General features: G+C 64.7%; 47 protein-coding genes, 4 tRNA genes and 2 pseudogenes. 33 read left to right on the top strand and 20 right to left on the bottom strand.

What is annotated here, in order from left to right; all coding sequences use genetic code 11:
* The 4 genes and pseudogenes from Q1W68_RS07955 to Q1W68_RS07940 all read left to right on the top strand — a co-directional run.
* Nucleotides 1–354 (top strand): annotated as a pseudogene (locus Q1W68_RS07955) (class 1 fructose-bisphosphatase); the annotation flags it as partial.
* Between the two features lie 31 nt (nt 355–385).
* Nucleotides 386–1,270 carry a phosphoribulokinase gene (locus tag Q1W68_RS07950; RefSeq protein WP_300716062.1) on the top strand — a complete coding sequence of 295 codons (885 nt, stop codon included), beginning with the start codon at nt 386–388 and terminating at the stop codon, nt 1,268–1,270.
* Nucleotides 1,271–1,289: 19 nt separating this feature from the next.
* Nucleotides 1,290–3,302 (top strand): transketolase, encoded by a 2,013-nt coding sequence (gene tkt, locus Q1W68_RS07945; protein ID WP_300649706.1) that lies wholly within the window; start codon nt 1,290–1,292, stop codon nt 3,300–3,302.
* Complete coding sequence (locus tag Q1W68_RS07940; protein ID WP_300649704.1) at nt 3,299–3,970, top strand: phosphoglycolate phosphatase; 672 nt, start codon at nt 3,299–3,301, stop codon at nt 3,968–3,970. The genes tkt and Q1W68_RS07940 overlap by 4 nt, the downstream gene beginning before the upstream one ends.
* Before the next feature lie 32 nt (nt 3,971–4,002).
* On the opposite strand, the gene Q1W68_RS07935 is transcribed toward Q1W68_RS07940, so the two are convergent.
* The 5 genes from Q1W68_RS07935 to Q1W68_RS07915 all read right to left on the bottom strand — a co-directional run bounded on the left by Q1W68_RS07935 (nt 4,003) and on the right by Q1W68_RS07915 (nt 7,963).
* Nucleotides 4,003–4,278 carry a hypothetical protein gene (locus tag Q1W68_RS07935; RefSeq protein WP_300649703.1) on the bottom strand — a complete coding sequence of 92 codons (276 nt, stop codon included), beginning with the start codon at nt 4,276–4,278 and terminating at the stop codon, nt 4,003–4,005.
* Nucleotides 4,279–4,347: 69 nt separating this feature from the next.
* A complete protein-coding gene (locus Q1W68_RS07930; protein ID WP_300649701.1) occupies nt 4,348–5,232 on the bottom strand; it encodes a choice-of-anchor L domain-containing protein in 885 nt (294 codons plus the stop codon).
* Nucleotides 5,233–5,818: 586 nt separating this feature from the next.
* Nucleotides 5,819–6,223, bottom strand: a complete 405-nt coding sequence (locus tag Q1W68_RS07925; protein WP_300649699.1) for a rhodanese-like domain-containing protein — start codon at nt 6,221–6,223, stop codon at nt 5,819–5,821.
* 167 nt (nt 6,224–6,390) lie between these two features.
* Nucleotides 6,391–7,668, bottom strand: coding sequence for an FAD/NAD(P)-binding oxidoreductase (locus tag Q1W68_RS07920; protein ID WP_300716060.1), 1,278 nt, complete (start codon nt 7,666–7,668; stop codon nt 6,391–6,393).
* Nucleotides 7,669–7,678: 10 nt separating this feature from the next.
* Complete coding sequence (locus tag Q1W68_RS07915; protein WP_300716059.1) at nt 7,679–7,963, bottom strand: c-type cytochrome; 285 nt, start codon at nt 7,961–7,963, stop codon at nt 7,679–7,681.
* Between the two features lie 246 nt (nt 7,964–8,209).
* Here Q1W68_RS07915 and soxC point away from each other — a divergent pair, with 246 nt between their 5' ends.
* From soxC to soxB, 8 genes and pseudogenes are all read left to right on the top strand, one after another.
* On the top strand, nt 8,210–9,553 hold the full coding sequence (gene soxC / locus Q1W68_RS07910; protein ID WP_300716058.1) for a sulfite dehydrogenase: 1,344 nt from the start codon (nt 8,210–8,212) through the stop codon (nt 9,551–9,553).
* Nucleotides 9,554–9,564: 11 nt separating this feature from the next.
* Entirely contained in the window at nt 9,565–10,623 is a 1,059-nt protein-coding gene (locus Q1W68_RS07905) for a c-type cytochrome (RefSeq protein ID WP_300716057.1), read from the top strand.
* Nucleotides 10,624–10,705: 82 nt separating this feature from the next.
* Nucleotides 10,706–11,038 carry a c-type cytochrome gene (locus Q1W68_RS07900; protein ID WP_300655944.1) on the top strand — a complete coding sequence of 111 codons (333 nt, stop codon included), beginning with the start codon at nt 10,706–10,708 and terminating at the stop codon, nt 11,036–11,038.
* 48 nt (nt 11,039–11,086) lie between these two features.
* The gene (gene soxY / locus Q1W68_RS07895; protein ID WP_300716056.1) at nt 11,087–11,542 is read left to right on the top strand and encodes a thiosulfate oxidation carrier protein SoxY; all 456 of its coding nucleotides are present in this window, start codon (nt 11,087–11,089) and stop codon (nt 11,540–11,542) included.
* Between the two features lie 57 nt (nt 11,543–11,599).
* Nucleotides 11,600–11,911 (top strand): thiosulfate oxidation carrier complex protein SoxZ, encoded by a 312-nt coding sequence (soxZ, locus tag Q1W68_RS07890; RefSeq protein WP_300716055.1) that lies wholly within the window; start codon nt 11,600–11,602, stop codon nt 11,909–11,911.
* Nucleotides 11,912–12,075: 164 nt separating this feature from the next.
* Nucleotides 12,076–12,774, top strand: a pseudogene (gene soxA / locus Q1W68_RS07885) (sulfur oxidation c-type cytochrome SoxA).
* A gap of 16 nt (nt 12,775–12,790) precedes the next feature.
* Nucleotides 12,791–13,441: a sulfur oxidation c-type cytochrome SoxX gene (gene soxX, locus Q1W68_RS07880; RefSeq protein WP_300716054.1), complete on the top strand. Its 651-nt coding sequence runs from the start codon at nt 12,791–12,793 to the stop codon at nt 13,439–13,441.
* Between the two features lie 90 nt (nt 13,442–13,531).
* Entirely contained in the window at nt 13,532–15,256 is a 1,725-nt protein-coding gene (gene soxB, locus Q1W68_RS07875) for a thiosulfohydrolase SoxB (RefSeq protein ID WP_300716053.1), read from the top strand.
* Between the two features lie 100 nt (nt 15,257–15,356).
* On the opposite strand, the gene Q1W68_RS07870 is transcribed toward soxB, so the two are convergent.
* From Q1W68_RS07870 to Q1W68_RS07840, 7 genes are all read right to left on the bottom strand, one after another.
* On the bottom strand, nt 15,357–16,394 hold the full coding sequence (locus Q1W68_RS07870) for a porin (protein WP_300651152.1): 1,038 nt from the start codon (nt 16,392–16,394) through the stop codon (nt 15,357–15,359).
* Between the two features lie 277 nt (nt 16,395–16,671).
* Nucleotides 16,672–16,747 (bottom strand) — tRNA-Thr (locus tag Q1W68_RS07865).
* 11 nt (nt 16,748–16,758) lie between these two features.
* A complete protein-coding gene (locus tag Q1W68_RS07860) occupies nt 16,759–17,766 on the bottom strand; it encodes a class 1 fructose-bisphosphatase (RefSeq protein ID WP_300651149.1) in 1,008 nt (335 codons plus the stop codon).
* Nucleotides 17,767–17,780: 14 nt separating this feature from the next.
* Nucleotides 17,781–20,477 (bottom strand): aminopeptidase N, encoded by a 2,697-nt coding sequence (gene pepN, locus Q1W68_RS07855; protein ID WP_300716052.1) that lies wholly within the window; start codon nt 20,475–20,477, stop codon nt 17,781–17,783.
* A gap of 2 nt (nt 20,478–20,479) precedes the next feature.
* Nucleotides 20,480–21,584, bottom strand: a protein-coding gene (prfB, locus tag Q1W68_RS07850; protein WP_300716051.1) for a peptide chain release factor 2 whose coding sequence is annotated in 2 segments (ribosomal slippage) — nt 20,480–21,502 and nt 21,504–21,584 — 1,104 coding nt in all. Because the reading frame shifts where the segments join, the coding sequence is not laid out codon by codon here.
* A 71-nt stretch (nt 21,585–21,655) separates the two neighbouring features.
* On the bottom strand, nt 21,656–22,195 hold the full coding sequence (locus Q1W68_RS07845; protein ID WP_300716050.1) for a hypothetical protein: 540 nt from the start codon (nt 22,193–22,195) through the stop codon (nt 21,656–21,658).
* Between the two features lie 77 nt (nt 22,196–22,272).
* The gene (locus tag Q1W68_RS07840) at nt 22,273–23,190 is read right to left on the bottom strand and encodes an alpha/beta hydrolase (RefSeq protein ID WP_300653805.1); all 918 of its coding nucleotides are present in this window, start codon (nt 23,188–23,190) and stop codon (nt 22,273–22,275) included.
* A gap of 34 nt (nt 23,191–23,224) precedes the next feature.
* Here Q1W68_RS07840 and Q1W68_RS07835 point away from each other — a divergent pair, with 34 nt between their 5' ends.
* Nucleotides 23,225–24,973 (top strand): AMP-binding protein, encoded by a 1,749-nt coding sequence (locus tag Q1W68_RS07835; protein ID WP_300653803.1) that lies wholly within the window; start codon nt 23,225–23,227, stop codon nt 24,971–24,973.
* 73 nt (nt 24,974–25,046) lie between these two features.
* Here the strand turns inward: Q1W68_RS07835 and Q1W68_RS07830 are convergent, their stop codons facing one another.
* Nucleotides 25,047–25,967, bottom strand: a complete 921-nt coding sequence (locus Q1W68_RS07830) for a LysR family transcriptional regulator (protein WP_300653800.1) — start codon at nt 25,965–25,967, stop codon at nt 25,047–25,049.
* 202 nt (nt 25,968–26,169) lie between these two features.
* Between Q1W68_RS07830 and Q1W68_RS07825 the strand changes: the two genes are divergently transcribed.
* From Q1W68_RS07825 to Q1W68_RS07805, 5 genes are all read left to right on the top strand, one after another.
* A complete protein-coding gene (locus Q1W68_RS07825; RefSeq protein ID WP_300716049.1) occupies nt 26,170–27,357 on the top strand; it encodes an ABC transporter substrate-binding protein in 1,188 nt (395 codons plus the stop codon).
* Between the two features lie 124 nt (nt 27,358–27,481).
* Nucleotides 27,482–28,501: an ABC transporter ATP-binding protein gene (locus tag Q1W68_RS07820; protein ID WP_300653794.1), complete on the top strand. Its 1,020-nt coding sequence runs from the start codon at nt 27,482–27,484 to the stop codon at nt 28,499–28,501.
* The gene (locus Q1W68_RS07815) at nt 28,498–29,454 is read left to right on the top strand and encodes an ABC transporter permease (protein WP_300653791.1); all 957 of its coding nucleotides are present in this window, start codon (nt 28,498–28,500) and stop codon (nt 29,452–29,454) included. The genes Q1W68_RS07820 and Q1W68_RS07815 overlap by 4 nt, the downstream gene beginning before the upstream one ends.
* Nucleotides 29,444–30,250 carry an ABC transporter permease gene (locus Q1W68_RS07810; RefSeq protein ID WP_300716048.1) on the top strand — a complete coding sequence of 269 codons (807 nt, stop codon included), beginning with the start codon at nt 29,444–29,446 and terminating at the stop codon, nt 30,248–30,250. The genes Q1W68_RS07815 and Q1W68_RS07810 overlap by 11 nt, the downstream gene beginning before the upstream one ends.
* Before the next feature lie 64 nt (nt 30,251–30,314).
* Nucleotides 30,315–31,739: a gamma-aminobutyraldehyde dehydrogenase gene (locus Q1W68_RS07805; protein ID WP_300653808.1), complete on the top strand. Its 1,425-nt coding sequence runs from the start codon at nt 30,315–30,317 to the stop codon at nt 31,737–31,739.
* Between the two features lie 183 nt (nt 31,740–31,922).
* On the opposite strand, the gene Q1W68_RS07800 is transcribed toward Q1W68_RS07805, so the two are convergent.
* Nucleotides 31,923–32,594 carry an OmpA family protein gene (locus Q1W68_RS07800; RefSeq protein WP_300653785.1) on the bottom strand — a complete coding sequence of 224 codons (672 nt, stop codon included), beginning with the start codon at nt 32,592–32,594 and terminating at the stop codon, nt 31,923–31,925.
* A gap of 179 nt (nt 32,595–32,773) precedes the next feature.
* On the opposite strand from Q1W68_RS07800, the gene Q1W68_RS07795 reads away from it, so the two are divergent.
* From Q1W68_RS07795 to Q1W68_RS07780, 4 genes are read left to right on the top strand one after another with little or no spacing between them, the layout of a single operon-like run.
* Nucleotides 32,774–33,826: an aldo/keto reductase gene (locus Q1W68_RS07795; RefSeq protein ID WP_300661979.1), complete on the top strand. Its 1,053-nt coding sequence runs from the start codon at nt 32,774–32,776 to the stop codon at nt 33,824–33,826.
* 8 nt (nt 33,827–33,834) lie between these two features.
* Nucleotides 33,835–34,326 (top strand): aminoacyl-tRNA deacylase, encoded by a 492-nt coding sequence (locus Q1W68_RS07790; RefSeq protein WP_300651400.1) that lies wholly within the window; start codon nt 33,835–33,837, stop codon nt 34,324–34,326.
* Between the two features lie 48 nt (nt 34,327–34,374).
* Entirely contained in the window at nt 34,375–35,004 is a 630-nt protein-coding gene (plsY, locus tag Q1W68_RS07785) for a glycerol-3-phosphate 1-O-acyltransferase PlsY (protein ID WP_300651402.1), read from the top strand.
* Nucleotides 35,001–35,363 carry a RidA family protein gene (locus Q1W68_RS07780; protein ID WP_300661982.1) on the top strand — a complete coding sequence of 121 codons (363 nt, stop codon included), beginning with the start codon at nt 35,001–35,003 and terminating at the stop codon, nt 35,361–35,363. Before plsY ends, Q1W68_RS07780 begins: the two co-directional genes overlap by 4 nt.
* Here Q1W68_RS07780 and Q1W68_RS07775 read toward each other — a convergent pair whose 3' ends face one another.
* Together Q1W68_RS07775 and Q1W68_RS07770 are read right to left on the bottom strand one after the other, a co-directional pair.
* Complete coding sequence (locus tag Q1W68_RS07775) at nt 35,364–36,005, bottom strand: retropepsin-like aspartic protease (protein WP_300651406.1); 642 nt, start codon at nt 36,003–36,005, stop codon at nt 35,364–35,366. It lies immediately after the preceding gene.
* A gap of 1 nt (nt 36,006) precedes the next feature.
* Complete coding sequence (locus Q1W68_RS07770; RefSeq protein WP_159607562.1) at nt 36,007–36,492, bottom strand: YajQ family cyclic di-GMP-binding protein; 486 nt, start codon at nt 36,490–36,492, stop codon at nt 36,007–36,009.
* A 40-nt stretch (nt 36,493–36,532) separates the two neighbouring features.
* Here Q1W68_RS07770 and murB point away from each other — a divergent pair, with 40 nt between their 5' ends.
* On the top strand, nt 36,533–37,582 hold the full coding sequence (gene murB, locus Q1W68_RS07765) for a UDP-N-acetylmuramate dehydrogenase (protein WP_300651409.1): 1,050 nt from the start codon (nt 36,533–36,535) through the stop codon (nt 37,580–37,582).
* Nucleotides 37,583–37,606: 24 nt separating this feature from the next.
* Here murB and argG read toward each other — a convergent pair whose 3' ends face one another.
* From argG to Q1W68_RS07750, 3 genes are all read right to left on the bottom strand, one after another.
* The gene (gene argG, locus Q1W68_RS07760) at nt 37,607–38,938 is read right to left on the bottom strand and encodes an argininosuccinate synthase (protein ID WP_300716046.1); all 1,332 of its coding nucleotides are present in this window, start codon (nt 38,936–38,938) and stop codon (nt 37,607–37,609) included.
* Nucleotides 38,939–38,955: 17 nt separating this feature from the next.
* A complete protein-coding gene (locus Q1W68_RS07755) occupies nt 38,956–39,273 on the bottom strand; it encodes a pyrimidine/purine nucleoside phosphorylase (protein ID WP_300656060.1) in 318 nt (105 codons plus the stop codon).
* An 88-nt stretch (nt 39,274–39,361) separates the two neighbouring features.
* Entirely contained in the window at nt 39,362–39,706 is a 345-nt protein-coding gene (locus Q1W68_RS07750) for an ArsC family reductase (protein ID WP_300661988.1), read from the bottom strand.
* A gap of 58 nt (nt 39,707–39,764) precedes the next feature.
* Between Q1W68_RS07750 and folC the strand changes: the two genes are divergently transcribed.
* The 10 genes from folC to Q1W68_RS18400 all read left to right on the top strand — a co-directional run bounded on the left by folC (nt 39,765) and on the right by Q1W68_RS18400 (nt 47,808).
* Nucleotides 39,765–41,114 (top strand): bifunctional tetrahydrofolate synthase/dihydrofolate synthase, encoded by a 1,350-nt coding sequence (gene folC, locus Q1W68_RS07745; RefSeq protein ID WP_300716044.1) that lies wholly within the window; start codon nt 39,765–39,767, stop codon nt 41,112–41,114.
* 81 nt (nt 41,115–41,195) lie between these two features.
* Nucleotides 41,196–41,903, top strand: coding sequence for an SPOR domain-containing protein (locus tag Q1W68_RS07740; protein WP_300661994.1), 708 nt, complete (start codon nt 41,196–41,198; stop codon nt 41,901–41,903).
* Nucleotides 41,904–41,925: 22 nt separating this feature from the next.
* Nucleotides 41,926–42,411, top strand: a complete 486-nt coding sequence (locus Q1W68_RS07735) for a CvpA family protein (protein ID WP_300656068.1) — start codon at nt 41,926–41,928, stop codon at nt 42,409–42,411.
* A 31-nt stretch (nt 42,412–42,442) separates the two neighbouring features.
* A complete protein-coding gene (purF, locus tag Q1W68_RS07730) occupies nt 42,443–43,948 on the top strand; it encodes an amidophosphoribosyltransferase (protein WP_300656070.1) in 1,506 nt (501 codons plus the stop codon).
* Nucleotides 43,949–43,960: 12 nt separating this feature from the next.
* On the top strand, nt 43,961–45,166 hold the full coding sequence (locus Q1W68_RS07725) for an O-succinylhomoserine sulfhydrylase (RefSeq protein ID WP_300656072.1): 1,206 nt from the start codon (nt 43,961–43,963) through the stop codon (nt 45,164–45,166).
* Nucleotide 45,167: 1 nt separating this feature from the next.
* Nucleotides 45,168–46,556, top strand: coding sequence for a glutamate--tRNA ligase (gltX, locus tag Q1W68_RS07720; RefSeq protein WP_300716043.1), 1,389 nt, complete (start codon nt 45,168–45,170; stop codon nt 46,554–46,556).
* A 75-nt stretch (nt 46,557–46,631) separates the two neighbouring features.
* A tRNA-Ala gene (locus Q1W68_RS07715) sits at nt 46,632–46,707 on the top strand.
* Nucleotides 46,708–46,752: 45 nt separating this feature from the next.
* Nucleotides 46,753–46,828, top strand: a tRNA-Glu gene (locus Q1W68_RS07710).
* Nucleotides 46,829–46,884: 56 nt separating this feature from the next.
* A tRNA-Asp gene (locus tag Q1W68_RS07705) sits at nt 46,885–46,961 on the top strand.
* 454 nt (nt 46,962–47,415) lie between these two features.
* Nucleotides 47,416–47,808 carry a helix-turn-helix domain-containing protein gene (locus Q1W68_RS18400; RefSeq protein ID WP_366146695.1) on the top strand — a complete coding sequence of 131 codons (393 nt, stop codon included), beginning with the start codon at nt 47,416–47,418 and terminating at the stop codon, nt 47,806–47,808.
* Here Q1W68_RS18400 and Q1W68_RS07700 read toward each other — a convergent pair.
* The coding region (locus Q1W68_RS07700; protein WP_300716042.1) for a hypothetical protein at nt 47,744–48,013 on the bottom strand (270 nt) is incomplete at its 5' end. The two genes, Q1W68_RS18400 and Q1W68_RS07700, sit on opposite strands and share 65 nt — an antisense overlap.

The following is a 48,013-nucleotide window of genomic DNA, read 5'->3' as shown; positions in this document are numbered from 1 at the left end:
GACTTCAACATGCGCTGGATCGCCAGCATGGTGGCCGAGGCGCACCGCATCCTCATGCGCGGCGGCGTTTTCATGTATCCGCGCGACACCAAGGACCCGGGCAAACCCGGGCGCCTGCGCCTGCTGTACGAAGCCAACCCGGTGGGCATGTTGATGGAGCAGGCCGGTGGCCGCGCCAGCACCGGACGCGAACCCATGCTGGGCGTGCAGCCCACCGAGCTGCACCAGCGCATCGGCCTGGTGTTCGGGTCCAGAAACGAAGTCGAGCGGATCGAGCGTTACCACGCCGAGCCGCAGGCTTTCAAGGACAACAGCAACCCGCTGTTCGCCGAGCGCTCCCTGTTCCGCGACTGATCGACGCCACAACAACAACCGAGGAAATTTCATGTCCGTGCGCCACCCCATCATCGCCATCACCGGCTCCAGCGGCGCCGGCACCTCCACCGTCACGCGGACTTTTCAGAACATCTTCCGCCGCGAAGGCGTGAGCGCGGCCATCGTCGAGGGGGACAGCTACCACCGCTTTGATCGACAGGAGATGAAGCTCAAGATGGCCGAGGCCGAAGCAGCGGGCAACCTCAACTTCAGCCACTTCGGCGCCGAGGCCAACCTGTTCGACGAGATCGCCAGCCTGTTCAAGACCTACGGCGCCACCGGCACGGGCAAGAGCCGCAAGTACCTGCACAACGCGGAGGAGGCCGCGCCCTACCAGCAGGAGCCAGGCACGTTCACCGCCTGGGAACCCCTGCCCGAGAACACCGACATGTTGTTTTACGAAGGGCTGCACGGCGCGGTGGTCACGCCCGAGGTGGACGTGGCACAGCACCCCGACCTGCTGGTGGGTGTGGTGCCGGTGATCAACCTTGAATGGATCCAGAAACTCTGGCGCGACAAGAACATGCGCGGCTACAGCGCCGACGCGGTGACCGACACCATCCTGCGCCGCATGCCCGACTACGTGAACTACATCTGCCCGCAATTCCAGCACACGCACGTGAACTTCCAGCGCGTGCCCATCGTGGACACCAGCAACCCGTTCATCGCGCGCGACGTGCCCACCGCCGACGAGAGCATGGTGGTGATCCGTTTCGCCAAGCCCAAGGGCATCGACTTCCAGTACCTGCTCAACATGATCAACGGCTCCATGATGAGCCGCGCCAACACCATCGTGGTGCCCGGCGGCAAGATGGAGCTGGCCATGCAATTGATCTTCACACCCTTCATCTGGCGCATGGTCGAGCGCAAGAAGCGAGCCATGGGCCTGGTCTGAACGCGAAGGGAACACACCCATGAAGAACCCATCGCCCGAACTTGCCCGCCAGATGGCCAACGCGATCCGCATGCTCGCGGTGGACGCGGTGGAGCAGGCCAGAAGCGGCCACCCCGGCGCACCCATGGGCATGGCCGACATCGCCGAGGTGCTGTGGAACCGCCACCTGCGCCACAACCCGGCCCATCCGCACTGGCCCGACCGCGACCGCTTCGTGCTCTCCAACGGCCACGGCTCAATGCTGATCTACGCGCTGCTGCACCTCACCGGCTACGACCTGCCGATGAGCGAGTTGAAGAACTTCCGCCAACTGCACAGCAAGACCGCCGGCCACCCCGAGGCGGGCGTGACCCCGGGTGTGGAAACCACCACCGGGCCGTTGGGGCAGGGCATCGGCAACGCGGTGGGCATGGCGCTGGCCGAGAAGCAGCTGGCCAGCGAATTCAACCGCCCTGGCCATGCCGTGGTGGACCACTTCACCTACGCGTTTCTGGGCGACGGTTGTCTCATGGAGGGCATCAGCCACGAGGTGTGTTCGCTGGCGGGCACCTTGCGTCTGTCCAAGCTGATCGCGTTCTACGACGACAACGGCATCTCCATCGACGGGCATGTGGAGGGCTGGTTCACCGATGACACGCCGCTGCGCTTTGCGGCCTGCGGCTGGAACGTGATTCCCAAGGTGAATGGGCACGATCCGCAGGCGGTGGAACTCGCGCTCATCGCCGCGAAAGCGCAGGCCCGCCGCCCCGACGGCAAACCCACGCTGATCTGCTGCCAGACGGTGATCGGTCAGGGCTCACCCAACAAGGCTGGCACACACGACGTGCACGGTGCTGCGCTCGGCGCCGCCGAGGTGCAGGCCACGCGCAACGCCTTGGGCTGGACCGCGCCACCGTTTGAAGTGCCGACCGACGTGGCCCTGGCCTGGCACGCCGTGGACCGCGGGCAGGCACTGGAAGCCGAATGGCGGCGCCGTTTTGACGCGTATCGTGCCGAGTACCCGAATGAGGCGGCCGAGTTTGAACGCCGCATGGCCGGTGACCTGCACGCCGGCTGGGCGCCGGCCCTGCCCGGCGTGTTCGAAGGTGTGGCCGCCAAGGCCGATGCCGTGGCCACCCGCAAGGCCAGCCAGAACGCGCTGGACGCGCTCAACACGCTGGTGCCCGAGTTCTTCGGCGGCAGCGCCGACCTCACCGGCTCGAATCTCACCAACTTCAAAGGCTGCGTGAAGGCCGGTCGCGACCGCTGGGGCAACCACCTGAGCTACGGCGTGCGCGAGTTCGGCATGGCGGCCATCATGAACGGCATGGCGCTGCACGGCGGCTACATCCCTTACGGCGGCACCTTCCTCACCTTCAGCGACTACAGCCGCAACGCCATCCGCATGGCCGCGCTCATGAAGCTGCGTGTGATCCACGTGTTCACGCACGACTCCATCGGTCTGGGCGAAGACGGGCCCACCCACCAGTCGGTGGAGCACGTGCCCAGCCTGCGCATCATTCCGCAGCTCGATGTGTGGCGACCTGCCGATGGGCTGGAGACCGCCGTGGCTTGGGCGAGTGCCATCGAGCGTCAGGATGGCCCCTCGGCGTTGTGCCTCTCCCGCCAGAACCTGCCGCGGTTGACCGATGTGTCGGCGGTGGACGGCATCCGCCGTGGTGGCTACGTGCTGGTGGAAGGCGCGAACCCGCGGGCCATCATCGTGGCCACCGGGTCCGAGACGTCGCTGGCCATGGAGGCGCACCACGCGCTGGCTGCCGAGGGCATCAGCACGCGCGTGGTGTCCATGCCCTGCACCAACGTGTTTGACCGGCAGCCGCGCAGCCACCAGGACGCCGTGTTGCCGCTGCACCTGCCCACGGTGGCGGTGGAAGCCGCGCATCCGGATTTCTGGCGCAAGTACGTGGGCCGCACGGGCGCGGTGGTGGGCATTGCGACGTTTGGCGAGTCGGCCCCGGCGAAGGCCCTGTACGAACACTTCGGCATCACCGTCGAGCGTGTGTGCGAAGAGGTCAAGAGGCTGCTCGCATGACGCGGCCCTTCGATCTGATCCTCTTCGACCTCGACGGCACGCTGATCGAAACCGCGCCGGAGATCGCCGACGCGGTCAACGACACACTGTCGCAGTTCGGCCTGCCCGCCGTGACACAAACGCAGGTGAACGACTGGATCGGCCACGGCACACGCGAGCTGCTGATCTCGGCCCTGGCCGACCGCCGCCACACCACCACCGACGCGGTGCGCCACAGCGCCGACTTCCCCACCATCGAGGCCGCGTTTGGTGGCCACTACCAGCAGCGCTGCGGCACGCGCAGCCACCTGTATCCGCACGTGCGAGAAACGCTGCAGGTGCTGCGCGATGCGGGCGTGAAGCTCGCGGTGGTGACCAACAAGGAGGGTCGTTACACCCAGACCGTCCTGGATGCGCACCAGCTCGCACCGATGTTTCACCGCGTGATCAGCGGCGACACCTTGATGGTGAAAAAGCCCAACCCGGCCGCCGTGCACGACTGCCTGCAACGCTTCGGCGTGAGCGCCGAGCGAGCACTCTTCGTGGGCGATTCGTCCATCGACGTGGCCACCGCGCGCAACGCCGGGGTGAGCGTGTGGGCGCTGCCCTATGGCTACAACATGGGCGAGCCCATCGAGGACTGCCACCCGGACCGCGTGATCGCCGATGTCTCCGCGCTGTTGAGCTGACTTCCCGTCTTCAGAAAGAATGCCCATGGGACTTACCGCAGCGGCTTCTGCAGCGTGATCATGGATGGCTCGTTGATGGACGACGCCAAAACGCTTGCGAGCCATGAGCTCAACGGGGCTGTCATGCGCGAGGCGGTGAACATGACCGTCGGCTGAGCCGGCATGGCGGGGAAGATCGCGCCACTGCCGCTGGAGAAGATGATGACGAGGCATGTCTGAAGCGACCCGCTGGCAGCGAGCAGGATGAGATCTAAGTCCCATTGCGGACCCGCTGCGATTGTGTTTCGCATGAACGGCTGCAAAGACATGTACACACGGCTCCAAATGCAAACACCCGCACAAAGGCGGGTGTTTGATGTTGCAGCGCTGCCGAGCAATCAGAGGATCTGGCGGCGACGGCGGCTCATCAGAAGGCCTGCGAGGGCCGCACCCATCAGGGCAAGGCTGGTGGGCTCTGGCACCGATGTCGGATCGCCAATGCCACCGCCGCCGGTGGTGTTCGCGCCGCGCAGGTTGGCCAAAAACACACCGCTGTCAAAGATGGTGTCTGATGTGTCGGCGATGCCGATCTGCAGCGTGTGCGTCGTCAAGCTGGAGTCCACCAGGCCGGCCAGGCTCAAAACCCGTGAAAGGCCGTTGTACTGCGTTTCGTAGAGGCCGGAGCCCACGGCGTTCAAGATGAAGTTGGTGGGGTTGCCGGGTGTGTTGGAGATGAGGTCACCACTGGCGAACTTGGCAAAATTCACACCATCAACGAACACGCCAAAAATGTCGGTCACGGACTGTGTCGGGAACTCTTCGGTCATGAAGACGAAGTCGAGGGCGATGGAGTTCAAACCCGCCGCCAGCGTGAATGTGTACTCGAGCACGTTCGCGTTCCGGGTGGTGGTGCCGGCGAGCGTCGTCAGCGGTGCAAAGCCCCCGCTTCCTGTGTCGAACGAGGTGTTGTTGGAGTTGTTGACGGCACCGATGTCTGCGCGCCCACTGCTGAGGGCGACACCGCTGGAAAGCGTCAACGTCGGTGTCGAACCGGAGCTGGGGGCGAGATTGAGACCGGTGTGCGTGCCTTGTTGCGCCGCATTTCCGGAGATCAAGTTGCTGGTGACGACCGTGATGCCGGATCCGGGCTGGAGAAGAGCGTTCGTCAACACCGCGACGTCGTTCGAATTGGTGACGACCACGGGTGCCGCGATGGCGCTTCCTGCGACGAGCGCGGCTCCCGCGATGACAGGACGGATGTAAGTTGAGATGAGCTGTCGCATTTTTTTTCCCTCGATGAAAGGACTGACCGAAATGGGTCAGCCCACCCATAAGCAAAGAGTGTGCCCAAAAAAAGATCTTTGATATTGCTGGACTTTTTACTTTTTACAAAGATGCATGTCATTTTTCCCGACAATTTGCACACGCCACCCATGGCATGGGCGCTGGTTAAGAGCATCTGTTTCATGGCAGCTGTCCGTCAACGTTCGGGCCTCCGGATGGAGCGTGTGCAACGGGCTGAAGATCGGTGCCGTGCGCGATCACTGGTCTTGACATCCAAGTCCGAGCAGATGCTGTGCGAGTTGTGAAGGTGCGGCGGTTCGCCAGTTCACAAGACCCCGCTCTGCGTCCGGGTGAGTGACCGCTGTGCGGGTGCTGCAAGTGGTGCATGGGTCGCTGCGACGCCGACGGTGCGATCAGCGAGGTGTCCGGTGGCTCGGACAGTCGGACGGAACGGGGTGCGGGTCGCGATGGATGGATCGAATCGAACGCGTCTCACCCCGGTGGTGTCCGTCAAGCACGGCGCAGACGGTCAGCGCGCCCTTGAATCAAACGATCCGGCTGCCGCCCTGACGACGGCCGGTGCGGCTATTTCGTCGAGACGTCCCGAGCGTAGGGCCAGGCAAGAATGCCGCCCCAGACGAAGACGTGTGGGTATCCGTCGGCCAGCATCTGCTCGCCTGCGGCAGGCGACTTTCTGCCGCCGTGGCAATAGACAACGATGTACTTGTCTTTGTCGGGCGGGGTGTTCATGCCAGTGGTGATGCCGCCCGGGATGTTGATGGCGGTCGGAATGTGCCCTGCGGCGTATTCATCGGGCGGGCGCACATCAACGATGACGAAGCGCGGGTCTTGGCGCTCCACGACCGCTCGCAAGCCTTCCGGGGTTCGTATCGCCTGGCTCAACCCATCGGGCAAGGTGTCCGTCTGGGCCCAGACCGTTCGGCTGAGCGGCCCAACGAGCAGCAGGGTGAGGAACGCTTTCCGTTTCATGTGACAACCTCCTGGGCGCCAGCCGGGGGCAACGCTGTGGGTTTTATAGAGGGTCAGCGAGCCGTCCCTGTTGAGGCGGCTCAATGAAGGCAGCCAACGAGCGTTCCGGTGCGCCCATGCAAAACGCCCCGGACAGCCGGGGCGTTTTCGCTCGGAGGCCGATGGCGTCAAGCCAGCGAATCGGCCCAGATGTTGCGCGCCCAGGCCTTGGCATAGGCGCCTTCGAGTTCGCTCGCCGCGCTCGACAAGCCGCCCGAACCCGGCACCGTGACCATGGTCTTCTTCTCGGCGTCGTACTTGTGCACGCTGGCCACATGGACCACGTCCTTGGCGGTCACGAAGCTGTAGCAGGTGTTGGCGTAGAGCGGGTTGGCCGGTGGTTCCTTGCCTTGCAGCAGAGAGACCACGGCGGCAGCACACGTCTTGCCGTGCTGGTTGGCCATGTGGCCCGACTTGGGCATGGCCGGCGCGATCTGGATCGCGTCGCCGAGCACGTGGATGTTTTTCTGCGCCTTGGATTCGAAGGTCAAAAAGTCCACCTCGCACCAGCGTGCGTTGGCCGTGGCCAGACCGGTCTTCACCGCGATGTTGCCCGCGCGCATGTCGGGCAGCACGTTGGCCACGCCGGCCTTGAAGTCGTCGTTGAACTCGAACTTCAGGGTGTTGGTGGCGGCGTCCACGTCCACCAGCTTGTGCTTGGGGCGGTACTCGATCATGCCGGCGTAGTGGTCGGCCCAGGCCTTGGTGAACAGGCCCTTCTTGGAGGTGATGTCGTCGTTGGCGTCGAAGATCACGACCTTGCTCTTGGGCTTGGCCACCTTGAAGTAGCTGGCGACCATGCAGGCGCGCTCGTAGGGGCCGGGCGGGCAGCGGTAGGGCGCCAGCGGAATGCTGATGGCGTAAGTGCCGCCGTCGGGCAGGGCTTCGAGCTGCTGGCGCAGGGCCACGGTCTGGGGGCCGGCTTTCCAGGCGTGCAGCACCTTGTCGGCCGCGCCGGCCTTGGCCATGCCGGGCAGGGTGGGCATGAAGTCGATGCCGGGCGAGAGGATGAGGCGGTCGTAGGGCAGTTCACCGCCGCTGGCCAGCTTCACCGTGCGCTTGACCGGGTCGATGCTGTCGACCATGTCGCGCACCACCTTCACGCCGTGGCGCTGGCTCAGGTTGCTGTAGGGCGTGGTGATCTCGGCCATGGTGGAGTGGCCACCCACCACCAGGTTGGACATGGGGCACGAGACAAAGGCGGCGTTGGGCTCGATCAGCGTCACGTCGATGCTGTTGTTGGAGAACAGGCGCACGTATTTGGCGGCGGTGGCACCGCCGAAGCCGCCCCCGACCACCACCACCTTGGCGCTGCTGCCACCGGTGGTGGCGCAACCGCTCATGAGACCCAGGCCGGCCAGTGCGGAGCCCGCGCCGATGCTTTGTACGAATTGACGACGTTTCATGGCGGGCTCCTCAGGGTTTCTGTGCGGCGAAGTAGGCGGCGATCTGGCCCAGCTGCTCGTCGGTGTAACCCTTGGAGATCTGGTGCATCAGCGTGGCGGGGCGGGTGCCGGCCTTGTATTCGAGCAGGATCTTCTGCAGGTCGGTGCGGCCGGCCAGCGAAGCCATGCCGGGCTGGGCGCGCCCGTCGGTGCCGTGGCAGCTGGCGCAGGCTGCGGCCCACACGCGGGTCTGGTTGACCTGAGCGTGCGCCCCGATCGCCGAGGCGCACAACACGCCGGCCGCCAGCCATTTCATGGATTTCCCCATCGTCGTCTCCAAAAGGGTGGTTGAAAGAAGTTGCATCCAAAACTGTAGCAGCCACTTGAAACACAACGGGTGTGGGGTGTGATCGCTTGTGGGTGTGCCGCATCGTAACGGCCCCGGTTTTGCAGCGCCAACACATGAAAACCCTGCTGGGGTTTCTACCTATCCAAATATCAGCAAACACTAATACAGTTGCAGATGCCGACGCGGTCAGACCGCCCCAACAGGAAGATTCCCATGCCGCCCAACCTGAATGATGTGATCGGACGCGTGCTCCCCGCGCCCGAAAACCACCTGAGTCCCGAGAAGCTGGAGCTCGCCCGCAAGGCGCGCCGCAGCTTCATGGGCAAGGCCCTGGCCATGGGGGCAGGCGTGGTGGCCAGCGGCGCTGCGGCCACGCGCGCGGTCGCGGCCGAGGGGGAAGAGGCCATTCTGAAACTGCCCACCCACACCACCGGTCTGGGGCAGGGCGTGGCCACCGACGGCTACGGCAAGCCCAGCCAGTGGGAAGCCAACCTGCAGCGCCGCCAGAGCCCGGGCCTCACGCGCGTGCCGCAGGCTTCCGTGAGCTTCACGCCGTTGCAGGGCCTGTTCGGCATCATCACGCCCAGTGGCCTGCACTTCGAGCGGCACCACCAGGGCTGGTGGGACATCGACCCCTCCAAACACCGCCTCATGGTCAACGGCCTGGTGAAGCGCGAGCGCGTGTTCACCATGGACGACCTGATGCGCCTGCCCAGCGTCTCGCGCATCCACTTCATTGAGTGCGGCGCCAACTCCGCGCCCGAGTGGGGCAACGTGGCGCTGCCGGCCGTGCAGTACACCCACGGCATGGTGAGCTGCTGCGAGTTCACCGGTGTGCTGCTCTCCACGCTGCTGGAGATGTGTGGCTACGACAAGAAGAACGGCAAGTATGTGCTGGCCGAGGGGGCGGACGGTTCTTCGATGACGCGCACCATCGACATCGACCGCGCGATGGACGATTGCATCGTGGCCTGGGCCATGAACGGCGAGATGCTGCGCCCGGAAAACGGCTACCCGCTGCGCCTGGTGGTGCCGGGGGTGCAGGGCGTGAGCTGGGTGAAGTACCTGCGACGCCTGGAAGTGGGCGACAAGAAGTGGGCCGCCAAAGACGAGGCGATCCACTACATCGACCACATGCCCGACGGCACTCACCGCCAGTACACCGGCATCCAGGAATGCAAGAGCGTGATCACCACGCCCTCGGGCAGCCAGACGTTGCTGGACAAGGGCTACTACAACGTGACCGGGCTGGCGTGGTCGGGCCGTGGCACGGTCAAGCGGGTGGACGTGAGTGTGGACGGTGGGCGCAACTGGCGCACCGCACGGCTCGAAGGCCCGGTGCTGCCCAAGGCGCTCACGCGCTTCAACATCGACTGGGTGTGGGACGGCAAACCGGCTGTGTTGCAGAGCCGTGCGATCGACAGCACGGGTTATGTGCAGCCCAAGATCAACCAGTTGCGCGCCGTGCGCGGCACGCGCTCGGTGTACCACCAGAACGCCATCCAGTCGTGGCGCGTCGCTGAAAACGGCGAAGTCTCGAACGTTCAAGTCTATTGATGAGGCCCGCCATGCGAACCCTGACATTTTTCGCCGCAGCGCTCATCAGCACGGTTGCCTTGGCTCAGGCCCCTGCCTGGCACGACCTGGGCCGCAACGCCACCAAGGCCGAAGTGCAGGCCTGGGACATCGACGTGCGCCCCGACTTCAAGGGCTTGCCCAAAGGGGCCGGCAGTGTAGCCCTGGGCGAGCGGGTGTGGGAAGCGCAGTGCGCGTCCTGCCACGGCAGCTTTGGCGAAAGCAACGAGGTGTTCACGCCCATCGTGGGCGGCACCACCAAGGCCGACATCGAGCGCGGCCGGGTGAAGAACCTGGAGCAGGGCAGCACCTTCCCGCAGAAGACCACGATGATGAAGGTCGCCACCGTCTCGACCCTGTGGGACTACATCAACCGCGCCATGCCCTGGAACGCGCCCAAGTCGCTCAAGCCCGACGAGGTGTATGGCGTGCTGGCCTACATCCTGAGCCTGGCCGAGGTGGTGCCGGCCGATTTCACGCTGAGCGACCAGAACATCGCCGAGGTGCAGAAGCGCATGCCCAACCGCAACGGCATGGTGTTCTACGAGCCGCTGTGGAAGGCCAATGGCAAGGGCGATGTGACCAACGTGGCCTGCATGAAGGACTGCCCGGTGGAGACCACCATCCGCTCGTTCCTGCCCGACTTTGCGCGCGACGCGCACGGCAACATCCAGGAGCAGAACCGCGTGATCGGCCCGGTGCGCGGTGCCGACACCACCAAGCCTGCGCCCACGGCGCCGGTGGGCAGCGGACCCAAGCCGGCGGCGGTGGTGGTGGCCGCGGCCACGCCGGCGGGCGGCGACGTGAAGGCGCTGCTCGCGGCCAACAGCTGCACCGCCTGCCACGGCATGGCGCAAAAGATCGTGGGCCCGGGCTTCACCGAGATCGCCAAGAAGCACAAAGGGCAGGAGCGCCTCGAGGCCTACCTTGCGGTGAAGATCCGCGAAGGTGGTGTGGGTGTGTTCGGTGCGGTGCCCATGCCGCCCCAGCCGCAGCTCAGCGCTGCCGAGGCCGCCACCATCGCCCGCTGGATCGCAGCGGGCGCGAAGTGATCCAATTGCGGTCTTTCTTAAATATTTGCATTTACTCGTATTCCCCATTTCCCCCTTGTCCCGGAGTGCCTAACCTATGACCATGACTTCCATCCAGTTGATGAGCGCCGCTGTGCTCACCTTGTTCAGCGGCGCTGCACTGGCCCAAAACGCGGCGGCGGCCAAGGCACTCGCCTCCAAAAACGCTTGCCTGGCTTGCCACGCGGTGGACAAGAAGCTGGTGGGCCCGGCCTTCAAGGACGTGGCGGCCAAACACGCCGGCCAGGCCGACGCCCTTGAAAAAGTGTCGGCGCGCATCAAGTCCGGCGGTGCCGGCCTGTATGGCCCGGTGCCCATGCCGGCGCAGGCCCAGCTCAAAGACGACGAACTCAAGTTGCTGGCAGGGTGGATCCTGGCCGGCGCCCCCGATCAGTAACCCCCGCCCGTACACTCTCGCCCTTTCCTCATTTCACAGGAGCCCCCCATGAACAACTCACGCAGAAATGCTCTCAAGACCACCGGGGCCCTGGCCACGCTGGTGTCGCTGGGCCTCGCCACGCAAAGCCAGGCGCACGCCGCCATGGACCGCGCCGGTTTTGAGATCAAGAGCATGGCCGATGCCGTCAAGGCCCTGGGTGGCACCGCCGCCAACAGCGACCAGGTCACCGTGGTCGCGCCCGACATCGCCGAAAACGGCGCCGTGGTGCCCGTGGGCGCCACCAGCAAGATTCCCAACACCACCGAGATCTACCTGATCGTCGAAAAGAACCCCACGCCCATGGCCGCCGGTTTCAAGATCCCCGCCGGCACCGCGGCCGACGTGCAGACCCGTCTGAAGATGGGCCAGAGCTCCAACGTGTTTGCCGTGGTCAAGGCCGACGGCAAGCTGTTTTCGGCCTTCAAGGAAACCAAGGTCACGCTCGGCGGTTGCGGCGGCTGATCGCCTCGCCACCCGACGTTTTGCACAACCCCATTCACCGAAATTCAGGAGTCCAACATGGCTGATCCGATGCGCATCCGCGCCGCCGTTGCAGGCGACGAAACCACCGTCCGCGTGCTCATGTCCCACATCATGGAGCCGGGCACCCGCCGCGATGCCGCCGGCGCCCTCATCCCCGGCCACTACATCAAGGATGTGGAAGCCACCCACAACGGCAAGGTCGTCCTCGAAGCTGCGTTCAGCGGCGCCGTCGCGCAGAACCCTTTCCTGTCCTTCAAGTTCAAGGGCGGCGCCAAGGGCGACAAGGTCGTCGTGAAATGGGTCGACAACAAGGGCGACACCCGCACCGACGAAGCGCTGATCGCCTGAGCTGAGCCGCGTTTTACTGCGACCCGATAACAAGAGGAGACCCCATGAAGAAGACCCTGACACCCTCGCTGCTGGCGCTTGCTGCGCTGTGCGGCGCTGTTGGCGCTGTTGGCGTTTCGCACGCGCAAGGCACTGCCGCCGAAGGCATTGCCAAGTACCGCGAGATGCTGCAGGACGGCAACCCGGCCGAGCTGTTCGAGATGAAGGGCGAGGAGCTCTGGAAACAGAAGCGCGGCCCCAAGAACGCTTCGCTGGAACAGTGCGATCTGGGCAAGGGTCCCGGGGTGATCAAGGGGGTGTTCGTGGAACTGCCCAAGTACTTCGCCGACACCGGCCGGGTGCAGGATCTGGAAACGCGCCTGATCACCTGCATGGAAACGTTGCAGGGCTTCAAGGCCGAAGACATCGCCAAGACACCGTTTGGCCGTGGCGAGATGGCCAACGTGACGGCACTGGCCACCTATGTGGCCACGGCCTCCAAGGGCATGCGCTTCAACCTGTCGCAGTAGCATGCGCAGGAAAAAATGATGTTCGAAACCGGCAAGCAGCTGTTCTTCACGCGCGGCGGTACGCACGACTTCTCGTGCGCTTCGTGCCACGGCAGCGACGACAAACGCATCCGCCTGCAAGACCTGCCCAACCTCACCAAGAACCCGGGCGACGGCATCGGCTTCGCCGCCTGGCCGGCGTACCGCGTGTCCAACGCGCAGATGTGGGGCATGCAGCTCCGCCTGAACGATTGTTTCCGCCAGATGCGCTGGCCCGAGCCCAAGTTCGGCAGCGACGCCACCATCGCCTTGTCGGTCTACATGGGCGTGAACGCCAAGACGGCCGAGTCCATCGTGCCGGCCATCAAGCGCTGATCCGGAGACACACCAGATGAAAAAAATCCATTCCCTGACGCTGTTGCCGGTGGTCGCCATCGTGTTGTCGGCCTGCTCCTCGGCACCGTCTCCGGCCGACGTGAACAAGGCCACCGCCGACATGCTCAAGAACTCGTTCCAGGCGCGCGGCATCGCCACCCTGGACCGCCTCAACCAGGACCAGGCCAACGCCGAATGCGCCGTGGCCGACGCCACCGGCAAACCGCTGGACGCCAAGATGACCAAGGCCATCGAAGAAGCCAACATGAAGACCGTGAAATGGCCCACCGATGGCAAGTTCATCGGTGACTGGAAAGAGGGCGAGAAGGTCGCACAGAGCGGTCGTGGCCTGACCTGGACCGACAAGGCCGGCGAAGCCAACGGCGGCAATTGCTACAACTGCCACATGATCAGCAAGGAAGAGATTTCCTTCGGCACGCTCGGCCCGAGCCTCTACAACTACGGCAAGCTGCGCGGCGTGACCGATCCCAACAGCGCAGGCAGCAAGCCCATCGTGGAATACACCTGGGGCAAGCTCTGGAACGCGCGCGCTTACAACGCGTGTTCACAAATGCCGCGCGTGGGTCACATGGGCATCCTGAACCAGAAGCAGATCCAGGATGTGATGGCCTTGCTGCTCGACCCGGCGTCGCCCGTCAACAAGTGACGACCCCACCCCGGTTGCCTCAGGCAACCGGGGTTTCTTGCTAAAAAATTTCGCTCAAATATCAGCGATCAATTATTGATAGGTGCAGAGATGAGTTTCAGCCGTCGTGAATTCATGCAGGTGCTGGCCGTGGCCAGCGCCACCGGCATGGCCCTCAACCACCGCGACGTGCTCGCCGCAGCACCGGGTGCCGGTGAGCGCCTGTACAACGTGCCGAAGTTCGGCAATGTGAGCTTTCTGCACTTCACCGACTGCCACGCTCAGCTCACACCCATCTACTTCCGCGAACCCAATGTGAACCTGGGCGTGGCCGAGGCGGTGGGCCGCCCGCCGCACATCGTGGGCGAGAAGCTGCTCAAACAATTCGGCCTCAAGCCCGGCAGCGCACAAGCCCACGCGTTCTCCTACCTCGACTTCAGCCAGGCCGCCAAGACCTACGGCAAGGTGGGCGGCTTCGCGCACATGGCCACGCTCGTCAAACAGCTCAAGGCCACCCGGCCCAACGCGTTGCTGCTCGACGGTGGTGACACCTGGCAAGGCTCGGCCACCTCGCTGTGGACCAATGGCCAGGACATGGTGGACGCCTGCAAGCTGCTCGGCGTGAACATGATGACCTCGCACTGGGAGCACACCTTCGGCGCCAAGCGCGTGCAGGAGATCGTCGAGAAAGATTTGAAGGGGAACATGGAATTCCTCGCGCAGAACATCAAGACCACCGACTTCGAAGACATGGTCTTCAAGCCCTATGCGATGCGCGAGATGAACGGCGTGCAGGTCGCCGTGATCGGCCAGGCTTTCCCCTACACCCCCATTGCCAACCCCCGTTACATGGTGCCCGACTGGACCTTCGGCATCCAGGACGAGCACATGCAGAAGATGGTGGACGAAGCGCGCGGCAAGGGCGCGCAGGTGGTGGTGGTGCTCTCGCACAACGGCATGGATGTCGACATCAAGATGGCCGGCCGCGTGCGCGGCATCGATGCGATTCTGGGTGGCCACACCCACGACGGCATGCCCGCGCCGTTCGTGGTGAAAAACGCCGGTGGCCAGACCCTGGTGACCAACGCCGGCTCCAACAGCAAGTTCCTCGGCGTGCTCGACTTTGACGTGCGCGGTGGCAAGGTGCAGGGCTTTCAGTACAAGCTGCTGCCCATCTTCTCCAACCTGCTGCCGGCCGATGCGGCCATGCAGGCGCACATCGACAAGGTGCGCGCGCCCTACAAAGACAAGCTCGACGAAAAACTCGCTGTCACCGAAGACCTGCTGTACCGCCGTGGCAATTTCAACGGCTCGTGGGACCAGGTGATCTGCGACGCGCTGATGCAGAACAAGGGCGCCGACATCGCGTTTTCGCCGGGCGTGCGCTGGGGCACCTCGCTGCTGCCCGGCGACACCATCACCTATGAACGCATGATGGACCAGATGGCGCTGACCTACCCGGCCACCACGCTCAACACCTTCACCGGCGAGCAGATCAAGACCATTCTGGAAGACGTGGCCGACAACATCTTCAACCCCGATCCCTACTACCAGCAGGGCGGCGACATGGTGCGCGTGGGTGGCATGCAGTACACCGTGACACCGAACGCCGCCATGGGCCAGCGCATCAACAACATGACGCTCAAGGGCCAGCTGATCGAGGCCGACAAGACCTACAAGGTGGCCGGCTGGGCGTCGGTCCAGGAGGGCGCCCAGGGCGAACCCATCTGGGACGTGGTCTCGGGCTATCTGCGCGACAAGAAGGTCATCAAGGGCGTGCAGATCAACACGCCGCGCATCATCGGCATGGATGGCAATCCGGGGCTGGTGGCCTGACCATCAGGCCAGGCGCGCATTTCGCGCACCCATGAAAAAACCCACCGCCCTTTCGAGCGGTGGGTGTCAACAAGCCTTGGAGATTCGGAGGGCTTGAGAATCAGAAGACGTGAGCAACGCCCACGGCGTAGATGTCACGCTGGCGGAGCTTGACTCCTGCTGCGTTCTCGATGTCGCCGTTGGTCAACAGGCCATACAGGCGGGTGCGCTTGGACATGTTGTAGACCACGCCAGCGGACAGGGCATCACCCTTTTGGGTGGTGTTGCCGTTCAGCTTGGACTTGCCGGTGCTGTAACCCAGCGAGAAGTCCCAGGCGCCGACCGGAGCGTTCGCAGCGACCGTGTAGGTGTTCGCTTTCAGGTTGGTCGACGTTTTGGCCTGGTTCCAGCCACCCGACACGCGGAAGGCGCCGAAGTTGTAGGCACCCGCAACGGTGGAGTACTCGTTCGTCGAGCCCAAAGCGCCGAGGGCGTTTTGCTGGGCGTTCTCTTGGTACGCAGCGCCGATATCCAGGTTGCCGGCTTTGTACCGGATGTTGAATGCCGACACGTCGTCGCTGACGTTGGCCGTTTCGTCAAAGCCGTGGCTCAGACCAAAGCTGACGCCGCCGAACGATGGCGACTCGTAACGGATCTGGTTGCTGGCGCGATCGCCGTAGTCACCAATGCCGCCCACGCCGTTGGTGGCGGTGGCACCGGTGCCGACCACCGTCTCGGTGGTCGCGAAGTTGCCCGAATCCCAGACGTTGCTGCTGACCATCAGGTCGCGAATGTCGTCGAACGACGTGTCGTGACGGCCCAGCTTGACGGTACCGAAGCCGCCGGTGAGGCCCACGAACGCAGCGCGATCGCCCAGGGAACTGGCGCTGGGCGCATCGATGTTGAGACCGGTTTCGATCGCGAAGATGGCCTTCAAGCCACCGCCGAGGTCTTCAACGCCACGGAAGCCCAAACGGCTGGTGGTCAGGTTACCGCTGAACATCTGGGTCACGCCAGCGGGGCCAACGCCGTTGACGATGTTGCCGGTCTTGGCCGAACCCACGGACGCATCGAGGCGACCGTAGACGGTGACAGACGATTGCGCCAGGGCGGCGCCGGAAGCGGCCAGAACGGCCAGAGCGATGAGGCTCTTTTTCATGAGGGTGTACTCCAATGGATTGAGGTCGGGCCTGGGCCCCTGCCCCCTACCGTATGCAGGGCGACCTCTGTATTTTCGGCAAGAAACGCCACCCGCCCGTGGCAGACCCCCGGTTTTTTGCGGGTTCTTACCAATTTACAACGCCGCCACCGGCTTTGCGCGCTTTCACATGTTTGTCACGAAGCACAGCGCTGCGCACCGCACGTGCAAAACACCCACCGAAGGCCCAACAAAAAAGCCCGCTATCGATCAGATAGCGGGCTTTTGATGTGTACGTTGGTGCCGGAGAGATGAATCGAACACCCGACCTTCTCATTACGAATGAGCTGCTCTACCGACTGAGCTACACCGGCAACGCCCGAGATTATAGCCCGGTGTGGTACCCGGTCACGCGGTCGACCTCGTTCTTCGAACCCAGCACCACGCTCACCCGCTCGTGCAGCTTGCCGGGCTGGATGTCCAGGATGCGCTGCTTGCCGTTGGTGGCGGCGCCGCCGGCTTGTTCGACCAGCCAGCCCATGGGGTTGGCTTCGTACATCAGGCGCAGCTTGCCGGGCTTGTCGGGCTCGCGCTTGTCCCAGGGGTACATGAAGACGCCGCCGCGCGTGAGGATGCGGTGCACGTCGGCCACCATGCTGGCGACCCAGCGCATGTTGAAGTCCTTGCCGCGCGGGCCTTCCTTGCCGGCCAGGCATTCGTCCACATAGCGTTTCACCGGTTCGTCCCAGTGGCGCATGTTGCTCATGTTGATGGCGAATTCCTTGGTGTCGGGCGGGATCTGCACGTTCTCTTTGGTGAGCACGAACGAGCCCTGCTCGCGGTCCAGCGTGAACATGGCCACGCCGTCACCCACGGTGAGCACCAGTGTGGTCTGCGGGCCGTAGACGCAATAGCCGGCGGCCACTTGCTGTGCGCCGGGTTGCAGGAAGTCCTGCTCGCTCACGCCGGCGCTGCCTTCGGGCTTTTTGAGCACGCTGAAGATGGTGCCGATGCTCACGTTCACGTCGATGTTGCTGGAACCGTCAAGCGGATCGAACAGCAGCAGGTATTCGCCTTGCGGGTAGCGGTTGGGCACCACGTAGATGCTGTCCATCTCTTCGCTGGCCATGGCTGCGAGGTGACCGCCCCATTCGTTGGCTTCGATCAGCACCTCATTGGCAATGATGTCGAGCTGCTTCTGCATCTCGCCCTGCACGTTTTCGGTGGTGGCGGCGCCGAGCACACCGCCGAGGTCGCCTTTGTTGACGGCCTGGCTGATGCCCTTGCAGGCGCGGGCCACCACTTCGAGCAGCAGGCGCAGTTGGGACGGGATGTGGCCGTCGACGCGTTGTTGTTCGACGAGGTAGCGGGTGAGGGAAATGCGTTTGGTCATGGTGGGTCTTCGTTTCAGTCGGCCAGAGCCCGCGTCACCACTTCGCGCACGTCGTTGCTCAGGTCGGTCTTGGCGGCCACGCGGGCGATGGCTTCGCGCGCGGCACTGCGGTAGGGCTCGGCGAGCTTCTTCCAGCGGTCGAGCGCGCGGGCAAGGCGGGCGGCCACTTGCGGGTTGAACGCGTCGAGTTCGATGACGCGCTCGCTCCAGTACAGGTACCCCGCCGCGTCCGTGCGGTGAAAGGCGCCGGGGTTGGCGCTGCAGTAACTGAAGATCACGCTGCGCGCGCGGTTGGGGTTCTTCAAATGGAAGTCGGGGTGCTTCATGAGCTGGCGCACGGCGGGCAACACGTTGCCTCCCCGGTCGGGTGCACCGGCTTGCAGGGCAAACCACTTGTCGAGCACCAGGTCTTCGTGCTGGAACATCTGGTGGAAACGGGCCAGCGCGTCGCGCGCCAGGGCGTGACCGCTCACCACCAGGGCCGACAGGGCGTTGAACCGATCGGTCATGTTGCCGGAGTCCTTGAAACGCTGGTAGGCGCGGCCGGGCCACACCGCATCGCCGCTGGTGCGGGCGTCCAGGCACAGCATGGTGAGCGCCATGCCCGCCAGCGCGCGGCGGCCGGTGCTCACCGGATCGGGGCGGTAGGCCCCGTTGTCCTTGTTCGCATCAAATGCCCAGGCCCAGTCGGCTTGCAGTGCTTGCGCCAGCTGCGCGCGCATGGCTTCGCGCACGGCGTGCACGCGTTGCGGGTCGACTTCGTCGAGCTGCTCGGCCACGTAGCTTTCGCTGGGCAGCGTGAGCACGAGTTCCTTGAACGCGGCGTCCAGCGTGGGGTGGCGCAGCACGTCGCGCATGGCGTCGAGGTAAGCATCGTCCAGTGGCAGGGAGGGCACGTCCCCGCCGCTCTGAATCGCCATCAGAGCGCGGCGCAAGGCCAGGCGTTGCGCGGCCTCCCAGCGGTTGAACGGATCGGGGTCGAAGGCCAGCAGCGTGAGCAATTGCGCGTCGGTGTAGTGGCAGTCGAGCACCACGGGCGCCGAGAAGCCGCGCAGCAGTGAGGGAACGGGCTCGCTGTCGAGGTTCACAAAGGTGAAGCTCTCGCTGGCTTGCGTCAACACAAAAGTGCGGCTGCCGGTTTCGGGCTGGCTCCAGTGGGCCAACTGCAGTGGCAGCTGCGCACCATCTGCATTGAGCAAACCGAGCGATACCGGGATCACGAACGGCTCTTTGGCGCCCTGGCCGGGCGTGGGCGCGCAGCTTTGCGCGAGCGTGAGGGTGTAGCTGCGGGCGGCGGCATCAAACACGCCCTCGGCGCGCAGGCGCGGCGTGCCGGCCTGGCTGTACCAGCGCTTGAACTGCGGCAGCAGGCGGGCGAGGTCCGTGTCGGGATTGGCATCGGCCAGCGCTTGGGCGAAGTCGTCGCAGGTGACAGCCTGGCCGTCGTGACGCTCGAAGTAGAGCTTCATGCCGCGCGCAAAGCCTTCGCGACCGACCAGCGTCTGCATCATGCGCACGACCTCGGCGCCCTTTTCGTACACCGTGACGGTGTAGAAGTTGTTGATCTCCGCATAACTGTCAGGCCGCACCGGATGCGCCATCGGGCCGGCGTCTTCGGGAAACTGTGCGGTGCGCAGGACGCGCACATCTTCAATGCGCTTGACCGCTCGCGCCGAGGGCTCGGCGCACAGGTCCATGCTGAACTCCTGGTCGCGGAAGACGGTGAGGCCTTCCTTCAACGACAGCTGGAACCAGTCGCGGCAGGTGACGCGGTTGCCGGTCCAGTTGTGGAAGTACTCGTGGCCCACGACCGATTCGATGTTGGCGAAGTCGGTGTCGGTCGCGGTGGCGCTGTTGGCCAGCACGTACTTGGTGTTGAAGATGTTGAGGCCCTTGTTCTCCATCGCGCCCATGTTGAAGTCGGCGGTGGCCACGATCATGAAACGCTCCAGATCGAGCGGCAGGCCGAAGCGCGCTTCGTCCCAGGCCACGCTGGCGATCAGCGAGTTCATGGCGTGTTCGGTCTTGTCCATGTCGCCGGGGCGCACATACACCTGCAGCAGGTGGTTGCCGCCGCTGCGCGAGGTGATGCGCTGCTCGCGCGCCACCAGCTGGCCGGCGACGAGTGCGAACAGATAGCAGGGCTTTTTGTGGGGGTCGACCCACTTGGCGAAGTGGCGGCCGTCGGGCAGCTTGCCTTCTTCCACCAGGTTGCCGTTGGACAGCAGCACCGGGTACTTGGCCTTGTCGGCACGCAGCATCACGGTGTAGCTGGCCATCACATCGGGGCGGTCCAGGAAATACGTGATGCGGCGAAAGCCCTCGGCCTCGCATTGCGTGAAGAAGGTGCCCTGGCTCACGTACAGGCCCATGAGCTGCGTGTTCTTCTCGGGCGTGCAGGTGGTGAAGATTTCCAGATCGAAAGGCTCGGTGCCTTCGGGCAGGCTCTCCAGCACCAGTTGCTGCCCGTCCATCTTGAACGAGCATCCCGCGCCATTGACCAGCACGCGGGCGAGATTCAGGTCTTCCCCGTCCAGCCGCAGAGCCTGCGCAGCAACTTCCGGGTTGCGGCGCAGGCGCATTTTGTTGAGCACGCGCGTCTTCGCCGGGTCCAGGTCGAAGCAGAGGTCGACGGTGTCGATCCAGTAAGCCGGTGCGGCATAGTCTTCTCGGCGAACCACGGTGGTGGGGCCTTCACGCAGTGAGCTCATGGTCAGACGCCTTGCTTCAGTGATGCTTCGATGAAGGGATCCAGATCGCCGTCCAGCACCTTCTGCGTGGCGGAAATCTCGACGTTGGTGCGCAGGTCCTTGATGCGGCTGTTGTCCAGCACGTAGGAGCGGATCTGGTGGCCCCAGCCGACGTCGGTCTTGGTGTCTTCCAGCTTCTGCTGCTCTTCCATGCGCTTGCGCATCTCGAAGTCGAACAGCCGCGAGCGCAGCCGCTTCCAGGCGACGTCGCGGTTGCTGTGCTGGCTGCGACCGTCCTGGCACTGCACCACGATGCCCGTGGGGATGTGCGTCAGGCGCACGGCCGAGTCGGTCTTGTTGATGTGCTGACCACCGGCGCCGCTGGCGCGGAAGGTGTCGGTGCGCACGTCGGCCGGGTTGATGTTGATCTCGATCGAGTCGTCGATCTCGGGGTACACGAACACCGACGCGAACGAGGTGTGGCGACCACCCGACGAGTCGAACGGGCTCTTGCGCACCAGGCGGTGCACACCGGTTTCGGTGCGCAGCAGGCCGAAGGCGTAGTCGCCTTCGATCTTGATGGTGGCGCTCTTGATGCCGGCGGTGTCGCCCTCGGTCTCGTCTTCAATCACGGTCTTGAAGCCCTTGCGCTCGGCGTAGCGCAGGTACTGGCGCAGCAACATGCTGGCCCAGTCGCAGGCTTCGGTGCCGCCGGCGCCGGCCTGGATGTCCAGGAAACAGTTGAGTGGATCGGCCGGGTTGCTGAACATGCGGCGGAATTCAAGCTTTTCCACTTCGACGGCGACCTTCGCGGCTTCGCCTTCGATGGTGATCAGGCCGGCGTCGTCACCGTCTTCGCTCGACATCTCGAACAGCTCGGTGTTGTCGGTCAGCTCGCCGGTGAGGCGGTCGAGCACGAGCACCACGTCTTCGAGGGATTTTTTCTCGCGGCCCAGTTCCTGGGCACGTTTGGGGTCGTTCCAGACCGTTGGGTCTTCGAGTGCCGACTCGACTTCCTTCAACTTCGATGCTTTGGCATCGTAGTCAAAGATACCTCCGGAGCTCGACCACGCGTGTGGTCAGGTCTTCGAGCTGGGATCGGATGGCGTTGCTGCGTTCGGCTTCCATGGGGTGTTCCTGCGGTCAATGTTCAAAACCGCGATTTTCTCACGCCATGCCGCCGCCAGCGGCCGCACCCTTCAAAAGCGCCAGGTGGTTCCAAACATCACGGCAGCGGTGCCCAGCAGCTGGATCTCGAGCGTGCTCTTGGGTGACAGGCGGTAGCCGATGGCGGGAATGAGCACGGGCGAGAAGCCGCCCACGTTGAGCGGCACCTTGTCCTTGTACTGGCCCACGTAGCCATAAATGATCCCGGCACTCACCGACACGTACAGCTGCGGCTGCGCTTGCCAGAACCCCGGCCAGCTCTTGCCCACGAAGGCGTAGGCCGAGGGTTGGCCAAACGAGTTGTTGAACAGGCTGAAGCCGCAGTAGCGGTTGTTGGGCAGCAGCCGGCTCACGCTGACCGCGTACACCTGTTCGTGTTCGCTGTCGGGCGTCCAGTGGTGGGTGTAGGGCGAAAAGAAGGCCTCGTAGCGGGGTGCATCGGGCTCGGCACTGGCTGGCTGGTCGTGGCCCGGACACAGGTCCCAGCTCCCTGCCTGAGCCTGGGCACCCATGCAGAGACCCAGAACAGCCGCCGCGGCTGGCTTGAAAAATGTGCGCGGGATCAATTTCATAACGCGCGAGTATGCCCGGCGGCATTGGAACGCAAGGTCCCGGCGACCCAGAAACCCCCGCCGCCCGCCGAAGTGGCTCAGGGAGCGGTGCGAAGGAAGGTCTCGATGAGGTTGGCCAACTCGGCCGGCTGGTCGTGGTGCACCATGTGACCCGCTTCCTGCACCACGGCACTCTGCAAACGTGGCACGGCGCGGATGCGCTCCATGTACTGCGCCAGCGTGTACTGGCCCTTCCACCACTGGCCCAGGCTGTCGTCGCCTGCGGTGACCGACAGCACCGGTGCGCTGATGCGGCGGTAGATCTCCAGCGCCTCATCAAGCCGGTAAATGTGGGCGCTGGTCACCTTGTGGGCCGCGTCGCCCAGAATGTCCCACGCGCCTTGCGCGTTCGGTGCCGCCCATTGACGGGCCAGCCAGTCAGCCTTGTCTTGCGCCAGTCGTGGATTGGTTTTCATGAGCCGGCTCGCCACGCCGTGTGCGTCGGCGTAGCTCTTGAGTGCCTTGCCGCCGCGCTGCACGGCCTTGATCTCGTCCATCCACTGCGCGTAGCGGCCGGCGGCTTGTGCGGGCCGCGTTTCGGGCAGGCCGAAGCCCTCCAGGTTGACCAGGTGTTCAATGCGCTGCGGACGAACGCCCGCATACATCATGGCGATGTTGCCGCCCATGCTGTGGCCCACCAGGTCGACCTTGCGCTCGCCAGCATAGTGGTCGAGCAGAACGTCGAGGTCGGCCAAATAGTCGGGGAACCAGTAGCTGTCGACCGCTGGGCCTTCCAGTTGGGTGTGCCCGAACCCTCGCCAGTCGGGCGCGATGATCCAGCGCTCGGTCTGCAGTGCGTCCACCACAAACTGCCACGAGGCCGCCACATCCATCCAGCCGTGCACCAGCACCAGTGGTGCCACGCTGTCGCTGCGCTCACCCCACACGCGCACGTGGTAATTCAGGTTGCGGACCGGGACGTATTCGCTGCGTGAGGCTCTCAGTGCTTGGTACATTCATCGGATCATAAAGACGGAGACCGAGACCACCATGCGCCCGAGTCAAGCCAGAGACAAGACGGACAAGCCGCTGGACCTGTACGACACCTTGCACAGCCGCTTCGGCTGGCAGGTGCCCGAGCAGTTCAACATGGCGCAGATGTGCATGCGCCGCTGGGCCGAAGACCCTGCGCGTTCGACCGGTGCGGCGGTGGTGGACTGCGCGCCGGGCCGCACAGACCAAACCCACAGCTACGCCGATCTGCTCGACCAGGCCAACCGACTGTCCAACGCATTGGCCGCACTCGGCGTGCAACGCGGTGACCGTGTGGCCATCGTGCTGCCGCAGCGCTTCGAGACCGCGGTGGCCTACATGGCGGTGTTGCAGATGGGTGCGGTGGGCATGCCGCTGTCGCAACTCTTTGGCCCTGAGGCGCTGGAATTCCGCTTGCAGGACAGCGAAGCGGTGGTGGCCATTTGTGATCAGGCGACCTTGCCTGCCTTGCTCGACGTGCGCGACGACTGCCCGCTGCTGCGCTGTGTGATCGGGGTGGACGGCGACGGCACGCCCAAGGGCATGCGCGCCGACCTCGACTGGACCGCGCTGCTCGCACAAGAGCCGGCCGGGTTCACGCCGGTGAACACCTTGTCCGAAGAGGCGGCGGTGCTCATCTACACCAGTGGCACCACGGGCAACCCCAAGGGTGCGTTGATCCCGCACCGTGCGCTCATCGGCAACCTCACCGGTTTTGTGTGCAGCCAGAACTGGTTCGGCTTTGATCCGTTTGACGCATCCGTCCCGTCGAAGGCGGTGTTCTGGTCACCCGCCGACTGGGCTTGGACCGGTGGTCTCATGGACGCGCTGTTGCCCACGCTGTACTTTGGCCGGCCCATCGTCGCCTTCAACGGGCGCTTCAGTCCGCAGACCGCTTTCGAGTTGATCGAGCGCCATGGGGTCACGCACAGTTTCCTGTTTCCCACCGCGCTCAAGGCCATGATGAAGGCCGTGCCCAAGCCGAAGCCGCGATACAAGTTCCAGCTGGAAGGCCTCATGAGCGCTGGCGAAGCGGTGGGCGACGCGGTGTTTGCCTGGTGTCGTGACCACCTCGGTGTGACGGTCAACGAGATGTTTGGCCAGACCGAGATCAATTACATCGTCGGCAACTGCGCGCGCCTGTACCCGGCGCGGCCCGGTTCCATGGGCAAGGGCTACCCGGGGCACCGGGTGGCGGTGATCGACGAGGCCGGCAACGAGTGCCCAGTCGACGTGCCGGGCGACGTGGCGGTGCACCGGCTGGATGTGCACGGGGAGCCTGACCCGGTGTTCTTTTTGGGCTACTGGAAGAACGACGCATCGACCCGGGCCAAGTACACCGGCGACATGGCCAACAGCTGGTGCCGTACCGGCGACCTGGCCACGAGGGACGCCGACGGCTACCTCTGGTACCAGGGCCGCGCCGACGACGTGTTCAAGGCGGCGGGCTACCGCATCGGCCCGAGCGAGATTGAAAACTGTCTGGTCAAGCACCCGGCGGTGGCCAACGCCGCGGTGGTGCCCAAGCCGGACGCCGAACGCGGCGCGGTGGTGAAGGCTTACGTGGTGCTGGCGCCCGGGCATGTGGCGGGTGACGGGCTGGTGAAACAGTTGCAGTCGCACGTGAAGGGGAAGCTGGCGCCTTACGAATACCCGAAAGAGATCGAGTTCATCGACTCGCTGCCCATGACCACGACGGGCAAGGTGCAGCGGCGGGTGTTGCGGTTGCAGGAAGAAGAACGGGCTCGGGATTCATTGCGCGTTTGAACCTTGCGTGCTCGCGAGCGGTCGGCGCTCTGCCCGGAGGTCGCCGATGACCCGATCCGCCAGAGAAAAAAACTCAGGCCGCAGGACGCCGAGACCGCGACTGGTCCCGCGCCACCTCGACGAACTCCATGACCTCGGCGCGCAGCGGCGAACCGCGCCGCCACACCAGCCCCACATCCACGGTGGGCACCGCGTCGCGCAAGGTCCGAACCTCCACGTGTTCGGCGTCCAGCGTCCAGGGTCGGTACAGAAAGTCGGGCAGCACAGCCAGACCCGCCCCCACCCCCACGAGCGAACGCACCGCCTCCAGCGACGAGGTGCGCAACACCGTGCGTGGCTTCAACTGGTGGCGTGCCCACACACTGCGCATCAACACCTCGATGCGGTCGGCTTGCAGCACCACCAGATCGTGCTGCACGCACTCGGCCAGGCTCACCTCCGATTGCCCAGCCAGCGGATGGTCTGCCGCCATCCACACGCGGTTGGGTGAGCGGGTCAAGGTCTCGGCCATCAGCGCTTGCGGCTCGCCCAGCGCGTTGCTCACCATGATCGCGATGTCCAGTTCGCCGTTGATCAACAGGTGTTCGAGGAAGGGCGGGGCGTCTTCCACCACTTGCAGGTCCACCCCCGGGCAGGTGCGTCGAAAGCGGGCGAACACCTCCGAGAGGTAGTAGCCCGCCACCAGGCTGGTCACGCCGATGGTGAGTGCGCCGGCCAACGGCGTCGAACTCGGGTACACGCCACGCGTGGCGTCGGCCACCGCGCCGATCACCCGCCGCGCCTTCACCTGAAACCGATGGCCCTCGGGCGTGAGCCGCATGCCTTTGGTGCTTCGTTCGAACAGCACCAAACCCAGCTCGTCTTCAAGCTCCAGCACGCTCTTGGTGATGGCCGACTGCGCAATGCTGAGCATGCGCGAGGCTGCGGCCACCGAGTCCGATTCGGCCACCGCGAGGAAGTAGCGGAACTGCTTGAGTGTGATGTGGCGGCTCATGCTGGTGCACCGTGGGAACGTGGCGCCCTTTTGCGGTGCAGTAAAGAGCGGGGTAAACCCTTGATCACTATTTTCGAGATAGCTTACCGCAGCAATATTGAATTTTGAAAGCGGTGAAGGGCTTCATACGATGCGCTTCGGTTGGCCCGCCGTGCGGTGGGCTGCGTTTCACAAACCGTTCTCAAACCGAAGGTGATCGACCATGAAACTCGCACAACGCCCCCTTGCCCGCACCGTCGCGGGTCTCGTGACGACGGCCCTCACCCTGGCCTCCCTGGCACCCGCTGTGCAAGCCCAGTCGGCCCTCAAACAACTGGGCAAAGGCGAAGGTCAGGTCGACATCGTGGCCTGGCCCGGCTACATCGAACGCGGCCAGACCGACAAGAACTTCGACTGGGTGACCGACTTCGAAAAGAAGACCAGCTGCAAGGTGAACGTCAAAACGGCGGGCACCTCCGACGAGATGGTCGCTCTCATGAACGAAGGCGGCTTTGACCTGGTGACCGCTTCCGGCGACGCCTCCATGCGCCTCATTGCCGGCAAGCGCGTGCAGCCGATCAACGTGGACCTGATCCCCAGCTACAAGACGGTGGACCCGCGCCTGCAGAAGGCGCCCTGGCACTACGTGAACAACACGCACTACGGCACGCCCTACCAGTGGGGCTGGAACGTGCTCATGTACAACACCACCGTCTTCAAGGACAAGCCGCCGACCAGCTGGAGCGTGGTGTTCGAAGAGACGACGCTGCCCGACGGCAAGAGCAACAAGGGCCGCGTGCAGGCCTTCGACGGCCCGATCTACATCGCCGACGCCGCGCTCTACCTCATGAAGAAGAACCCGGCGCTGGGCATCAAGGACCCCTACGAACTCAACGAAGCGCAGTACAAGGCCGCGCTGGATTTGCTGCGGGGCCAGCGCAAGCTGGTGGGCAAGTACTGGCACGATGCTTTCGTGCAGATCGACGACTTCACCAACGAAGGCGTGGTGGCGTCCGGCAGCTGGCAGTTCATGGCCAACATCTTGAAGAGCAAGAACCGCCCGGTGGCCACCGTGGTGCCGGCCGAAGGCGCTACCGGCTGGGCCGACACCACCATGCTGCACGCCGAGGCCAAGAACCCGAACTGCGCCTACATGTGGATGGAGCACTCGCTCAACACCAAGCTGCAGGGCGATCTGGCCGCGTGGTTCGGCTCGGTGCCCTCAGTGCCCGCAGCCTGCAAGGGCAACAAGCTGCTGACCGACCAGGGCTGTGCCAACCAAGGCTACAACAGCTTTGAGCGCATCTCGTTCTGGAAGACGCCAACCTCCAAGTGCGCGACGCAGAACAACGCCTGCGTGCCGTACCACAAGTGGGTCTCCGACTACATCGCGGTACTCGGGGGCCGCTGACGCGGCACACCCCCGCGCCGCGCCGCCGGCGCGTCACCCCCTCAAGGGGGCGATGCCTGAGGCCCGGCAAAGCCGGTTCCTCGGCATCTCTGGTTGAGGTTTCTTCACTCGTTGCATCACTTGTATGACTGTTGCCGTCACCCTTGAGTCCGTGTCCTGCGTGTTCGGCAGCGGCGCTCAGACCGTGCGCGCTGTCGATCATGTGGACCTCACCATCGAAGGGGGAGAGTTCTTCACCTTGCTCGGGCCCTCGGGCTCGGGCAAGACGACCTGCCTGCGCATGATCGGCGGCTTCACACTGCCGACCTCGGGGCGCATCCTCATCGGCGGGCAGGATGTGTCGCACCTGCCGCCGTACGCGCGGCCGGTCAACACCGTGTTCCAGGACTACGCGCTGTTCCCGCACATGAACATCCGCGACAACGTGGCGTACGGGCTGATGGTGCAGGGCGTGGAGAAAGCGCAGCGCCATGCGCGTGCCGAACAGATGCTGGACCTCGTGCGCCTCTCCGGCGTGGGCGCACGCCGTCCGGGCCAGCTTTCGGGTGGGCAGCGTCAGCGCGTGGCGCTGGCGCGTGCGCTCATCAACCAGCCGCAGGTGCTGCTGCTCGACGAGCCGCTGGGCGCGCTGGACCTGAAGTTGCGCGAGCAGATGCAGACCGAGCTCAAAGCGCTGCAGCGGCAACTGGGCATCACCTTCCTCTTCATCACGCACGACCAGCACGAAGCGCTCTCCATGAGCGATCGCATCGGCGTGTTCAACAACGGCCGACTCGAACAGGTCGACGCGCCACAGGCCATCTACAACCGCCCGGCCACGCGCTTCGTGGCCGAGTTCGTGGGTGCTGCCAATGTGTTCGACGGCGCACGGGCGCGCGAGATCGCGGGCGTGGACAGCGTGATGCTTCGGCCCGAGCGCATACGGCTCGGCGCTGCGCCGCAGGCACGCCTGAGCGGCGCGGTGATCGACGCGCAGTACTTTGGTTCGTTCTCGCGCGTGCGGGTGGACTGGGCTGGCGAGGCTGTCTCGGTGGACCTCAACCCCGAGCTGCACCCCGAACTGCCGACCCCGGGTGACACCGTGCACCTGCACTGGCAGGCCGACGCGGTGCACCCGCTGCAGATGGTCGGGCTCACACCATGAGCGTGGCGCTGACCGCAGCCCCACAGCCGATGCCGCGCGCCGGTGCCTTGCGCTGGCTGTCCGACTTGCTGTACACGCGGCGCGGTCTGCTGCTGGCAGCACTCCTCGGCCCGCCGCTGCTGTGGTTCGGTGTGGTCTATCTGGGCTCGCTGTTCGCCCTGCTGGCCAACAGCTTCTTCACCCTGGACGAATTTTCCGGCGTGGTCGACCGCTCGCAGCTCTCGCTGAACAACTTCCGCGAGATGACCAGCCCGGCCAACGTGGACGTGGTGCTGCGCACGGTGCTCATGGCGGTCAGCGTTACCCTGGCCTGTGGGCTCATCGCCTTCCCAATGGCCTATTACATGGCCCGCTATGCCCGTGGTCCGCAGAAGGCGTTGCTCTACATCGCCATCATGCTGCCGCTGTGGTCAAGCTACCTGGTGCGGCTCTATGCGTGGAAGCTGCTGTTGGCCAAGGAAGGCGCGATCAGCTGGGTGCTGGCCGAGGTGCACATGACCTGGCTGCTCGACGCGCTGCTGTCCACGCCGGGCATCGGCGGCAACTCGCTGTCGTTCTCGCGCCTGGGCACCTTCATCGTCTTCGTCTACATGTGGCTGCCCTTCATGATCCTGCCGATCCAGGCCGCGATCGAGCGCATCCCTGGCTCGCTGCTCGAAGCCTCCAGCGACCTCGGCGCGCGATCCGGCACCACCTTCTGGCAGGTGATTTTCCCGCTCGCCATGCCGGGTATCGCAGCCGGTTCCATCTTCACCTTCTCGCTCACGCTGGGCGACTACATCATTCCGCAGGTGATCGGCGACTCCACGCTGTTCATCGGCCAGGTGGTGTACCGCCAGCAGGGTGTGGCGGGCAATGTGCCGTTCGCCGCCGCGTTCTCGCTCGTGCCCATCGTGGTGATCGGCGTCTATTTGTGGATTGCGAAGAAGCTGGGAGCTTTCGATGCGCTCTGACCCCTCGCGTGCTGGCTGGGGCCTGAAGGCCGCCACTTGGGCGGGCGTGCTGTTCCTGCACATCCCGCTCGCGCTCATCATCCTGTACGCCTTCAGCGCCGAGGACAAAAGCTACGTCTTCCCGCCGCCCGCCCTCACCACGCAATGGTTCGCCGCCGCCTGGGACCGCGAGGATGTGTGGGCTGCGATCGGCCTGTCGTTCCGCGTGGCGCTGGTCTCCACCGCATTGGCCATGGTGCTGGGCACGCTGGCCGCCGCGGGTCTGGCGCGCACGCGTTTCTTCGGGCGCGACGCGATCTCCCTGCTGCTCATCTTGCCGATCGCGCTGCCCGGCATCGTCACCGGCATCGCGCTGCGCACCGCGTACCACACAGCCGAGATCCCGTTCAGCTTCTGGACCATCGTGGTCGGCCACGCCACCTTCTGCGTGGTGGTGGTCTACAACAACGCGGTGGCGCGGCTGCGGCGCACCAGCCCGTCGCTGATCGAGGCCTCAATGGACCTGGGCGCCGACAGCTTTCAGACCATCCGCTACGTGATCCTGCCGCAACTGGGCTCGGCCCTGCTGGCCGGTGGCCTGCTGGCGTTTGCGCTGAGCTTTGACGAAGTCATCGTGACCACCTTCACCGCCGGCCAGCAGACCACGCTGCCCATCTGGATGCTGCAGGAGCTGATCCGGCCGCGCCAGCGCCCGGTGACCAACGTGGTGGCCGTGGTCATCATCGCGCTAACCTTCATCCCCATCCTGGCGGCGTACTACCTCACGCGTGCCGACGAGCAACCCGGCGGTCGCTGAGCCCGAACCCCTTCACACCCCAACGGAGAACACCATGGGCAAGACACCCGACTTCCAGGTTCCGATGTCGACCGAGCTCTTCATCGACGGCCAGTTCGTGGCCGGCGAGGGCGAGGCTGAGCGCGTGCTCAACCCGGCCACCGGCGAGGTGATCGCGCAGGTGCCCGAGGCCTCGTACGAGCAGATCCACAAGGCGGTGCTGGGCGCGAGCCGCGCCTTTGACACCTGGAGCGAGACCACGCCGATGGAGCGTTCGCGCCTGCTGCTGAAAGTGGCCGACGCGATCGAGCAGCGCGCCGAGCAGTTCGCGCGCCTGGAGTCGCTCAACTGCGGCAAGCCCTACCTGCGCGCGCTGGAGGACGAGATCCCGGCCATCGTCGACTGCTTCCGCTTCTTTGCCGGCGCGGCGCGCTGCATGACCGGCTCTTTGGCCGGCGAGTACCTGCCGGGCCACACCAGCATGATCCGGCGCGACCCCGTGGGCGTGGTCGGTTCCATCGCGCCGTGGAACTATCCGCTCATGATGGCCGCGTGGAAATGCGCGCCCGCGCTTGCGGCCGGCAACACGGTGGTGCTCAAGCCCAGCGAGCAGACACCGCTGACCACGCTGATGCTCGCGCGCGTGATCGCCGAGATCCTGCCCAAGGGCGTGTTCAACGTGGTCTGTGGACGGGGCCCGACCGTGGGACAGCCGCTGGTGGAGCACCCGCTGGTCCGCATGGTCTCACTCACGGGTGACGTGTCCACCGGCCGCAAGATCCTGCAGGCCGCCACCGGCACCTTGAAGCGCACGCACCTCGAGCTGGGCGGCAAGGCGCCGGTGCTGGTGTTCGACGACGCCGACATCGAAGCGGTGGTGGAGGGCATCCGCACCTTCGGCTACTACAACGCCGGTCAGGATTGCACGGCGGCCTGCCGCCTCTACGCCGGCGCCAAGGTGTACGACCGGTTGGTGGCCGACCTGAGCAGCGCGGTCAAGTCCATCCAGATGGGCACGCAGGACGAGCCCGGTGTGGAGCTCGGCCCGCTCATCACCGACCGCCAGCGCGACCGGGTGGCCAGCTTCGTGGAGCGCGCGCAGATGGTGGGCCACATGGAGGTGACGGCGGGCGGCAAGATGCGCGCGGGCAGCGGCTTCTTTTATGAGCCCACGGTGATTGCCGGTGCGCGGCAGGACGACGAGATCGTGCGCCGCGAGGTGTTCGGACCGGTGGTGTCCATCACGCGCTTCACCGATCCTGAGGAGGCCGTGACCTGGGCCAACGACTCCGAATACGGCCTGGCCTCGTCGGTGTGGACGCAGGACGTCTCGCGCGCGCTGCGCACAGCGCGCAAGCTGCAATACGGCTGCACCTGGATCAACACCCACTTCATGCTGGCCAACGAAATGCCACACGGCGGCATGAAGGCCAGCGGCTACGGCAAGGACATGTCGATGTACGCGCTGGAGGACTACACGGTGGCGCGGCACATCATGGTCAGGCTGTGAAGCTCCCCCCGCCGCGCTGCGCGCGACCCCCCTCGTGAGGCGGCGACACCTGGGACCGGCGGAGCTGCATCCTCGGTGTCTCTGAGCAGGGCACCTCTCTCCGGAAGCGAAAAAGCCCGGCAATGCCGGGCTCCTTCTTGTCAGAAAGCAAGCGACCGCCCCACGGGGCGAGCGTGCAGGTCCTTATTGACGCGCAGGCTCAGCCACGTAGATCTCGACGCGGCGGTTTTGTGCACGACCCTGAGCCGTGCCGTTGTCGGCGATCGGCTCGCGCGAGCCGCGGCCGTCGGTGGCGAAGCGGGCCGGCGACACGCCGCGGGCCACCAGGTAGTCGCGCGTGCTGTTGGCACGGTTGAACGACAGTGGGTTGTTCACCGCATCGCTGCCGGTGCTGTCGGTGTGACCGACGATCGCCACCGTTGTCACCGGGTTGGCGTTGAGCGTGTTCGCGAACTGGCCGAGCACGCGTTGGAGCGTGGGGCTCACCGTGGAGCTGCCGGTGGCAAAACCGGCGTCGGCCGGCACGTCGAGTTTCAGGCGGTTGTCCGAGGTCTGGCTCACGCCGATGCCGGTGCCGGCGGTGGCCGCTTCCATGGCGCGCTTTTGTTCCTGCATTTTGGTCGACCAGATGTAGCCACCCAGTGCGCCAGCGCCAGCGCCGAGCACGGCGCCTTGTGCAGCGCCCTTGGAGCCGCCGGTGGCTGCACCCAGCAGCACACCCGCGAGGGCGCCAATGCCGGCGCCCTTGGCGGAATCGGTCTGGGTTTCGCTCATGTTGGCGCAGCCGCCGAGGGCCATGGCGGCGGCGAGGACGGTGACCGTCAGGCCACGGGTGATGTTGGTGATGGGGTTCATGTTCAATGCTCCACTGGCGTTGTTGATGGATGGTTGCGCTGGATCAGCGATCCGACAGTCACGGTCACGCCACGCGGGCGTGTGTTGATGGTGACTGTGCTGGAGCGCGATGCCCTCTAAACTTATACCGCGCCTGATCGCTTAGGCATCAACTCCACCCTGACTTTACAAAAAATTGCATGAAAAATGTTCCATTGGGCGCCAGCGCGCTGCAAGTTCCGCCCATCTGCCTGGGCACGATGACGTTTGGTGAACAGGTCGACGAGGCCACCGCACACAGCATCCTCGACCGCTCGATGGAGCGCGGTATCCATTTCCTCGACGCCGCCGAGATGTATTCGGTGCCTGCACGCGCCGAGACTTGCGGTGCCACCGAGACGATCCTGGGCAACTGGTTCGCCAAGGATGCGAGCCTGCGCGGCAAGGTGGTGCTGGCCACCAAGGTCGCTGGCCCGTCGCGCGGCATGCCGTGGATCCGCGGTGAGAACTCGGGCGTGAGCAAGGCCGAGATCCTCAAGGCCTGCGACGACAGCCTGCGCCGCCTGCAGACCGATGTGATCGACCTGTACCAGATCCACTGGCCAGCGCGCAATGTGCCAGCCTTCGGCCTGCTGACTTTTGATCCCACCAAGGACAAGCCGTGTGCGTCGGTGCTGGAGCAGCTCGAAGCCATGGCCGAGTTGGTCCAGGCGGGCAAGGTCCAGGCCATCGGCCTGTCCAACGAGTCACCGTACGGGGTGCACGAGTTCGTGCGCCTGGCCGAGCAGCACGGCCTGCCGCGCGTGGCCACGGTGCAGAACCCGTACTGCCTGATCAACCGCAGCTACGAGAACGGGTTGGACGAGACCTGCCACCGCCTGGGTGTGTCGCTGCTGGCGTATTCCCCGCTGGGCTTTGGTTTGCTGAGCGGCAAGTACGACGCCACCGGGCTGGTGGGCGATGCCGGGCGCATGGCGCTGTATGAATCGATGCGCAAGCAGCGTTGGGGCCGGCCCGAGGCGCTGGACACCGCGCGCCGCTACAACACGCTGGCGTGCGAGCACGGTCTCACGCCCTCGCAGATGGCGCTGGCGTTTTGCTACACCAACTGGCGCGTGGCCAGCACCATCATCGGCGTGACCTCGATGACCCAGCTCGACGAATGCCTGGACGCCTGGGACACGACGCTGTCGCCCGAACTCCTGGCCGAGATCGACAAAATCCGCTGGGAAAGCCGCGACCCGGCTCAGTGAGCTGACGCTTGGCCAAAAAGTCGCACGTCAGCGAGACACCCGCCACTGCCTGGCTCAAGGCGCATGGCGTGGTGTTCACCGAACACAGCTACGGGTACCTGGAGCATGGCGGCGCGCAGCACAGCGCGCAGGTGCTCGGGCTCGATCCGTTCGCCGTGGTCAAGACCTTGATCATGCAGGACGAGTCGGCCAAGCCACTGGCGGTGCTGATGCATGGCAACCGCACCGTGTCGACCAAGAACCTGGCGCGGCAGATTGGCGTCAAATCGGTTGAGCCCTGCAAGCCCGAGGTGGCCAACCGCCACAGCGGGTACTTTGTGGGCGGCACTTCACCGTTCGGCTTGAAACGCGCCATGCCCGTGTTCGTTGAAACGTCCGTGTTGACGCTGCCCAGAATCTGGATCAACGGCGGGCGCCGGGGTTACCTGGTGGGCCTCGACCCGGCCGTGCTCAGCGGTCCGCTGGCTGCCCGGCCGGTCGAATGCGCGCTGGCAGAATAGGCCGGCGCCGCCCCGCAGAGCGCGGCCCGAACCACCGAGGAGATTCTGTTGTCATTGTTGTATCCCCTGTTGGCCACCCTGGCCGCCTACCTGATCGGCTCACTCTCGTTTGCTGTGCTCGTGAGCCGTTTCATGGGCCTGAACGACCCACGCACCTACGGCAGCAAGAACCCCGGTGCCACCAACGTGCTGCGCTCGGGCAACAAGGCCGCCGCGGTCATCACGCTGCTGCTCGATGCGCTCAAGGGCTGGCTGCCGGTGGTGGCCGTGAAATGGTGGGGCGAGGCCTACGGGTTGGGCGACGGCACGGTGGCGCTGGTGGGCATTGCGGCCTTTCTCGGCCACCTGTACCCGGTGTTCTTCCGCTTTCAGGGCGGCAAGGGCGTGGCCACCGCGGCCGGCGTGATCTTCGGTTTCCAGCCCTGGCTGGGGCTGGCGGCGCTGGCCACCTGGGTGATCATCGCGGCGTTCTTTCGATACTCATCCTTGGCCTCCATCGTCACCGCGGTGTTCGCGCCGGCGTTTTTCCTGCTCGGGCACCGCGTGGCGTGGGACGCGCCCGGGGTGCAGGTCCTCAGCCTGGTGGCCATGGGCATGCTGCTGGTCTACCGGCACGCTGAAAACATCAACCGCCTGATGGCCGGCAAAGAGAGCAAGCTGGGCGCGAAAAAACCATGAGCCAGCACATCACCCGCATCGGTGTGGCCGCGCGGTACAGCGAAGCGGCGGCGTTCAACGGTGTCGTTTACCTGGCCGGCATGGTGCCCGAGCGCGGCGATACCGACATTCGGGGCCAGACCGAAGACGTGCTGGAGCAGGTGCAACAGCGTTTGCTGGAGGCTGGCAGCGACAAATCCCGCATCCTGCGCGCGCAGATTTTCCTGGCCGACATCGCCGACATCGGTGCGATGAACGAGGTGTGGGACGCCTGGGTGGTGCCGGGCACCGCGCCTCCTCGGGCCACGGTGCAGGCCGCCCTGGCGAACGCCGCATGGCGCATTGAAATCGTGGTCACAGGCGCGCAGAAAGCGCCCTGATCAATAGCGCTTGTCCAGAGTGAGCTGGTCGTTCGTGCGCTGCATCTGGAAGCGGGTGAGAAAGCTGTTGCCCAGCAGCACAAATGCCATCGGCTGAGGCAGGACGATGGCCGACACATCGTAGACCTGTGCTTCACCGATGCGCACCGAATCCAGCCGGATCTGGTGCCCAACCACGTTGCCATTGGCCGTGGCCACGCCCACCTTTTGACCCTGCTCGAACTTGAGGTTGATGCGCCTGGCATCGGACTCGCTCATGATGACCTGCGTGGCCCCGGTGTCCACCATGAACTGGACCTGCCGGCCATTGATTTGACCCGGCGGCATGAAGTGGCCTTGGGCGTCGGCGGTGAGCACGATGCGTTGGGCGCCGGTGTCCGCCTTGGCACGCCCCAGACTCACCGGGGCTTCCCCCACACGCAGGGTCTGGCGCTGTCCGTTGATCTCGAGCACCGCCGCCTCACCCTGCAGGCTCAGCAGCTTCACGCCCTGGTGTGCCTGGCCGGGGCTGAGGAAACGCGGCGCGGCAGTGTCGATGGTCACGAGTGCCTTGCCGCCTGCAACGCCGGAGAGCGCCACCTGCTGCGCTGCTGCCGGCAAGGCCAGCAGCGCGCTCAACGCGAGGGCGCCGGCGCGGACCATCTCAATCCCTGAAATTGTTGAACGAGAGAGGAAGGTCCTTGAGTTCGGACTTGATGAGCGCCATGGCCGCCTGCAGGTCATCGCGCTTGGCGCCGGTGACCCGCACCGCGTCGCCCTGGATGGCGCCCTGCACCTTGAGCTTGCTGCCCTTGATGGCCTGCTGGATCTTCTTGCCGTCTTCGGTGCTCACGCCGTTGCGCACCTTCACCACCTGCTTGACCTTGTCGCCACCGACTTTTTCGACCTTGCCCACGTCAAGAAAGCGCGCGTCGACACCGCGTTTGGTGAGTTTGCCGCGCAGCACATCGTCGATCTGCTGGAGCTGGAAGTCGGCGTCGCCGTGCAGGATGATTTCCTTGTCTTTGAGCTCGATGGCCGCGCTCGTGCCCTTGAAATCGAAGCGGGTGCCGATCTCGCGCGCGACCTGATCGACCGCATTTTTCACTTCGACAAAATCGGCTTCAAGAACGGTGTCAAAAGAAGGCATGCTGGGGGTCTTGCAAAAAGGTGAATGAGAGAATCGAAGAATGGTAGTCGAGAACAACGTGGCGCTCCAGCCGCATAACACTTTTGGCATCGTTGCCCGGGCTCATCGCCTGGTGCGCGTGCGCTCAACCGACGACGTGCTGGCCCTGCTGGCCGATCAGGAAGCGCGCACGGCGACGGGTACACCGCCCTTTGTGCTGGGTGGCGGCAGCAACCTGGTGATCACCGGTGACATCAAGCAGCTGGTGATCAAAGTCGAAATTTCAGGCCGACGCCTCGTGGAGGAAACCGCCAAGGGCTGGCTGGTGGAGGCTGGGGCCGGCGAAGACTGGCACGACTTCGTGCGCTGGACGCTGGAGCAGGGTTACCCGGGCCTGGAAAACCTGGCGTTGATTCCGGGCACGGTGGGCGCCTCGCCGGTGCAGAACATCGGTGCTTACGGGGTGGAGCTGCAGGACCGTTTCAGCGCACTGGACGCGATCGATCTGCAGACCGGCCAGAGTTTCACGCTGGACGCCGCGAAGTGCGGTTTTGGCTACCGCGACTCGGTCTTCAAACACCCGCCGGCCGGCGACAAAGGCCTGGGGCTGGCCGGTCGTGCGCTCATCACGCATGTGCGCTTCTGGCTGCCCAAGCCCTGGAAAGCGGTGCTGGGTTATGCCGATCTGGACCGCAAGATGGCGGAGAGCGGCGTTTCATCACCGAGCGCGCAGCAGATCTTCGACTGGGTCTGCGCGATCCGCCGCGCGAAATTGCCCGACCCGGCGGTGATCGGCAACGCTGGCAGCTTTTTCAAGAATCCCACGGTGTCCCGCGAACAATGCGCCGACATCATCGCCCGTGAACCCAAGGTGGTGCATTACCCCATGGCCGACGGCAGCATCAAGCTGGCCGCAGGCTGGCTCATCGACGCCTGTGGCTGGAAGGGCAAGGGCGTGGGCAGCGCGGGTGTGTACGAGCGCCAGGCGCTGGTGCTGGTGAACCGCGGTGGCGCCACCGGTGGTGAGGTGATGACGCTGGCCAAGGCGATCCAGACCAGCGTCTACGAGCGCTTCGGTATCTTGCTGGAGACCGAGCCGGTGGTGGTTTGACCGGCTTGAGCCCGAGGGCGGCCCTTACTCGCCTTCCAGCTTGAGCATGCTGGCCCCATCTCCCAGCGAGAGCAGCCCGGCCTTGGCGTAGATGCCCAGTTTGGCGCGCGTGTCGGTGATGTCGAGGTTGCGCATGGTCAGCTGACCGATGCGGTCCAGCGGCGTGAACGGCGCGTCTTCCACCTTCTCCATGCTCAGGCGCTCGGGCGCATAGGTCAGGTTCGCGCTCTCGGTGTTCATGATCGAGTAGTCGTTGCCGCGGCGCAGCTCGATGGTGACCTCGCCGGTGATGGCGCGCGCCACCCAGCGTTGGGCTGTTTCGCGCAGCATGATGGATTGCGGGTCGAACCAGCGGCCCTGGTAGAGCAGGCGGCCGAGTTTCAGGCCGTTGATGCGGTACTGCTCGATCGTGTCTTCGTTGTGGATGCCGGTGACCAGGCGCTCGTAGGCGATGTGCAGCAGCGCCATGCCGGGGGCTTCGTAGATGCCGCGGCTCTTGGCTTCGATGATGCGGTTTTCGATCTGGTCGCTCATGCCCAGGCCGTGGCGGCCACCGATCTCGTTGGCCTTGAGGATCAGGTCAACCGGACTGGCGAAGGTCTCGCCGTTGAGCGCCACGGGCTGGCCTTCTTCGAAGCGCACCGTCACGGTTTCGCGCTTGACCACCACCTCGTCCTTCCAGAAGGCCACACCCATGATCGGGTTGACGATCGAGATGCCGCTGTTCAGGTGTTCGAGGTCCTTCGCCTCGTGCGTGGCACCGAGCATGTTGCTGTCGGTGCTGTAGGCCTTTTCGGCGCTCATCTTGTAGCCGAAGCCGTTGGCGGTCATGAAGGCGCTCATCTCGGCGCGGCCACCCAGCTCGTCGATGAACAGCTGGTCCAGCCAGGGCTTGTAGATCTTCAGGCTGGGGTTGGTCAGCAGGCCGTAGCGGTAGAAGCGCTCGATGTCGTTGCCCTTGTAGGTGCTGCCGTCGCCCCAGATGTGGACGTCGTCTTCCTTCATCGCGGCCACCAGCATGGTGCCCGTGACGGCGCGGCCCAGCGGCGTCGTGTTGAAGTAAGTCACGCCCGCCGTGCTGATGTGGAAGGCGCCGCACTGCAAGGCGGCAATGCCTTCGTGCGCGAGCTGGGTGCGGCAGTCGATGAGGCGCGCCTTCTCGGCGCCGTACTGCATGGCCTTGCGCGGGATCTCGTCGTAGTCCGGCTCGTCGGGCTGGCCGAGGTTGGCGGTGTAGGCGTAAGGGATCGCGCCTTTTTGCTTCATCCACAGCAGCGCTGCCGACGTGTCGAGGCCGCCGGAGAAGGCGATGCCGACTTTTTGCTGCGAGGGGAGGTTCTGAAGAATGGTGGCCATGACGGTCGCTCAGTGGTTCAGCCGAAATGGCAGATGTAGTGGTAGGGCTCGGTCACGCGGATCTCGAAGCTGCTGTTGCCGGGCACGCTGAACTGGTCGCCAGGGCCGGACTTGAGCCAGGCCTCGGTGCCGGCCAGTTTGTATTCGCAACCGCCGGCCACGCACTCCATGATTTCGGGCGCGCCGGTGTTGAAGGTGAGGGTGGCGGGCAGCACCACGCCGACCGACTTTTTCGTGCCGTCGGCGAAGGTGATGCCGTGGCTGACGCACTTGCCGTCGAAGTACACGCTGGCCTGGGTGTTGACGGTCACGCCGTCGAAGTGGGTGGTGCTCATGGTGTTGGGGTGTGGTGCTGGGACAAAAGGCAAAAATCGGAAGACAACGCGCGATTTTAGGTCGCGGGCTCGCAGCGGTGGCCGGTGGTCAGAGGCGTGATTGCCATCCGGCGGCGTCAAAACCCACGGTGATGCCGTCGGTCCACTGCACCACCGGGCGCTTGATCAGGCTCGGATTCGCCAGCGCCACGGCCCGGGCGCTGGCCACATCGGTCACGCCGGCCCGAACAGCCTCGTCCAGCTGGCGCCAGGTCGTGCCCTTGCGGTTGATGACGCTCTCCCATCCCACGGCGGCGAGCCAACGGTCAAGCTCGGACTCGGACACGCCCTGTTTCTTGAAGTCGTGAAAGTGGTGTTCGACACCGTGTTCGGTCAGCCAGGCGCGGGCCTTTTTGACGGTGTCGCAGTTGGGAATGCCGTAGACAGTGATCATGGAACGGGATTGTCGGCGATGGAGGCGAAGGTCGTGGACCCGATGGGACAATCCAGCCATGCTCAACATCCCTCTGCCTCCCCACCCCACCACATTGCCCGAGTGGCTGGCCCACGCCGAACGCCTGCACCCGGTCACCATCGACATGGGGCTGGAGCGTGTTCAGCGCGTGGCGCAACGCATGAAGCTCGCACTGCCCTGCCCGGTGATCACCGTGGCTGGCACCAACGGCAAGGGCAGCACCTGCGCAATGCTGGAGGCGGTTTACACGCAGTCGGGCTACCGCACCGGCGTCTACACCTCGCCGCACCTGGTGCATTTTGAAGAGCGCTGCCGCATCGCCGGTGAACCGGTGGCCACCGCCGAACTGCTGCCGGCGTTTGCGGAGGTGGAAGAAGCGCGCAAGGGGCAGGGCGGGGAAGAAGAAATCAGCCTGAGCTACTTTGAATTCACCACCCTGGCGATCCTGCGCACGTTGTCGCGAGCGGGGTTGGATGTGGCGATCCTGGAGGTGGGCCTGGGCGGTCGGCTCGACGCGGTGAACATCATCGACACCGACTGCGCCGTCATCACGTGTATCGCGCTGGACCACATGGCCCTGCTGGGCAACGACCGCGAAGCCATCGGCTTCGAGAAGGCCGGCATCATGCGCACCGGCCGCCCGGTGGTGGTGAGCGACCCGGTGCCCCCGCAGAGCGTGTTGGATCGCGCCCTGGAGATCGGTGCAGACCTCTGGCGCATCGGCAAGGACTTCCATTTCGCCGGTGACCAGCAGCAGTGGGGTTGGGCCATGCATCCCTCGCACGGCGGGCGGCGTTACGCCGGGCTGGCCTACCCGGCGCTGCGCGGCGCGAATCAACTGGTGAATGCGTCGGGTGTGCTCGGTGCGGTGGAGGCTTTGCGGTCGAAACTGCCCGTCACGGCCCAGGCGGTGCGCAACGGCCTGGCGCTGGTGGAGCTGCCCGGGCGGTTCCAGATCGTGCCCGGCACGCCCACCCTGGTGCTCGACGTGGCGCACAACCCGCATTCGGTGGCAGCGCTCACCGAAAACCTCGACGCCATGGGCTACTACCCCACCACCCACGCGGTGTTCGGCGCCATGGCCGACAAGGACCTGGGCGCCATGCTCGAGCGCATCGCGCCACTGATCGACCGCTGGCACCTGACCGACCTGCCGCTGCCCCGAGCCAGCACCGCCGCCGCTCTGGCCGAGACGCTCAAAGTCCACCCCGCCACGGCCAAAAGCACGGTGGCGGGCTGCCACGCCAACCCCATGGAGGCCCTGCAGGCGGCGGTGTCCCACGCGGACCCCGCTGATAGAATCGTGGTCTTCGGATCGTTTTTCACCGTGGGGGGTGTCTTGCAGGACGGTGTGCCCCGCTTGTCGGCCAAACACCTGCCTTCCTGACCCCTCCGCCCGAGCTGTCCCGACCGCTCCCCGTGTCGCGCCCCTCGCCAGGCCTCCTTTGGCGCCATGGTTCCCACCCGAATGTTCAAATCCCGTTCAGGCTCACAGGGCAATCCATCGACACCGCCGCCGCAAAGCATTGACGCCGTGCGCCGCCGCGCGCGCCACCGTCTCATCGGCGCCAGCGTGCTGGTGTTGCTGGGCGTGGTGGGGTTCCCGCTGCTGTTCGACACCCAGCCGCGCCCGATTTCGGTCGACATTCCCATCGAGATTCCGGCCAAGAGCACGCCCGCGCCGGCCGTGAAGCCGCCGTCCACGGCGGCGGCGCCTGCTGCGGCGCCTCCCACCGCCAAACCGCCTGCGCCCAGTGTTGAAGCACGCGAAACCCTGAGTGCGCGCGAAGAGGTCGTTGAGGCCGCCGCCCCGCCCAAGTCCACGGCAGAGCCCGCCAAGCCCGCTTCTGCACCTGCCGACGCGGAACGTGCCCGTGCCTTGCTCGAAGGCAAGACCGCCACAGCACCTGCGACGGCCGCCGCTGCAACGCCGGCCACCGCGGTGGCCGAGCGCCTCGTGGTGCAGGTGGGCGCGTTCTCCGAAGAATCGGGCGCCCGATCGGTGCGCCAGAAGCTCGAAGCCGCCGGGCTCAAGACCTACACCCACGTGGCCGAAACATCAGAAGGCCGTCGCATCCGCGTGCGCCTGGGGCCCTACAACAACCGAGCCGAGGCCGACAAGGCGGCGGCCCGGGTGAAGGCCCTGGGCTTGCCCGCGGCCGTGCTCACGCTGTGACGCGCCCACGGACGATGGCCGCATGGGTTTGACGGATGGTTTGCTGCTGACGGTGTTGTTGCTGTCGGTGTTGCTCGGCGTGTGGCGCGGCCTGGTGTACGAGGTGCTCTCGGTGGCCGGTTGGGTGGCGGCTTTCGTGTGCGCGCAGGCCTACGCCGATGAAGTGGCCGCGGTGTTGCCGCTGGAGGGCCTGTCGCCGCCGCTGCAGCTGGCCGCGGGATTCCTGTTGGTGTTCATCGCGGTGGCGTTTGCGGGTGGATTGCTCGCGTGGTTGGTCAAGAAGCTGGTGGCGTCGGTCGGATTGCGTCCGGTGGACCGGATTCTGGGTGGTGCTTTCGGCTTGGCACGCGGCGCGGTGATGTTGCTGGCCTTTGCGGTGGTGGTGAGCATGTCGCCGCTGCGCGATGCCCCGTGGTGGCAAGGTTCGGTGGTGGCCAACGTGCTGGTGGCCACGTTGCACGCCGTCAAGCCCTTGTTGCCCGAGCCGGTGGCCCGATATATCGCTTAGAACGGTTTGAGTTTTTTCAGAGGATCGAAACATGTGTGGAATCGTGGGCGTGGTCAGCAAAACGCCAGTCAACCAGCTGATTTACGACGCCTTGCTGTTGCTGCAGCACCGCGGCCAGGATGCGGCCGGCATCGTCACGCAGCAAGGCCGCAAGTTCTTCATGCACAAGGCCAAGGGCATGGTGCGCGACGTGTTCCGCACCCGCAACATGCGTGCGCTGCCAGGCCTGTGTGGCCTGGGGCAGGTGCGTTACCCCACCGCGGGCAATGCGTTCAGCGAGGAAGAGGCGCAGCCTTTCTACGTGAACGCGCCGTTTGGCCTGGTGCTGGTGCACAACGGCAACCTGACCAACGCAAAGGCGTTGGCACAGGAACTCTTTCAAACCGATCACCGCCATGTCAACACCGACAGCGACTCCGAAGTGCTGCTCAATGTGCTGGCGCATGAGCTGGAAAAGGTCACGCGCGGCATCACGCTGAAACCGGCCGATGTGTTCGCTGCGGTGCGCGGCGTGCACCAGCGCGTCAAGGGTTCGTATGCGGTGGTGGCCCTGATCGCAGGTCACGGCTTGCTCGCCTTCCGTGATCCGTTCGGCATCCGCCCGCTGTGCGTCGGTCACAACGACCAGGGCGGCGTGATGGTGGCCAGCGAGTCGGTGGCGCTGGAGGGCAATGGCTTCGAGATGGACCGCGATGTGCTGCCCGGTGAGGCGGTGTTCGTCGACCTGGACGGGAAGATGCAGTTCGAACAGTGTGCCGACAAGACCAGCCACAACCCCTGCATTTTTGAGTACGTCTACCTGGCCCGCCCCGATTCGGTGATGGACGGTATCTCGGTCTACCAGGCCCGCCTGAACATGGGCGTGACGCTGGCCAAACGCGTGGTCTCCACCGTGCCGCCGAGCGAGATCGATGTGGTCATTCCGATCCCCGAATCGTCGCGACCCAGCGCCATGGAGCTGGCCCAACTGCTCGGCCTGCCGTACCGCGAAGGTTTCGTGAAGAACCGCTATGTCGGCCGCACCTTCATCATGCCTGGCCAGGGCGTGCGCAAGAAGTCGGTGCGCCAGAAGCTCAACGTGATCGGCAGCGAGTTCAAGGGCCGCAACGTGCTGCTGGTGGACGACTCCATCGTGCGCGGCACCACCAGCCGCGAGATCGTGCAGATGGCCCGCGACGCCGGTGCCCGCAAGGTTTACCTGGCCAGCGCGGCGCCACCGGTGCGCTACCCCAACGTTTACGGCATCGACATGCCCACGCCCGACGAGCTCGTGGCGCACAACCGCACCGTCGAGGAGGTGCGTGAGAGCATCGGGTGCGACGCGCTGATCTACCAGGACGTGGACGCGATGAAGCAGGCCATCGGCTCGCTCAATCCCAAGCTGGCGGGTTTCGATGCCTCGTGTTTCGACGGCGTGTACGTGACCGGCGACATCACGCTGGCCGACATCGCGCGCCTGAACGCAGGCCGTGACCAGAGCGAAGAAGGCGAAGAAGACACCTCGCGCCTGGCCCTGCCCAATGCGCAGGTCGCCTGAAAGCACAGGCCCATGACCCAGAAGACGACCGATCTGCACCGCGACACGCTGGCCGTGCGCGAGGCTGTGGAGCGCAGCCAGTACGGCGAAAACTCCGAAGCGCTGTACCTCACCAGCGGCTATGTGCAACCCAGCGCCGAAGCGGCAGCACGCCGCTTTGCGGGTGATGAGGAAGGTTTCACCTATGGCCGCTACGGCAACCCCACCGTGGCCAGCTTCGAGCAGCGACTGGCCGCACTCGAAGGCGCCGAGGCCTGCATGTCCACGGCGTCGGGCATGTCCGCCATCCTGATGATGTGCATGGGCCTGCTCAAGGCCGGCGACCACGTGGTGTGTTCCCATTCCATGTTCGGCTCGACCATCAAGCTCATCGGCACCGACCTGGCCAAGTTCGGCGTTGAGTCCACCTTCGTGTCACAGACCGATGTGGCGGCGTGGCAGGGCGCGATCAGGCCGACCACCAAACTGCTGTTTGCCGAAACACCGACCAATCCGCTCACCGAGGTGTGCGACATCCGCGCGCTGGCCGACATCGCACACAACGCCGGTGCGCTGCTGTGCGTGGACAACTGCTTCGCCACACCGGCGCTGCAGCTGCCGATGAAACTGGGCGCCGACATCGTCATGCACTCGGGTACCAAGTACCTCGACGGCCAGGGCCGCGTCATGGCGGGGGCTTTGTGCGCCAGCCAGGAACTGGTGACCAAGAGCTTTCTGCCCGTGCTCAAGAGTGCCGGCATGACGCTGGCGCCTTTCAATGCCTGGGTCGTTCTCAAGGGCCTGGAAACGCTGGACATCCGCATGCAGGCGCAATCGGCGCGCGCGCTTCAACTCGCGCTATGGCTGCAAGACCACCCGGCTGTGGCGCGCGTGCACTACCCCGGTCTGGCCAGCCATCCTCAGCACGCGCTGGCCATGGCGCAGCAATCGGGCAGTGGCGGCGCCGTGCTGTCGTTCGAGGTCAGGGCAGACAACGCCGAACAGGCCCGCGCACGCGCTTTTCACGTGCTCGACTCACTGCAGGTCATGTCGCTGTCGACCAATTTGGGCGACACCAAGACCTTGATGGCCCATCCTGCCAGCACGTCGCACGGTCGCCTGACCGAAGCACAGCGCCAGACCGCTGGCGTGGTGCAAGGTCTGATCCGCGTGGCGGTCGGGCTAGAACACCTCCAAGACATCCAGACCGACCTTGACCGCGGACTCCTCACCCTCTGACATGACCACCACCGTCCGCACCCGCTTCGCTCCTTCGCCCACCGGCTTCATCCATCTCGGGAACATCCGCTCCGCGCTGTATCCGTGGGCGTTTGCGCGCTCCACCGGCGGCACCTTCATCCTGCGCATCGAAGACACCGACCTGGAGCGCTCGTCGCAGGCCGCGGTGGACGTGATCATCGAAGGCATGAAGTGGCTCGGCCTGGACCACGACGAAGGCCCGTTCTACCAAATGCAGCGCATGGACCGTTACAAGGCGGTGCTCGCCGAGATGGTGTCCGCTGGCCTGGTGTATCCCTGCTACATGAGCGTGGCCGAGCTCGACGCGCTTCGCGAAGCGCAAATGGCGGCCAAGGAAAAGCCGCGCTACGACGGCACCTGGCGGCCCGAGCCCGGCAAGGTGTTGCCGGCCGTGCCTGAAGGCGTGAAGCCCGTGCTGCGTTTCAAAAACCCGCAAGGTGGTGTCGTGGCTTGGGACGACAAGGTCAAGGGCCGTATCGAGATCAGCAACGACGAACTCGACGACCTGGTGATCGCGCGACCCGACGGCACGCCCACCTACAACTTCTGCGTGGTGGTCGACGACATCGACATGACCATCACCCACGTGATCCGGGGCGACGACCACGTGAACAACACGCCGCGCCAGATCAACATCTTCCGTGCACTTGGCAAGGAGCCGCCGGTGTATGCCCACCTGCCCACCGTGCTCAACGAGCAGGGCGAGAAGATGAGCAAGCGCAACGGCGCCAAGCCCGTCACGCAGTACCGCGACGAAGGCTATTTGCCCGACGCGATGGTGAACTACCTCGCGCGCCTGGGCTGGAGCCACGGCGACGATGAAATCTTCAGCCGTGCGCAGTTCCTCGAGTGGTTCAACCTGGATCACCTGGGCCGCAGTGCGGCGCAGTTCGACGACGCCAAGCTGCGCTGGGTCAACGCGCAACACCTCAAGGCGATGGCCGACGATGCGTTGGCACCGCTGGTGGCCGAGCAGTTGAAATGGCAGGGTATCGCGGTGGACGAACGTTTGCCGCGGATCTGTGGTTTGTTCAAGGACCGCTGCGACACCACCGTGGTCCTGGCCCAGTGGGCCAGGGCCTTCTACACCGACATCACACCCAACGCCGACGAACGCGCACAGCACGTGACCGATGCCGTGCGGCCCGCTCTGGCGGCGCTGGCGGGCAAGCTGGGCGGTGTGACCTGGGACAAAGCCAGTATCTCGGCGGCCATCAAGGAAGTGCTGACAGCGCACGGCTTGAAGATGCCCCAGATCGCCATGCCGGTGCGGGTGTTGGTGATGGGCACAGCCCAGACGCCGTCGCTCGATGCGGTGCTCGAATTGCAAAACCGTCAAACAGTCTTGGATCGTTTGCAGAACGCTTGAAAAATCGCCTATAATTTGAGGCTTGCTGAAACGCAGCGCTGAATCAGATCGGCGAAGCGAATTGGCAAACCCTGTGGGGGTATAGCTCAGCTGGGAGAGCGCTTGCATGGCATGCAAGAGGTCAGCGGTTCGATCCCGCTTACCTCCACCAAAGTGTCGAAAATGAGTTGAAGTAATTCAAATCAGTCCAGGTTATGACCCTATCGTCTAGAGGCCTAGGACATCACCCTTTCACGGTGAGTACCGGGGTTCGAATCCCCGTAGGGTCGCCAAGTTTTGTAGCACTTGGTCAGTTGCACAAGCAGCCTGACAAAAGTTACAGCTACCAGGAGTGGTAGTTCAGTTGGTTAGAATACCGGCCTGTCACGCCGGGGGTCGCGGGTTCGAGCCCCGTCCACTCCGCCAAAATGTCGTTGTAAATCAACAGCTTAGATAAAGCCCGACGCGAAAGCATCGGGCTTTTTTCTTGCCCGAACGGAAATCAGTGTCCCCGTTTTGTCCCGGGAAATACTTTGAAGGACCTTGACGTACCTGGAGGACAGTCCCGGTTTTGTCCCCATTTGCAACTTGCAAGCAGAGTGGAAGCGTGGTTTTGAAAGCGCTTGATTTCAGGCTCTGCAAAAGTACGTCGGGCGTGTTCTTACGGTAGCTGTCACCACCTGAGCCGATGCCATCTGCGCGTGTGGTACCATTTTTGCAGTCGTCCACGTGAACGTGGATAAATTAGATGTCCGTTCTCAACGGACTCGAGGATTTGATCGTCGTGATGACTTAAGCTGACCGTCCGACACAATCCCTCCCACCCCATGCTCAATCGCGCACCCATGTGCGGCATCAACATATTCCATGATCATGGGAAATGTTGATGAGTCGAACACGTCACGTGTCTCGGTCGATCATCTGTCAGTCTCAACCCGTCAGCTCGTTGAAACTGGGCGCGTCTGCGCCGACAGGAAGAGCCATGAGCACAGCGTTACTGATCCCCTACCTCGAGGGAGCCCGAACAATTGGTATTGCCAACCAGACAGCAAAAAACTGGCTTTCTGCCGGAAGGTTTCCAGTTGCAACCTTCTTGATCGGACGCCGAAGGATGATTCGAGTTTCAGATCTCGAAGCATTTGTTGCAGGCCTTGGGGAACCACCTCGCGAAACCGTTGGCTCCAAGCTGGTACCACCTGTTGTAGAGCTCAAAAGAAGCAGGGGCAGACCTCGAAAATCTGCAATTTCGAAAGGCATCTCTCGCTCTTGCTGATCAGCGGTATGCGGCGGACACCCACTGAGTGCTCGGCGCATCTTGGCCGAGGTAAGGTGAAGACTGATGGCTGTCGCCCACCCTTGGAAGGGCAGAGACAGCAGTGCAGCGAAAGCTGCCAATGGCGAGGCTTGACAAGGCTTGCAGTCATCACAGCATCGGAGTCTTCAGAAGCCAGCCAATCCATCGGCTTGAATGACAGATC

Origin of the sequence: Hydrogenophaga sp. (assembly GCF_030158645.1) — a bacterium.
Lineage (GTDB): Bacteria > Pseudomonadota > Gammaproteobacteria > Burkholderiales > Burkholderiaceae_C > Hydrogenophaga.
The sequence above is the reverse complement of the archived record's forward strand: the minus strand, read 5'-3'. Positions and strand labels throughout refer to the sequence as shown.

Excerpts from the sequence above, each read along its gene's own strand:
- Q1W68_RS07810 (WP_300716048.1), top strand. The coding sequence starts at position 29,444 with ATGCGCTCTGACCCCTCGCGTGCTGGCTGGGGCCTGAAGGCCGCCACT.
- soxX (WP_300716054.1), top strand. The coding sequence starts at position 12,791 with ATGAAAAAAATCCATTCCCTGACGCTGTTGCCGGTGGTCGCCATCGTG.
- Q1W68_RS07770 (WP_159607562.1), bottom strand. The coding sequence starts at position 36,492 with ATGCCTTCTTTTGACACCGTTCTTGAAGCCGATTTTGTCGAAGTGAAA.
- Q1W68_RS07725 (WP_300656072.1), top strand. The coding sequence starts at position 43,961 with ATGACCCAGAAGACGACCGATCTGCACCGCGACACGCTGGCCGTGCGC.
- Q1W68_RS07830 (WP_300653800.1), bottom strand. The coding sequence starts at position 25,967 with ATGAGCCGCCACATCACACTCAAGCAGTTCCGCTACTTCCTCGCGGTG.
- soxZ (WP_300716055.1), top strand. The coding sequence starts at position 11,600 with ATGGCTGATCCGATGCGCATCCGCGCCGCCGTTGCAGGCGACGAAACC.
- Q1W68_RS07935 (WP_300649703.1), bottom strand. The coding sequence starts at position 4,278 with ATGTCTTTGCAGCCGTTCATGCGAAACACAATCGCAGCGGGTCCGCAA.
- Q1W68_RS07835 (WP_300653803.1), top strand. The coding sequence starts at position 23,225 with ATGCGCCCGAGTCAAGCCAGAGACAAGACGGACAAGCCGCTGGACCTG.
- murB (WP_300651409.1), top strand. The coding sequence starts at position 36,533 with ATGGTAGTCGAGAACAACGTGGCGCTCCAGCCGCATAACACTTTTGGC.
- argG (WP_300716046.1), bottom strand. The coding sequence starts at position 38,938 with ATGGCCACCATTCTTCAGAACCTCCCCTCGCAGCAAAAAGTCGGCATC.
- Q1W68_RS07900 (WP_300655944.1), top strand. The coding sequence starts at position 10,706 with ATGACTTCCATCCAGTTGATGAGCGCCGCTGTGCTCACCTTGTTCAGC.
- Q1W68_RS07925 (WP_300649699.1), bottom strand. The coding sequence starts at position 6,223 with ATGAAACGGAAAGCGTTCCTCACCCTGCTGCTCGTTGGGCCGCTCAGC.
- Q1W68_RS07920 (WP_300716060.1), bottom strand. The coding sequence starts at position 7,668 with ATGAAACGTCGTCAATTCGTACAAAGCATCGGCGCGGGCTCCGCACTG.
- Q1W68_RS07805 (WP_300653808.1), top strand. The coding sequence starts at position 30,315 with ATGTCGACCGAGCTCTTCATCGACGGCCAGTTCGTGGCCGGCGAGGGC.
- Q1W68_RS07905 (WP_300716057.1), top strand. The coding sequence starts at position 9,565 with ATGCGAACCCTGACATTTTTCGCCGCAGCGCTCATCAGCACGGTTGCC.
- soxY (WP_300716056.1), top strand. The coding sequence starts at position 11,087 with ATGAACAACTCACGCAGAAATGCTCTCAAGACCACCGGGGCCCTGGCC.
- Q1W68_RS07815 (WP_300653791.1), top strand. The coding sequence starts at position 28,498 with ATGAGCGTGGCGCTGACCGCAGCCCCACAGCCGATGCCGCGCGCCGGT.
- Q1W68_RS07860 (WP_300651149.1), bottom strand. The coding sequence starts at position 17,766 with ATGACCAAACGCATTTCCCTCACCCGCTACCTCGTCGAACAACAACGC.
- Q1W68_RS07940 (WP_300649704.1), top strand. The coding sequence starts at position 3,299 with ATGACGCGGCCCTTCGATCTGATCCTCTTCGACCTCGACGGCACGCTG.
- Q1W68_RS07735 (WP_300656068.1), top strand. The coding sequence starts at position 41,926 with ATGGGTTTGACGGATGGTTTGCTGCTGACGGTGTTGTTGCTGTCGGTG.
- Q1W68_RS07795 (WP_300661979.1), top strand. The coding sequence starts at position 32,774 with ATGAAAAATGTTCCATTGGGCGCCAGCGCGCTGCAAGTTCCGCCCATC.
- Q1W68_RS07775 (WP_300651406.1), bottom strand. The coding sequence starts at position 36,005 with ATGGTCCGCGCCGGCGCCCTCGCGTTGAGCGCGCTGCTGGCCTTGCCG.
- Q1W68_RS07755 (WP_300656060.1), bottom strand. The coding sequence starts at position 39,273 with ATGAGCACCACCCACTTCGACGGCGTGACCGTCAACACCCAGGCCAGC.
- Q1W68_RS07845 (WP_300716050.1), bottom strand. The coding sequence starts at position 22,195 with ATGAAATTGATCCCGCGCACATTTTTCAAGCCAGCCGCGGCGGCTGTT.
- Q1W68_RS07870 (WP_300651152.1), bottom strand. The coding sequence starts at position 16,394 with ATGAAAAAGAGCCTCATCGCTCTGGCCGTTCTGGCCGCTTCCGGCGCC.
- Q1W68_RS07930 (WP_300649701.1), bottom strand. The coding sequence starts at position 5,232 with ATGCGACAGCTCATCTCAACTTACATCCGTCCTGTCATCGCGGGAGCC.
- Q1W68_RS07800 (WP_300653785.1), bottom strand. The coding sequence starts at position 32,594 with ATGAACCCCATCACCAACATCACCCGTGGCCTGACGGTCACCGTCCTC.
- Q1W68_RS07950 (WP_300716062.1), top strand. The coding sequence starts at position 386 with ATGTCCGTGCGCCACCCCATCATCGCCATCACCGGCTCCAGCGGCGCC.
- Q1W68_RS07750 (WP_300661988.1), bottom strand. The coding sequence starts at position 39,706 with ATGATCACTGTCTACGGCATTCCCAACTGCGACACCGTCAAAAAGGCC.
- Q1W68_RS07840 (WP_300653805.1), bottom strand. The coding sequence starts at position 23,190 with ATGTACCAAGCACTGAGAGCCTCACGCAGCGAATACGTCCCGGTCCGC.
- soxB (WP_300716053.1), top strand. The coding sequence starts at position 13,532 with ATGAGTTTCAGCCGTCGTGAATTCATGCAGGTGCTGGCCGTGGCCAGC.
- Q1W68_RS18400 (WP_366146695.1), top strand. The coding sequence starts at position 47,416 with ATGTTGATGAGTCGAACACGTCACGTGTCTCGGTCGATCATCTGTCAG.
- Q1W68_RS07825 (WP_300716049.1), top strand. The coding sequence starts at position 26,170 with ATGAAACTCGCACAACGCCCCCTTGCCCGCACCGTCGCGGGTCTCGTG.
- Q1W68_RS07915 (WP_300716059.1), bottom strand. The coding sequence starts at position 7,963 with ATGAAATGGCTGGCGGCCGGCGTGTTGTGCGCCTCGGCGATCGGGGCG.
- pepN (WP_300716052.1), bottom strand. The coding sequence starts at position 20,477 with ATGAGCTCACTGCGTGAAGGCCCCACCACCGTGGTTCGCCGAGAAGAC.
- Q1W68_RS07820 (WP_300653794.1), top strand. The coding sequence starts at position 27,482 with ATGACTGTTGCCGTCACCCTTGAGTCCGTGTCCTGCGTGTTCGGCAGC.
- folC (WP_300716044.1), top strand. The coding sequence starts at position 39,765 with ATGCTCAACATCCCTCTGCCTCCCCACCCCACCACATTGCCCGAGTGG.
- Q1W68_RS07780 (WP_300661982.1), top strand. The coding sequence starts at position 35,001 with ATGAGCCAGCACATCACCCGCATCGGTGTGGCCGCGCGGTACAGCGAA.
- gltX (WP_300716043.1), top strand. The coding sequence starts at position 45,168 with ATGACCACCACCGTCCGCACCCGCTTCGCTCCTTCGCCCACCGGCTTC.
- tkt (WP_300649706.1), top strand. The coding sequence starts at position 1,290 with ATGAAGAACCCATCGCCCGAACTTGCCCGCCAGATGGCCAACGCGATC.
- soxC (WP_300716058.1), top strand. The coding sequence starts at position 8,210 with ATGCCGCCCAACCTGAATGATGTGATCGGACGCGTGCTCCCCGCGCCC.
- purF (WP_300656070.1), top strand. The coding sequence starts at position 42,443 with ATGTGTGGAATCGTGGGCGTGGTCAGCAAAACGCCAGTCAACCAGCTG.
- Q1W68_RS07740 (WP_300661994.1), top strand. The coding sequence starts at position 41,196 with ATGTTCAAATCCCGTTCAGGCTCACAGGGCAATCCATCGACACCGCCG.